General features: G+C 70.8%; 49 protein-coding genes (1 of these 49 only partly in view). 30 read left to right on the top strand and 19 right to left on the bottom strand.

Annotation, left to right across the window (positions count from 1 at the left end; all coding sequences use genetic code 11):
- Positions 1-421: the 3' portion of a hypothetical protein gene (locus ACFUN8_RS05255; protein WP_383631681.1), read on the top strand. The gene continues 131 nt to the left of window position 1, outside the view; only the last 421 of its 552 coding nucleotides appear in the window; its start codon lies off the left edge, out of view; the stop codon is at positions 419-421.
- A gap of 76 nt (positions 422-497) precedes the next feature.
- Positions 498-2,819, top strand: a complete 2,322-nt coding sequence (gene secD, locus ACFUN8_RS05250; protein WP_383631678.1) for a protein translocase subunit SecD — start codon at positions 498-500, stop codon at positions 2,817-2,819.
- Between the two features lie 117 nt (positions 2,820-2,936).
- Here secD and ACFUN8_RS05245 read toward each other — a convergent pair whose 3' ends face one another.
- Entirely contained in the window at positions 2,937-4,148 is a 1,212-nt protein-coding gene (locus ACFUN8_RS05245; protein WP_383631675.1) for a S8 family peptidase, read from the bottom strand.
- A 454-nt stretch (positions 4,149-4,602) separates the two neighbouring features.
- Between ACFUN8_RS05245 and ACFUN8_RS05240 the strand changes: the two genes are divergently transcribed.
- From ACFUN8_RS05240 to ACFUN8_RS05220, 5 genes are all read left to right on the top strand, one after another.
- Positions 4,603-5,205: a TetR/AcrR family transcriptional regulator gene (locus ACFUN8_RS05240; protein WP_383631875.1), complete on the top strand. Its 603-nt coding sequence runs from the start codon at positions 4,603-4,605 to the stop codon at positions 5,203-5,205.
- A gap of 50 nt (positions 5,206-5,255) precedes the next feature.
- Positions 5,256-7,154 carry a flavin-containing monooxygenase gene (locus tag ACFUN8_RS05235; RefSeq protein WP_383631672.1) on the top strand — a complete coding sequence of 633 codons (1,899 nt, stop codon included), beginning with the start codon at positions 5,256-5,258 and terminating at the stop codon, positions 7,152-7,154.
- Positions 7,151-7,483, top strand: coding sequence for a hypothetical protein (locus tag ACFUN8_RS05230; RefSeq protein WP_383631669.1), 333 nt, complete (start codon positions 7,151-7,153; stop codon positions 7,481-7,483). The genes ACFUN8_RS05235 and ACFUN8_RS05230 overlap by 4 nt, the downstream gene beginning before the upstream one ends.
- Complete coding sequence (locus ACFUN8_RS05225; protein ID WP_383631666.1) at positions 7,480-8,262, top strand: dienelactone hydrolase family protein; 783 nt, start codon at positions 7,480-7,482, stop codon at positions 8,260-8,262. Before ACFUN8_RS05230 ends, ACFUN8_RS05225 begins: the two co-directional genes overlap by 4 nt.
- Positions 8,263-8,380: 118 nt before the next feature.
- Complete coding sequence (locus ACFUN8_RS05220) at positions 8,381-8,878, top strand: hypothetical protein (protein ID WP_383631663.1); 498 nt, start codon at positions 8,381-8,383, stop codon at positions 8,876-8,878.
- A 70-nt stretch (positions 8,879-8,948) separates the two neighbouring features.
- Here ACFUN8_RS05220 and ACFUN8_RS05215 read toward each other — a convergent pair whose 3' ends face one another.
- Entirely contained in the window at positions 8,949-9,956 is a 1,008-nt protein-coding gene (locus ACFUN8_RS05215; protein ID WP_383631660.1) for an aldo/keto reductase, read from the bottom strand.
- A gap of 96 nt (positions 9,957-10,052) precedes the next feature.
- Between ACFUN8_RS05215 and ACFUN8_RS05210 the strand changes: the two genes are divergently transcribed.
- From ACFUN8_RS05210 to ACFUN8_RS05195, 4 genes are all read left to right on the top strand, one after another.
- Positions 10,053-10,997, top strand: a complete 945-nt coding sequence (locus ACFUN8_RS05210) for an AraC family transcriptional regulator N-terminal domain-containing protein (RefSeq protein ID WP_383631657.1) — start codon at positions 10,053-10,055, stop codon at positions 10,995-10,997.
- Between the two features lie 129 nt (positions 10,998-11,126).
- The gene (locus tag ACFUN8_RS05205; protein WP_383631654.1) at positions 11,127-12,596 is read left to right on the top strand and encodes a hypothetical protein; all 1,470 of its coding nucleotides are present in this window, start codon (positions 11,127-11,129) and stop codon (positions 12,594-12,596) included.
- Positions 12,597-12,727: 131 nt separating this feature from the next.
- Entirely contained in the window at positions 12,728-14,002 is a 1,275-nt protein-coding gene (locus ACFUN8_RS05200) for an AAA family ATPase (protein ID WP_383631650.1), read from the top strand.
- Positions 13,999-15,276: a VWA-like domain-containing protein gene (locus ACFUN8_RS05195; RefSeq protein ID WP_383631647.1), complete on the top strand. Its 1,278-nt coding sequence runs from the start codon at positions 13,999-14,001 to the stop codon at positions 15,274-15,276. The genes ACFUN8_RS05200 and ACFUN8_RS05195 overlap by 4 nt, the downstream gene beginning before the upstream one ends.
- On the opposite strand, the gene ACFUN8_RS05190 is transcribed toward ACFUN8_RS05195, so the two are convergent.
- Together ACFUN8_RS05190 and ACFUN8_RS05185 are read right to left on the bottom strand one after the other, a co-directional pair.
- A complete protein-coding gene (locus ACFUN8_RS05190; protein WP_383631644.1) occupies positions 15,225-15,854 on the bottom strand; it encodes a hypothetical protein in 630 nt (209 codons plus the stop codon). The two genes, ACFUN8_RS05195 and ACFUN8_RS05190, sit on opposite strands and share 52 nt — an antisense overlap.
- Before the next feature lie 55 nt (positions 15,855-15,909).
- On the bottom strand, positions 15,910-16,896 hold the full coding sequence (locus tag ACFUN8_RS05185; protein ID WP_383631641.1) for a LacI family DNA-binding transcriptional regulator: 987 nt from the start codon (positions 16,894-16,896) through the stop codon (positions 15,910-15,912).
- Between the two features lie 363 nt (positions 16,897-17,259).
- Between ACFUN8_RS05185 and ACFUN8_RS05180 the strand changes: the two genes are divergently transcribed.
- The 7 genes from ACFUN8_RS05180 (at position 17,260) to ACFUN8_RS05150 (ending at position 24,918) form a co-directional block, all read left to right on the top strand.
- Entirely contained in the window at positions 17,260-18,708 is a 1,449-nt protein-coding gene (locus tag ACFUN8_RS05180) for an ABC transporter substrate-binding protein (RefSeq protein WP_383631638.1), read from the top strand.
- Between the two features lie 75 nt (positions 18,709-18,783).
- A complete protein-coding gene (locus ACFUN8_RS05175; RefSeq protein ID WP_383631635.1) occupies positions 18,784-19,830 on the top strand; it encodes a carbohydrate ABC transporter permease in 1,047 nt (348 codons plus the stop codon).
- Positions 19,830-20,690 carry a carbohydrate ABC transporter permease gene (locus ACFUN8_RS05170; RefSeq protein WP_383631632.1) on the top strand — a complete coding sequence of 287 codons (861 nt, stop codon included), beginning with the start codon at positions 19,830-19,832 and terminating at the stop codon, positions 20,688-20,690. The genes ACFUN8_RS05175 and ACFUN8_RS05170 overlap by 1 nt, the downstream gene beginning before the upstream one ends.
- Positions 20,691-20,695: 5 nt before the next feature.
- The gene (locus ACFUN8_RS05165) at positions 20,696-21,916 is read left to right on the top strand and encodes a hypothetical protein (protein WP_383631629.1); all 1,221 of its coding nucleotides are present in this window, start codon (positions 20,696-20,698) and stop codon (positions 21,914-21,916) included.
- Positions 21,913-22,902, top strand: a complete 990-nt coding sequence (locus tag ACFUN8_RS05160) for a hydroxyacid dehydrogenase (protein ID WP_383631626.1) — start codon at positions 21,913-21,915, stop codon at positions 22,900-22,902. Before ACFUN8_RS05165 ends, ACFUN8_RS05160 begins: the two co-directional genes overlap by 4 nt.
- On the top strand, positions 22,899-23,936 hold the full coding sequence (locus ACFUN8_RS05155) for a D-2-hydroxyacid dehydrogenase (protein WP_383631623.1): 1,038 nt from the start codon (positions 22,899-22,901) through the stop codon (positions 23,934-23,936). The genes ACFUN8_RS05160 and ACFUN8_RS05155 overlap by 4 nt, the downstream gene beginning before the upstream one ends.
- A gap of 181 nt (positions 23,937-24,117) precedes the next feature.
- A complete protein-coding gene (locus ACFUN8_RS05150; RefSeq protein WP_383631620.1) occupies positions 24,118-24,918 on the top strand; it encodes a polysaccharide lyase family 7 protein in 801 nt (266 codons plus the stop codon).
- A 48-nt stretch (positions 24,919-24,966) separates the two neighbouring features.
- Here ACFUN8_RS05150 and ACFUN8_RS05145 read toward each other — a convergent pair whose 3' ends face one another.
- Entirely contained in the window at positions 24,967-25,461 is a 495-nt protein-coding gene (locus ACFUN8_RS05145; RefSeq protein ID WP_383631618.1) for a hypothetical protein, read from the bottom strand.
- A gap of 37 nt (positions 25,462-25,498) precedes the next feature.
- The gene (locus ACFUN8_RS05140) at positions 25,499-26,197 is read right to left on the bottom strand and encodes a TetR/AcrR family transcriptional regulator (protein ID WP_383631615.1); all 699 of its coding nucleotides are present in this window, start codon (positions 26,195-26,197) and stop codon (positions 25,499-25,501) included.
- Between the two features lie 146 nt (positions 26,198-26,343).
- Here ACFUN8_RS05140 and ACFUN8_RS05135 point away from each other — a divergent pair, with 146 nt between their 5' ends.
- A complete protein-coding gene (locus ACFUN8_RS05135) occupies positions 26,344-27,303 on the top strand; it encodes an NAD(P)-dependent alcohol dehydrogenase (RefSeq protein ID WP_383631612.1) in 960 nt (319 codons plus the stop codon).
- Positions 27,304-27,342: 39 nt separating this feature from the next.
- Here the strand turns inward: ACFUN8_RS05135 and ACFUN8_RS05130 are convergent, their stop codons facing one another.
- The 7 genes from ACFUN8_RS05130 to ACFUN8_RS05100 all read right to left on the bottom strand — a co-directional run bounded on the left by ACFUN8_RS05130 (position 27,343) and on the right by ACFUN8_RS05100 (position 38,231).
- Positions 27,343-28,179: an alpha/beta fold hydrolase gene (locus tag ACFUN8_RS05130; RefSeq protein ID WP_383631609.1), complete on the bottom strand. Its 837-nt coding sequence runs from the start codon at positions 28,177-28,179 to the stop codon at positions 27,343-27,345.
- A 4-nt stretch (positions 28,180-28,183) separates the two neighbouring features.
- Positions 28,184-30,940, bottom strand: coding sequence for an alpha-mannosidase (locus ACFUN8_RS05125; RefSeq protein WP_383631606.1), 2,757 nt, complete (start codon positions 30,938-30,940; stop codon positions 28,184-28,186).
- The gene (locus tag ACFUN8_RS05120) at positions 30,937-33,879 is read right to left on the bottom strand and encodes a glycoside hydrolase family 2 TIM barrel-domain containing protein (protein ID WP_383631603.1); all 2,943 of its coding nucleotides are present in this window, start codon (positions 33,877-33,879) and stop codon (positions 30,937-30,939) included. The genes ACFUN8_RS05125 and ACFUN8_RS05120 overlap by 4 nt, the downstream gene beginning before the upstream one ends.
- A 10-nt stretch (positions 33,880-33,889) precedes the next feature.
- A complete protein-coding gene (locus ACFUN8_RS05115) occupies positions 33,890-34,711 on the bottom strand; it encodes a carbohydrate ABC transporter permease (protein ID WP_383631601.1) in 822 nt (273 codons plus the stop codon).
- A complete protein-coding gene (locus tag ACFUN8_RS05110) occupies positions 34,708-35,781 on the bottom strand; it encodes a carbohydrate ABC transporter permease (protein WP_383631598.1) in 1,074 nt (357 codons plus the stop codon). The genes ACFUN8_RS05115 and ACFUN8_RS05110 overlap by 4 nt, the downstream gene beginning before the upstream one ends.
- On the bottom strand, positions 35,778-36,983 hold the full coding sequence (locus ACFUN8_RS05105) for an extracellular solute-binding protein (protein WP_383631595.1): 1,206 nt from the start codon (positions 36,981-36,983) through the stop codon (positions 35,778-35,780). Before ACFUN8_RS05105 ends, ACFUN8_RS05110 begins: the two co-directional genes overlap by 4 nt.
- Before the next feature lie 246 nt (positions 36,984-37,229).
- Entirely contained in the window at positions 37,230-38,231 is a 1,002-nt protein-coding gene (locus ACFUN8_RS05100) for a LacI family DNA-binding transcriptional regulator (RefSeq protein ID WP_383631592.1), read from the bottom strand.
- A 195-nt stretch (positions 38,232-38,426) separates the two neighbouring features.
- On the opposite strand from ACFUN8_RS05100, the gene ACFUN8_RS05095 reads away from it, so the two are divergent.
- The 8 genes from ACFUN8_RS05095 to ACFUN8_RS05060 all read left to right on the top strand — a co-directional run bounded on the left by ACFUN8_RS05095 (position 38,427) and on the right by ACFUN8_RS05060 (position 46,828).
- On the top strand, positions 38,427-40,685 hold the full coding sequence (locus ACFUN8_RS05095) for an Ig-like domain-containing protein (RefSeq protein ID WP_383631589.1): 2,259 nt from the start codon (positions 38,427-38,429) through the stop codon (positions 40,683-40,685).
- 74 nt (positions 40,686-40,759) lie between these two features.
- Positions 40,760-40,864, top strand: a complete 105-nt coding sequence (locus ACFUN8_RS05090; RefSeq protein WP_383631586.1) for a putative leader peptide — start codon at positions 40,760-40,762, stop codon at positions 40,862-40,864.
- 201 nt (positions 40,865-41,065) lie between these two features.
- A complete protein-coding gene (locus ACFUN8_RS05085) occupies positions 41,066-41,833 on the top strand; it encodes a DUF1684 domain-containing protein (RefSeq protein ID WP_383631583.1) in 768 nt (255 codons plus the stop codon).
- Positions 41,830-43,350 (top strand): ABC transporter substrate-binding protein, encoded by a 1,521-nt coding sequence (locus ACFUN8_RS05080; RefSeq protein WP_383631580.1) that lies wholly within the window; start codon positions 41,830-41,832, stop codon positions 43,348-43,350. Before ACFUN8_RS05085 ends, ACFUN8_RS05080 begins: the two co-directional genes overlap by 4 nt.
- A 58-nt stretch (positions 43,351-43,408) precedes the next feature.
- Complete coding sequence (locus ACFUN8_RS05075; protein ID WP_383631577.1) at positions 43,409-44,374, top strand: ABC transporter permease; 966 nt, start codon at positions 43,409-43,411, stop codon at positions 44,372-44,374.
- Entirely contained in the window at positions 44,371-45,228 is an 858-nt protein-coding gene (locus tag ACFUN8_RS05070; RefSeq protein WP_383631574.1) for an ABC transporter permease, read from the top strand. The genes ACFUN8_RS05075 and ACFUN8_RS05070 overlap by 4 nt, the downstream gene beginning before the upstream one ends.
- Positions 45,225-46,037: an ABC transporter ATP-binding protein gene (locus ACFUN8_RS05065; RefSeq protein ID WP_383631571.1), complete on the top strand. Its 813-nt coding sequence runs from the start codon at positions 45,225-45,227 to the stop codon at positions 46,035-46,037. The genes ACFUN8_RS05070 and ACFUN8_RS05065 overlap by 4 nt, the downstream gene beginning before the upstream one ends.
- Positions 46,034-46,828 carry an ABC transporter ATP-binding protein gene (locus ACFUN8_RS05060; protein ID WP_383631568.1) on the top strand — a complete coding sequence of 265 codons (795 nt, stop codon included), beginning with the start codon at positions 46,034-46,036 and terminating at the stop codon, positions 46,826-46,828. Before ACFUN8_RS05065 ends, ACFUN8_RS05060 begins: the two co-directional genes overlap by 4 nt.
- Before the next feature lie 37 nt (positions 46,829-46,865).
- On the opposite strand, the gene ACFUN8_RS05055 is transcribed toward ACFUN8_RS05060, so the two are convergent.
- The 4 genes from ACFUN8_RS05055 to ACFUN8_RS05040 all read right to left on the bottom strand — a co-directional run bounded on the left by ACFUN8_RS05055 (position 46,866) and on the right by ACFUN8_RS05040 (position 50,260).
- On the bottom strand, positions 46,866-47,606 hold the full coding sequence (locus ACFUN8_RS05055) for a formylglycine-generating enzyme family protein (RefSeq protein ID WP_383631565.1): 741 nt from the start codon (positions 47,604-47,606) through the stop codon (positions 46,866-46,868).
- Between the two features lie 144 nt (positions 47,607-47,750).
- Positions 47,751-48,749 carry a type I glyceraldehyde-3-phosphate dehydrogenase gene (gene gap / locus ACFUN8_RS05050; protein WP_383631562.1) on the bottom strand — a complete coding sequence of 333 codons (999 nt, stop codon included), beginning with the start codon at positions 48,747-48,749 and terminating at the stop codon, positions 47,751-47,753.
- Positions 48,750-48,858: 109 nt separating this feature from the next.
- A complete protein-coding gene (locus tag ACFUN8_RS05045; RefSeq protein ID WP_383631559.1) occupies positions 48,859-49,815 on the bottom strand; it encodes a GlxA family transcriptional regulator in 957 nt (318 codons plus the stop codon).
- A 22-nt stretch (positions 49,816-49,837) separates the two neighbouring features.
- Positions 49,838-50,260 (bottom strand): YjbQ family protein, encoded by a 423-nt coding sequence (locus ACFUN8_RS05040; protein WP_383631556.1) that lies wholly within the window; start codon positions 50,258-50,260, stop codon positions 49,838-49,840.
- Between the two features lie 109 nt (positions 50,261-50,369).
- Here ACFUN8_RS05040 and ACFUN8_RS05035 point away from each other — a divergent pair, with 109 nt between their 5' ends.
- Positions 50,370-51,428, top strand: a complete 1,059-nt coding sequence (locus tag ACFUN8_RS05035) for an NAD(P)-binding domain-containing protein (RefSeq protein ID WP_383631872.1) — start codon at positions 50,370-50,372, stop codon at positions 51,426-51,428.
- Positions 51,429-51,496: 68 nt separating this feature from the next.
- Here ACFUN8_RS05035 and mltG read toward each other — a convergent pair whose 3' ends face one another.
- A complete protein-coding gene (gene mltG / locus ACFUN8_RS05030; protein ID WP_383631553.1) occupies positions 51,497-52,351 on the bottom strand; it encodes an endolytic transglycosylase MltG in 855 nt (284 codons plus the stop codon).
- A 377-nt stretch (positions 52,352-52,728) separates the two neighbouring features.
- The gene (locus ACFUN8_RS05025) at positions 52,729-54,570 is read right to left on the bottom strand and encodes a NovA family novobiocin export ABC transporter (RefSeq protein ID WP_383631550.1); all 1,842 of its coding nucleotides are present in this window, start codon (positions 54,568-54,570) and stop codon (positions 52,729-52,731) included.
- 102 nt (positions 54,571-54,672) lie between these two features.
- On the opposite strand from ACFUN8_RS05025, the gene ACFUN8_RS05020 reads away from it, so the two are divergent.
- Together ACFUN8_RS05020 and ACFUN8_RS05015 are read left to right on the top strand one after the other, a co-directional pair.
- On the top strand, positions 54,673-55,143 hold the full coding sequence (locus tag ACFUN8_RS05020; protein ID WP_383631547.1) for a MarR family winged helix-turn-helix transcriptional regulator: 471 nt from the start codon (positions 54,673-54,675) through the stop codon (positions 55,141-55,143).
- Between the two features lie 181 nt (positions 55,144-55,324).
- On the top strand, positions 55,325-56,803 hold the full coding sequence (locus ACFUN8_RS05015) for a Gfo/Idh/MocA family protein (protein ID WP_383631544.1): 1,479 nt from the start codon (positions 55,325-55,327) through the stop codon (positions 56,801-56,803).
- Positions 56,804-56,844 lie beyond the last annotated feature (41 nt).

Genomic DNA, 56,844 nt, shown 5'->3' with positions numbered 1-56,844 from the left:
CGTCACGCTGGTGTCTCCCGCTCCGGCGTCCGCGCTCGGCACCATGGGCGCGAGCGCCGGCGCCGCGGCGGCCACCCCCGTACAGCGGACACTCCCCCAGCAGGCCGACCGGCCGACGCGCGCCGAGCGCTCCCGCGACGTACGGGGTCAGTCACCCCGCGCCGCGAGCACCCCGGCCGGTCTGATCCTGTGGGCACCCGGCGAGCAGCGTACGCAGCAGCACTCGCCGCAGCCCGACAGCGGCGCGCTGCCGGTCCCCACGGCACTTTCCGTCCCCCGCGCCGTCGTGGAGCGCGGTGCCCCCGCCGGTGTCGCCGCGCCGACCACCAATCTCTCGGGCCTGCCGGACGTCCGTGGGCCTCCCTCCGGGAGCAGTCATCCGCACTGTCCCGTTTCCGCGCCGGTGCACCGCCCTCGGTAGAGGTGGGCGGGCCTGAGAGCCAGGCCCGATTCCCGCCGTGGGGCGGCGCGTTCCGGCGCCCTCCCGGAGGATTCCCATGACTCGCGCCACCACGGTGCGGGCAGTTCTGGCTGCGGTCGTCCTGCTCGTATCGCTGTTCATCACTCTGACCATGAGCCCCAGGCTGGGGCTCGATCTGCAGGGCGGCACCCGGCTCGTTCTCCAGGCCAAGGACTCACCGACCGCGAAGGCGGACCGGGAGAGCACCGACCGTACGGCGGAGGTCCTGCGCCGGCGGATCGACGCGCTCGGGGTCTCGGAGCCGACCGTCACCCGGTCCGGCGAGGACCGTGTTCTCGTCGAACTTCCCGATGTGACCGATCCGCGCGAGGCCGCCGAGGTGCTGGGCCGGACCGCCCAGTTGACCTTCCATCCCGTCAACGGCGTCGCCGCCGACGGCGCTTCCGCCCCGGACCGGCCGGGGTCCCCGGAGGAGTTGGTGCTGCCCGACGAGAGCGGGCAGAAGCTCAGGCTCGGCCCCTCGGACCTCTCGGGCGCCGGTGTGAAGGACGCCCGCGCGGAGTTCGACGGGCAGCGGGGAGCGGGCTGGTTCGTCTCCCTCGACTTCCGTGGCGACGCGTCCCGCGCCTGGACGCGTCTCACCGGAGAGGCGGCCTGCCATCCGCCCCAGGACGAGCGGCGCCGGGTCGCCATCGTGCTGGACGACCAGGTGATCTCCGCACCGCGGGTGAGCCCTTCGGTGGACTGCGGTGCCGGACTGCCGTCCGGCACGACCCGGATCAGCGGGTCGTTCTCCGCCGACGAGGCCAAGAACCTGGCACTGCTGATCAAGGGCGGGGCCCTGCCCGTACCGGTCGAGGTCGCCGAACAGCGCACCGTGGGACCGACGCTGGGCGCCGAGGCGATCAGCGCGAGCGCCCGGGCGGCGGTGATCGGCGCCGGCCTGACCGCCCTGTTCATCACCTTCGTGTACCGCCTCTTCGGCGGCCTCGCGTCGCTGGCCCTGGCCGGGTACGCGCTGATCTCGTACGCCGCCCTGGTCGCGCTCGGCGTCACGCTGACGCTCCCCGGGCTGGCCGGTTTCGTCCTCGCCATCGGTATGGCCGTGGACGCCAACGTGCTGGCTTTCGAACGGGCGCGGGAGGAGTACGCGAGCCGGTCCGGCCGCACCCTGCGGTCCGCGCTGGCCGCCGGATTCCGTAACGCCCGCACCGCGGTCCTCGACTCCAACGTGACGACGCTGCTCGCCGCGGGCCTCCTCTTCGGCCTCGGATCGGGGCCGGTGAAGGGGTTCGGTGTCACGCTCGCCATCGGTGTCCTCGTGTCGATGTTCTCCGCCCTGGTCATCGCGCGGGCGCTGACGGAGCTGGCGGCGCGCTCCCGCTTCGTCACCGATTTCCCCCGCGTCAACGGAATCGGCCTGCCGGGCCGGGTCCGTACGTATCTGACCCGGCGCGCCCCGCAACTGTTCCGCAGGTCGCGGCGGTGGCTGGTGGTCTCGACGGTCGTGGTGGCCCTCGCCGTCCTGGGAGTCACGCTGCGCGGGCTGAATCTCGGGGTGGAGTTCACCGGCGGGCGGCTCATGGAGTACACGACGAGCCGGCCGGTCGACGTCGACACGGCTCGTACGGCCCTGGCCGGCGCGGGGTTCGCCGACGCGGACGTCACCACGTCGGGCGAGCGGGAGCTGTCGGTACGTACCGGGGATACGGGCGAGCGGGCCGAGGCGGCCATCAGAAGCGCCCTGACCGAGGAGGGCGGACCGACCACGAAGGTACGGGACGACCTGATCGGCCCCAGCCTCGGCGACGAGCTGAGGCGCCACGCGCTCATCGCGCTGGGGATCGCCGTCGGGGCCCAACTCCTTTATCTGTCGGTGCGGTTCCGGTGGTCGTTCGCGGTGGCGTCGGTGACCGCGCTGGTGCACGACGTGGTGATCCTGGTCGGCGTCTTCGCCTGGCTGGGCCGTCCCGTCGACGGGATCTTCCTGGCCGCGCTGCTCACCGTCATCGGCTACTCGGTCAACGACTCGGTCGTGGTCTTCGACCGGGTCCGTGAGCTGTGGGCGAGGAAGCCCAACAGTCCGCTGCTGCCGGCCGCGCGAACCGCCGTACTGCAGACCGTGCCCAGGACGGTGAACACGGGGATGGGCGCGCTGTTCATTCTCACGGCCCTGGCGGTGCTCGGCGGGGACTCGCTCCGGGACTTCGCGCTGGCGCTGGTCGTCGGTATCTGTGTGGGGACGTACTCCTCCGTGTTCACGGCTGTGCCGATCGCGCTCGCGATGGAGTCGCGTGGGAAGGGAGGTCCGCCGGCGCGGCGGTCCCGGCGTGGCGACGGCCGTACGCGACCGCTGCCGGGTCGCGGTCGGGTCGCCGACAACGGGGCCCGGGTGTGACGCGGGCCGGGGACCCGGGCGTGGGAGGCATTCCCACGCCCGGGTCCCCGGTCGTCGAGCGGTGGTGCGTCGGTCCGGTGTGCGGTGGTGCGGTGTGCGGTGGTAGGACCGTTCTCGTTACGGGACGAGCTTGAGCAGCTTGTTCGGGGAGCCGGTGCCGACGCCCGAGATGACGTTGGACGTCGCCCCGTTCACCAGCGCGGTGGCGACGGCCGCCGGGGAGGCGCCCGGGTGGTTCGTCAGGTAGACCGCGGCGGCGCCCGAGACGTGCGGCGCGGCGAAGGAGGTGCCGTTACCGGTGTAGGTGGCGCTGTCCGAGGTGTTCCAGCCGGCCGTGATGTCGGAGCCGGGCGCGAAGATGTCCACGGTGGGGCCGTAGTTGGAGTACGTGGCCCGCGCGTCCGTCCGGGTCGTGGCGCCGACGGTGATCGCGGTGGCCACCCGGGCGGGCGAGTAGTTGGACGCGAGCGCGCCCGAATTGCCGGCCGCGATGGAGTACGTCACCCCGGACGCGATGGATCTGCGCACCGCGTCGTCCAGCGTGGTGCTGGGCCCGCCGCCGAGCGAGACGTTCGCGACGGAGGAGGCGACGTGGTTGGCGGTGATCCAGTCGACGCCGGCGATGACTCCGGCGGTCGTACCGGAGCCGTTGTTGCCGAGGACACGCACGGCGACGATCTTCGCCTTCTTCGCCGCGCCGTAGGTGGTGCCGGCGACGGTCGTGGCGACGTGCGTGCCGTGGCCGGCGCCGTCCTGGGCGGTGGCGTCGTTGTCGACGAAGTCCCAGCCGTACGAGGCCCGGCCGCTGATCTGCTGGTGGGTGATGCGTACGCCGGTGTCCAGGACGTAGACGGTGGTGTTGCCGCCGGCCGAGTCCGGGTAGTTGTACGTACCGTTCAGCGGGAGGTTCGGCTGGTCGATGCGGTCGAGACCCCAGGGGGCGTTGGTCTGCGTGGCGGTCGAGTGGACCTTCTGGTCCTGCTCGACCCGCGCGACCGCCGGGTCGGCGGCGAGCCGCTTCGCCTCGGCGCTGCTGAGGGTCGCGGCGTAACCGTTGAGCGCGGAGGTGTAGGTGCGCTTGATCTGGCCGCCGTAGCCGGATATCAGCTGCTTGCCCTGGGCCGTCGACGCCTTGAGTCCGGCCGTCTGCTTCAAGGTGACGATGTAGCTTCCGGGCACCGCCTCGGCCGCGCCCGCGTGCAGGATCCTGCCTTCGGCCGGGGCCGCCTGGGCCGGTGCGGCCAGACCCGCGCCGAGTACCGCCGCCAGGGTCGCCGCGGTGGTGACCGCCACGGTGATGCGCCGCTTGGTGTCGCGTACTGCTGCCATCGCGAGATTCCTTCGAAAGGTGGCGCGTTGGATTTCCACGCGCCGGGTGGGGGTGGCGTACGGGGTCGTACGCCGCACACCGACGATGACCTGCGCGTTCGGGCGGAACAAGCGGTTCCGGGGTGATGTCATGACCGCGACACGGGAATGACACTCCGTCAACTCGCCGTTACGTAAAGGCAATACGACCGTCGCGAGAACGGCGGAGTCGGAGCCGAGGCGTAGATCAAGTCGGTGCGTGGCTTGTATTAAGTCAGTCGATTGACTCGCTATTCGATCTCGGATTGACTGCGAAGGGCCGAAGGTCGCGGGGCCGGGGAGTCACGGGGCCGGGGCCGCTGGAGCGGGCGCCGGAGACCCCACGCACCGGCACGATTCGAGGAGGCCAGAGGTGAGCGGCGGACACGGCAGGACCACGCGGGCCGACCGTGTCGCGGAGACCCGTGAGGCGATCATGTCGACGGCGGAGCGGCTGTTCTCGGAGCACGGCCTGTCCGCCGTGTCGAACCGTCAGATCTGCGAGGCGGCGGGCCAGGGCAACGTCGCCGCCGTCAGCTACCACTTCACCGGCAAGGCCGGCCTGATCCGCGCCATCCTCACCAAGCACGGCGATCAGATCGACCGGATCCGGGGGCGGCACCTGGCGGAGGTCGGCGACAGCGACGACATCCGGGACTGGGTGGGCTGTCTGGTACGGCCGGTGGCGGAACATCTCGCCTCGCTCGGCACCCCCTCCTGGCAGGCCCGCTTCGGCGTCCAGGTCATGATCGACCCGCTGCTGCGCGCGATCAGCATCGACGAGGCCCTGGTCAGAACCTCCCTGCGGCGGACCCTCGAAGGACTGGGCCGCTGCCTCGAAGACCTGCCGGCCCCCGTACGGGCCGAGCGCGGGGACATGGCCCGCCATCTGATCACCCACACCTGCGCGGAACGCGAACGCGCCCTGGCCGAGGGCGCCGCCCCACCGCGCTCCTCGTGGGCCCGCACGGCCGAGGCACTGACCGACGCGATCGTCGGCCTGCTCACCGCGCCGGTCACACCCCGTACCACCTCGTAGCCGCGCGTACAGCGGCCACATCGTTCAGAAGAGACGGGAAGACACCACGTATGCCCACCCCCCACTCCCCCACGTCCGGCGACCCGACCGCCGACGTCGGCCTCGACGCCGGTCTCGGTCTTGACGCCGACCTCGATGCCGTACGGGCGCGCTACCGGGCGGAGCGCGACCGCAGGATCCGGCCCGAGGGCAACAGCCAGTACCGGCGTACCGAAGGCGAGTTCGGCTACTACGCCGACGACCCTTACGCGGCAACGGAGTTCGACCGCGCGCCACTGGCCGACCGGATCGACGTCGCGGTCGTCGGCGGCGGGTTCGGCGGGCTGCTCGCCGGCGCGCGGCTGCGTCAGGCGGGCGTGGAGTCGATCCGGGTGATCGAGAAGGGCGGCGACTTCGGCGGGACCTGGTACTGGAACCGGTACCCCGGGATCCACTGCGACATCGAGTCGTACATCTACCTGCCGCTGCTGGAGGAGATCGGCTACGTACCCAAGTGGAAGTACGCGCCCGGGGAGGAGATCCGGCAGCACGCGCGGGCGATCGGGCGCCACTTCGATCTCTACCGTGACGCCTGCTTCCAGACCCGGGTGACCGAACTCCGCTGGGACGACGAGGCGTTGGAGTGGATCGTCGGCACGGACCGCGGGGACCGGATACGGGCGCGCCACGTGGTGATCGCCGGCGGAACACTGAGTCAGGCGAAGCTCCCCGGCATCCCCGGGATCGAGACCTTCAAGGGCCACACGTTCCATACGAGCCGCTGGGACTACGCCTACACGGGCGGCGACGCGGACGGGAATCTGGATCGGCTGGCCGACAAGCGCGTGGCCGTCGTCGGCACCGGCGCGACGGCCATCCAGTGCGTACCACACCTCGGGGCCGACGCCGGGCACCTGTACGTGTTCCAGCGCACGCCGTCCTCCGTCGACGTACGCGGCAACCGGCCCACGGACCGGAGGTGGGCCGAGTCACTGACTCCGGGCTGGCAGCGGCGCCGCCGGGACAACTTCCTCACGCTCGTCACCGGTGGCGAGGTGGAAGAAGACCTGGTCGCCGACGGCTGGACCAGCAGCACCAAACTCCAGCGGAAGCTCATTCCGGCCGCCGGCCCCACGGATCTGCCGCCCGGCGAGCGGGAGCGGCTGGAGGAGGTCGTCGATCTCCGGAAGATGAACGAGATCCGCGCCCGGGTGGACGCGGAGGTGGCGGACCCGGCGACGGCGGAGACGCTCAAGCCCTGGTACCGCTACATGTGCAAGCGGCCGACGTTCAGTGATCACTACCTTCAGACGTTCAACCGGCCCAACGTCACCCTCGTCGACACCGCCGACAGCCACGGCGTCGAGCGGATCACCGAGAACGCGGTGGTGGTCGGCGGGACCGAGTACGAGGTCGACTGCGTCATCTTCGCGACCGGGTTCGCGGTCGGCGTCTCGGGGATCCTGTCCGGTCAACTCCCTGTGTACGGCCGGGACGGCGTAGCCCTGTCCGAGGCGTGGCAGCGGGGGCCGAGGACACTCCACGGGTTCTACAGCCACGGCTTCCCCAATCTGTTCCAGCTCGGTCCGCTGCAGAACGCGAGCGCCGTCAACTACGTGCACATCCTGGACGAACAGGCGGTGCACGTCGCGGAGGTCGTCGCCGAGGCGCGCAGGCGCGAGGCCCCGTACATCGAGCCGTCGGCCGAGGCCGAGGCGGCGTGGGTGGTGACCATCCGTCAGAAGGCCGCCGATCTCTACGCGTTCCAGGCCGAGTGCACGCCCGGCTACTACAACAACGAGGGCAGGCCGAGGGAGCGGAGCGAGGCGTACGGCGAAGGCCCGGTCGCGTTCCACGCCCTGCTGCGACGCTGGCGCGAGGAGGGCGGCATGAGCGAGGTCGTCGGGGCGGGGGCCGTCGGGGCCGCGGCTGGCGAGGCGGAGGCCGTCGAGGCCGAGGGGACCGAGTGAGCGACGTGAACCTGTGCACGGTGGACACCGAGTACCGCACCCTGCGGGCCGTGTCGCTGATCACCGGGGAGAGTAGGGTCGACGTCGAGGATCTGGCGGTCGGACCGCCGCCCGGTGTGGACGCTCGTGCCGAAGTCGCCCTGTTCACACATGGGATGGCCGGCTCACCAGACCTCTTCGCGGGTCTGGCGGCGGCCTCGGACGGCTCTCTCCTTCCTCTCCGCCAACGGCGAGGGGTCACTGGTGCGGCTGTCCCCGGCGAGCCCGCCCGCCCCCGCCTCTTCGACCACCCGAACCACCGCTCCACCCAGGAATTGAGACATCGATGACCCTCGCTGTACACGGCTCGTCCGTCGACATCCCCACTCCCGACGGCACGGCCGACGCCTATCTGGTCCACCCCGAATCCGCCGGCCCGCACCCCGGCGTCCTGCTCTACATGGACGCGTTCGGGCTGCGTCCGAGCCTCAACGGCATGGCGGACCGCATCGCGGCGGCGGGCTACACCGTCCTGGTCCCCAACGTCTTCTACCGCGCCGGGCGGACCCCGCTGGTCGAACTGCCCGACTTCATCGGCGACGACCAGCGTCCGGCGATCTTCCAGACCGTGCTTCCCGTCATGCGGGCACTGACCCCGGAGCTGGCCGTACGGGACGCCGGCGCGTACCTGGACCGGCTGGCCGCCGAACCCCGTGCCGCCGACGGACCGATCGGCGTCACCGGCTACTGCATGGGCGCCGGTCTGGCGCTGCGTACCGCCGTCGCGTACCCGGACCGGGTCGCGGCCATGGCCGGCTTCCACGGCGCGCAGCTCGCCAGTGAGGCGCCCGACAGCCCGCACCTCGGGGCCGACCGGATCACCGCCGAGCTCTACTTCGGCCACGCCGACCAGGACGCCGCGCTTCCCCCGGAGCAGATCGAGCGCCTCGAAAAGGCCCTCACCGACGCCGGTGTCCGCCACCACGCCGAGGTCTACGCGGGCGCCCACCACGGGTATACGCAGGCGGACACCTCGTCGTACGACGCCGAGGCGGCGGAGCGGCACTGGACGGCCCTGCTGGATCTGCTGGGCCGCGCCCTCCCGACCCGCCGAGGGGCAGCTCTGTAACAGAAGCACGCGGTTGATCATCGCAGTGCAACAGAGGCGCCGATTGGTCAACTGGCGTGCCGTGCATGGCGTTTGATCATTCGAGATCGACAATGACCCGACGCCGAAAGGGCTCCCCATGTCTCTCCGCCGCACTCGCACCCGCACACTCGCCGCCGTCGGAGTCCTGGCCGCCGCCGGCCTGTTCCTCACCGGGTGCGGCCCTGAGGAGTCGTCCGCGGCTCCCGCCGCCAGTTCTACGACCGACGCCGGTGCGGACGCGAGCACGGAGCCCCCCGCCGGCGCCGGAGACGACGCCGGTGACGAGGCTACGGCCGATCCCGGTGCCGTCGACAGCCCCGACGACGAAGCCGGTGCCGACAACCGTGTGGACGGTACGGTCACCGGCCCCCTCACCTATCTGGCGCCCGGCAAGCTGGAGGTCGACGGCCGTCCCTTCTGGGTCGCCGAGGACACCGAGATCGTCGGCGGCGAGATCTGCGGCGACCCGGAGACCCCGGAGGCGGAGACCTGCACCCCCGAGCAGCTGGACGACTACGCGAAGGCCGGCGGCCCGGACGTCACCGTGACGATCAAGAAGGGGATAGCCGAGCGGGTCACTCAGGCGTCGTCGTAGCCGTACGACGGTGCCGGGCCGGTGTCGGTGCCGGCCCGGTGTCGTTCCGGTGTCGTTCCGCCGGCGGCCGTTACCAGGTGGGCATGATCGCCTCGGGGTAGCGGGATCCCGCCGCTCCGCGCGGAAGGATCTCCTGGACGCGCGCGAGGTCCGCCGGGGAGAGCGTGATGTGCGCCGACGCGGTGTTCTCGGCGACGCGCAGCGGACTGCGGGTCCCCGGGATCGGCACGATGTCGTCGCCCCCGGCCAGCAGCCAGGCCAGCGCGAGTTGGGTGACCGCGATGCCCAACTCGCCCGCGAGCGCGTTCAGTTCACCGATCGCGGCGAGGTTCTTCTCGTAGTTGCCGGGCTGCCACCGGTCGTCCCAGCTGCGCATGTCGTCGGCGGGGTACTCCGCGGCCGGTTTCACCGTGCCGGTGAGGAAGCCCCGGCCGAGTGGGGAGTACGGCACGAACCCGATGCCCAACTCCCGTAGCACCGGGAGCACATCGGCCTCCACGGCACGCTCGAACAGCGAGTACTCCGTCTGGAGCACGGACACCGGGTGGACGGCGTGGGCGCGCCGGATGATGTCGGGCCCCGCCTCGCTCAGTCCGAGGTAACGCACCTTGCCTTCGGCGATCAGCTCGCCGACCGTTCCCGCGACGTCCTCGATCGCGACTTCCGGATCCACGCGGTGCTGGTACAGCACATCGATGTGGTCGGTGCCGAGGTGGCGAAGGCTGTTCTCGGTGACCTCGCGGATACGTTCCGGACGGCTGTCCGGTACGGTTCCGAACCGCTCCGGATCACTCAGGTCGAAGCCGAACTTGGTGGCGATCACGATGTCGTCGCGAAAGCCCTTCACCGCGCGGCCCAGCAGCTGCTCGTTGCTGCCGGTGCCCATGCCGTACAGCTCAGCGGTGTCGAAGAGGGTCACGCCGAGTTCGTGCGCCCTGCGGATGGCGGCGGTGCCGCCGGACTCGTCGCCGGCGCCGTACGCCATGGTCATGCCCATCGTGCCGAGGCCGATCGCCCCGACCCGGAGGCCCTGCGTGCCGAGGGTGCGTCGCGGAAGGTTCTCATGGTGCTGTGTCATGCCTCCGACGCTAGTGACGGAGGCCCGGAAGATCATGGGGCGCGGGCCGCGTAGAATTGCCTGATCCTCTCACCAAGCCCGAGGAGGGTGTGCGCCATGTCGGACCCGCTTCACCGTCCGGACCAGCCGGACCGTCCGGACCCGCTTCACCAGCCGGATCGGCTGGACGAGCTCGCGGCGGCCGTGGCCCGGCACAGCGACGGGCTGTGGAGCGACAGCGCCGTGCCACGGCAGGTCCTGGTCGCGATCGACGAGCCCATAGCGCCCACGGACCTGCTGTACGAGCCGATGATCTGCTTCATCGCCAAGGGGGCCAAGGGCGCCACCGCGGGCGAGCGGAGCTGGGTGACCGGGCGCGGCGAGATGTTCTTCAACCCGCTCGTGCTGCCGGTCACCGCCGTGTTCCACGAGGTGCCCTACCGCTCCACGGTGCTGCGACTCGACGGGCGGGTGCTCACCGATCTCCTGCTGGAACTCGACGGCGCGGAGCCCCGCACCGAGCCCGGTCCGGGCGGACAGATCACCGCCCCCATGACGCCGGAGATCGTCGATGCCGTCACCCGGTGGGTGCGGCTGCTGGACAACCCGGACGACATCCGCCCGCTGGCGGCCCGGTTCGAGGCCGAGATCCTGTACCGCCTGCTGGGCAGCCCGCTCGGTCCGATGCTGCGTCGGTTCACATCGGCCGATTCCGGTACGGCCCGGGTGCGCGCCGCCGCCGCGTGGATCGCCGCGCACTACGCCGAGCCCCTGAGCGTCGACACGATCGCGGCGGTGGCGCACATGAGCACGGCCACCCTCCACCGCCACTTCAAGACCGCCACGGGAATGAGCCCGCTGCGCTTCCAGAAACAGCTCCGACTGCAGGAGGCACGAAGGCAGTTGGTCGCCGGTGACACCACGGCGGCGCTGGTCGCGGAGGCGGTCGGGTATGTGAGCGCGACGCAGTTCAACCGGGAGTACCGGCGCGTCTACGGCCTGCCGCCCGCCACGGACGCGGCCCGCGTGCGCGGTCGGCTGGCGGGAGCCCGGCGATCGTGAGGGTGCCCGGCGCGGTCCGGGAGTCCCGGAAAGAAGGATCTGGCAGATCGGGGCCAGGAGCGCTATGGTCACCGCGATGACTACCTACTCTGCTCGATTGGGGGACCCGTCCGCGCAAGGTGAGTGCTGATGCTCACTGAGACCGCCAACGGGGTTTCCCGCTCCGTCAGCTTTTCCTTCTGGCCGCGCGTGCGTGAGTTCGCCGTGCCGCCGTCCATGATCGAGACCGCGACCGCCCGCCGCCGTGTCGGCGACTGGGCGGGGGCGTGCGCCGCCGCGGGCATCGATGTCGATTTCAATCCACGTTCCGTGGCACGCGCCCACGGCCGTGAACTCGCGGCCCGACTCCGGGCCGATCTGCGCCAGTTGGCACCCGACCTGCTGCGCTGGCACATGCCCAGGATCGCTCCTGACGGCCTGCTGCGCCCGGGGCTGACCGTCGTCCTGGCCCGGTACGAAGGTGGCGCCGGGCCTCACGGGCCCGGGGGTGAAGGGCCCCGGGGTGACGGGTCGGGATCTGTGCGTCTCGTGGTCCGGACCCCGCCCGCGTGGGCGGATGCCGGTCAGCGGATCAGCCTCGCGCTGTGGGACGGATCCCTCGCCGAGGCCGGCGCACGCCGTCATCCGCATCCCCGTCCCGACCGGCGGTTCCGGCTCGACCTGCACCGGCATCTGTGGGACGCGCGCAGGACCGACGAGCTGCGCATCCGGTCCGGGGCTTCCTCCGGGACCAACTCGCCGTCCCACGCGGGCCGTTGGTCAGCGGACCCGGCCGTTCTGGAGAGGGTGCCGCCGGAGCGTCGCCGCGCCGTCGACCGGTGGGCGGCCGAGGCCGGGATCCTGCTCCGGGCCGAGGGGCGGTCCGCCGGTGCCTTCCGCGTACGGCTCGGGGCCCGGCGGTGGCTGGACCTGGAGCTGGTCGCGGACGGCAACGGCGGCGGACCGCCGCCCGTACTGCGGATCGCGGCGCCGGAAAGGACCGGTCAGGCGCCCGCGCCGCCGCTCCTGCCCGAAGCGTCGACCTGGGTACTGCCCGACCTGGAGTTGCTCCGCGCCGGTGCGATCGACGTCGACCGGCTGCACCCGTTGGTCGCTTCTGCACTCGTACCGGACCACACACCGTCGACCGGTCCGGCCCGGATCCCGGAACCGGCGGGAGCGCCACGCCTCGTGGAGTGCCGGGGAGCGCGGCACCGGATCGGCCTGGTCGACGGGGTGTTGGCGGCGCTGGACCACGACCCGGTCGAGATCCGGCGGGAGGAGTTGCTGGCCACACTGACCGGTACTCCGCTCGCCTGTCTGCGGGCGATCGACGAGGCGCACCGGAGTCCGGACTGCCTTCCCGGTGTCCGGGAACGCCTCGACCACGGCGACGCCGCGGGTGCGCTGGCCGTCGTCGAGGGCCTGCTGGGCCCGGACGCGCTGCTGCGCGACGGCGCTCTTCGGGACGAGCTGGAGGCCGCCGCGCGACGGCGCATCGTCTACGGCCTGTTCCGGGCGGGAATGGTCGGGCCCGGACCGAGGTCCGGCCGCACGATGCCGCACGGCCGCCGTCCTCGTGGTCACCGCTCGCACCCGCGCGACACGTCCACTCGCTGACAAACGTGTCCACCCGCTGACCCGGGACCGATCGACCGCAGGGTCGCTCCGTTCCCGCCTTCACTCTGCCCGCCAAGCTCCGCAAGCCCTCTTGGCTCCTCGCTCTCCAACGAACCCAAAGGTGATGCCACTTGTCCACATGCACCCCGCTCGCGCCCACCGAGGTCCCCACCGACGCCGTTCCCACCCCCGCCCACACCTCCCAACTCGACGTGGCCGGAGACCTGTTGGCACTGCTGCGCGACACCACCACCGAGCCGCGCCGCGACGATCAGCTGGAGGCCCTGACCCTGGCCGTGGCCGCCGACCTGCCCGTACTGCTGTGGGGTGAGCCGGGGATCGGCAAGACGGCCGCGCTGACCCAGCTCGCCGCGTCGCTGGACCTGCCGCTGACCACGGTGATCGCCAGCGTGCACGAGCCGTCCGACTTCGCCGGCCTGCCCGTCGTCGGGGACGATCCCGCCGAGCAGGGTGTCCCGATGGCCCCGCCGGACTGGGCGGTCCGGCTCGTAAAGGCGGGGCGCGGGCTGCTGTTCCTCGACGAGTTGTCCACCGCGCCGCCGGCTGTTCAGGCCGCCCTGCTCCGTCTCGTACTGGAACGGCGGATCGGCGCCCTCCAACTGCCGCCGGACGTAAGGATCGTGGCCGCCGCCAATCCGCGTTCCTCGGCGGCCGACGGATGGGAGCTGAGTCCGCCGCTGGCGAACCGGTTCGTTCATCTTCAGTGGACCCACGACCACGAGGTGGTGGTCCGCGGCCTCGGTGGGACGTGGCCCCGGGCGATCATGCCGCGACTCGATCCGCGGCGGTTGCCGGAGGCTGTGGACTTCGCCCGCCGCGCCGTGTGCGGGCTGCTGGCCGCGCGCGCCGGGCTGGTACACCGGCTGCCCGGCAACGAGACCCGGCAGGGCGGCCCTTGGCCGTCACCCCGGAGCTGGGAGATGACACTGCGCCTGATCGCCTTCGCCACCGCGTCCGGCTCCTCGCGGGACGTGCTCTCCCTGCTGGTGAGGGGCACTGTGGGCGATGGTCCGGGGCTGGAACTGCTGGCCGGTATGGACCGGATGGACCTTCCGGACCCCGAGACGCTGCTCGCCGATCCGGCGGGCGCCGTGCTGCCCGAGCGGGGCGATCTGCGCCAGGCCGTGCTCGACGGGGTGGTGGGGGCGGTGCGCGAGCGCCCGGAGAAGTCCCGTTGGGACGCTGCGTGGGCGCTCCTGGTGCGGGCGATGGAGACCGGTGCCCCGGACCTGGTGGTGGTCCCCGCGACCACGCTCGCCTCGCTGCGGCAGGAGGAGTGGGACGTGCCGGCGTCGATCGACCGGCTCGCCGGGGCGGTGTCCCTCTCCCGGCGGGCGGATCGCGCGGCGTCCCGCGCCGCGTCCGTCGCGAAGGCCCGCCGATGAACCGGGCCACCGACACCGGCGCGGGGAGGGACACGGACGCGGGCGCGGACCGGCCGGGGAAGCTGGACCTCGACAAACTCTTCGCCGCCCGGCTGCACGCAGTCCGCGTCCGCCCCTTCATGGCGACGGCGCTGTTCGCCCTGCGTGTGGTGGAGTCGCGGCGGGTACCGACGATGGCCGTCGACCGGCACTGGCGGTGCTACGTCTCGCCGGCGTTCGTGGCCCGGACCCCGGTGGAGGAGTTGGCCGGGGTCTGGGTGCACGAGGTGTCGCATCTGCTCCGTGACCACCACGGACGCGGTGACCGGGTCGCGCGGGCGCGCGGGCTGACCGGCCCGGGGGAACGGCTGCGGATGAACATCGCGGCGGACTGCGAGATCAACGACGACGCGTTCGGTGACGGGCTGGTCGGACCCCGGGACGCCGTCCGGCCGGGGTTGTTGGGGCTGCACGACGGGCAGCTGATGGAGGACTATCTGCGGCAGTTCCGGCTCGGACCGTACACGCAGAGCATGGTCTGGCTGGACTGCGGCAGTGGCGCCGACGGTCTGGAACGAGGCTGGGACCTCGGAGCGGACGGCTCGCACGGCCTGAGCGCGCAGGAACGCGACGCCGTCCGCTTCCGGGTGGCGCAGGGCATCAGGGCCCGGCCGGGCAATGCCCCGGAGGGGTGGCGGCGGTGGGCGGAGGAGGCGTTCCATCCGCCGCAGCCGTGGCGGGAGTTGCTGGGTGCGGCGGTCCGCTCGGCGACCAGCGGCTCGGGGGCGGGCGAGGACTACACGTACGGGCGGCCGTCGCGGCGCTCGGCCGGGGTGCCCGGCGCCGTACTGCCCAGCCTGCGGCGCCGGCCGCCCCGGGTCGCGGTCATCATCGACACGTCCGGGTCGGTCAGCGACTCCGAACTCGGCAGCGCGCTCCACGAGGTCGCCGCCATCTCCCGCGCCGTGGGCGGCCGTCGGGACCTGATCACGGTGCTGCCGTGCGACGCGGCGTCCGAGATCGTGCACCCGCTGTGCCGGGCCGCCGGGATTCCCCTGGTGGGTGGCGGGGGTACGGATCTGCGTACGGGCTTCGCCAGGGTGCTCCGGAAGGGGCCCCGGCCGGATGTCATCGTGGTCCTCACCGACGGGCAGACCCCGTGGCCCGCCGCCCGGCCACCGTGCCGGACGGTGGTGGGCCTGTTCGACCGGTCCTCCGGGTCGTGGGACGAGGACGACCCCGACTACGTACCGGACTCGCCGCCCCCGTGGGCGCGCGTGGTCTCCATCGGGTAGCCGCCCGCCGGGCCGTGGGCGCCGCCGGGACGCCACGACGGCACCGGGGAGCCGTCCTTGATCAGGGCGCTCATCCGCTGGGCTTCCGCGGTGGTGGGCAGGAAGCCCACCAGGAGGGCGGGCAACAGCAGCCGCCGGGCGAGGAGTTCGTTCGCGGAGGTGACCTGTGGTCGGCGTACGACGGAGACGTTGACCCGGACGGCGTGTTCGTTGCCCCTCGGGACACCCGGCCGGTCCGTCTCGATCGCGGCGTAACGGAAGCCGTGGGCCCGGTCGCAGGCGAAGCAGCCCACGGGGCCGCGGCCGAGTCCGTCACCGCAGTCCGGGCAGACGAGCCGGTCGAGCGCGGCGTCCACCACCCGCCAGTCGTGACGGTCGGGTTCGGCCGCCACCATCTCGGCGAGGACGGCCTCCTGGTCACGGCCGACGTCCCACTCGCGCAGGAGGACGGACCACTCCTCCTCCACGATGCCGTCGACGAGTTCGCGGCAGACCGTACAGGCGGGCGCGCCGCCGTACTCGTATCCGCCGCACTCCGCGCAGCGGCGCGGGGCAGCTCCGACGGCGGGTCTCACCATGCGCGTCTCCTCCCCGTCGCCTTCCCCGTACGCCGTCACCGAGGGAACGGCCCCCTCAGGACGGCGGCGGGGCGCTCGTGTCACGGAGGATCAGGTTCATCGGGATGAGCGTCGGTTCGCGGTCGAACTCCGAGGTCATGAGGAGTTCGAGTGTCTCCACGGCCATCTTGCCGAGTTGGTTCCTGGCCCCGGACACCGTCGTGAGGCGGCCCGGCGACGGCTGGCTGTCGAGGGCGAGGTCGTCGCAGCCGATGACGGACATCTGGGTGGGGACGGTGATGCCGCGCTCCTCCAGCGCGGCCATCGCTCCCAGCGCGACGAGGTCGTTGTACGCGACGATCGCGGTGGCGTCCGAGTCGTGCTCGGTGAGCGCGGCGACCGCCCGGTGGCCGTGGCGGCTGGTCGTACCGCACGGGACGACCGTCACCTGCAGTCCGAAGGCCGCCGCCGCGTCGAAGGCCCGGATGCGCTCGGCGTTGGCCCATGAGGTCTCGGGGCCGCTGAGGTAGAGCACCCGGCGGTGGCCGAGCTGGGTCAGATGTCCGCAGACCAGGGCCATCCCGCCGTAGAAGTCCACGGAGACGGAGGGGGTGCTCAGGCCGGGCGCCATCCTGTTCACCAGGACCATCGGCCGTGAGTGGAGGGCGAGTTCGGCGAGTGACGCGCGGTCCATACGGGTCGAGCAGAGCAGCACGCCGTCGCAGGAGCGCATGAGGTCGAGGGCGAGGTCGTACTCACTCGTGGCGTCCTCGTCGGACTCCATGATCATGACGCGGCGTCCGTAGCCCCGGGCGGCGCGGGAGACCGCCTTGAGGACGTCCGGGAAGTAGGGATTCGCCAGGTCGGGGACGAGTACGCCGATCGCGCCCGCCTCGCCTCTCGCGAGCCCTTGGGCGGCCGCGTTCGGCCGGTAGCCCAGGTCGGCCACCGCGTCCTGGACCCGTCTGACCAGCGACGCGTCGACCTTGGCGGTGCCGTTGAGCACGCGCGAGACCGTCGAGGTCGAGACGCCGGCGGCCGCGCCGACGTCTCGGATGGTCACCCGGGGCCGTTCGGACCCGTTCGTCCTGCCGACCCGTTCCTGCGACTTGCTCAACGACGCCTCCGATTCCGATGCCGGTACCCATCATGCCGAGGCGGAGCCCCTTGCCCGCACCCCTTCCGTCCGCCGAGGCCGTACGACCTGCGCACTCACCTGTGAAAACGTTTCCTGAAACCTACCAGCGAGATGTCATCCTGAGCCAGGTCTTCACATAACTCCAGTTCAGAGCTGTTCAGTTACAGGCATTCGACCATCTCGTTAAGTTGATCTTGTGAAAACGCTTGCTCAGCCGGATTGCCGCACCTAGCCTCATCCGCACCTCGGGCCTCCCGGTTCGGCGTGAACGACAGCAGGAGGTCATTGATGCTCGGAAGAAAATGGATCGGGGCGGCGGGAGCCCTCGCCCTGACGGGGACGGCCCTCGCCGGCTGTGGGACGAGCGGCGACAGTTCGGCGTCGTCCACACTCACCGTCTGGGACTTCTCGGCGGAGCAGACGGACTTCCACAAGAAGGTCGCCGCCCAGTACGCCAAGGAGACGGGCACCGAGATCGAGTGGCGGTCGATCTCCCAGGACGAGTACGTGAAGACCCTGCCGCTCGCCTTCCAGAGCAAGCAGGGCCCGGACATCTTCTACTGGCGGCCCGCCGGCCCGACGGACATGGCCCAACTGCTCGACCAGAAGTGGATCCAGCCGCTGAACGGCGACGGCAAGGTGCCGAAGTCCTTCACCGACCGCTGGCCCGAGGGCTCCTTCGTGGAGGGAATCAACACCCACGAGGGAAAGACGTACGGCTTCCCGTTCTCCGAGAACCTCTACTGGGGTCCGGGCTACATGTTCCTCAACAAGAAGGTGTTCGAGGACGCCGGGCTCGACCCCGACACCCCTCCCAGCACCTGGTCGGAACTCACCGACGCCTGCGAGCAGATCACGGACAGGACCGACGCCTCCTGTATCGCCTCGCCCAACAAGGGACTTGACCTCCAGCGCATCTGGTACGCGCTCGCGTCGGGCGCCTCGACGGACCTCTTCTTCGACTTCCGGAAGGGCAAGTTCGCCCTCGACGACCCGCAGGCGCTGAAGACGTTCAACTACATCCAGGATCTCCAGAAGAAGAAGTACATCGCGCCGGGGCTCAACGACAAGAACTTCAGCCGCCAGCAGTTCGCCGTCGGCCAGGCCGCCGTCTATCTGGACGGCACCTGGGTGCCCAGCGTCTGGAACAGCCAGGGATTCAAGGCAGATCAGTACACCGTCGTGCCACGCCCCGTTCCCGACGGCGGCGCGACCGGCGCGCTGGCCCGCCAGCACGACGGCAACAAGTACTGGGTGAGCGCCCAGACCAAGAAGTCGGCGGAGTCCTGGAAGTTCCTCCAGTGGATGACCGACCCCGACGGGTACTTCGCGAAGGAGTACCTCAAGGCCGGCTTCGGCACCCTCGCCTTCACGGACAACGCCAAGCTCATCGACGACCCCGCCATCCAGAAGATCATGAAAATCGCGGAGCGGCCCGGCTACCGCGTCGAAGTACCCGTGGCCGTACGGAAATGCCCCGACCTGGTCAGGTCGAGCGCCTATGTCAAGGCGATCTCGGAGCGGCCCAACTGGGAGTACGAGGCGATGGTCGAGGCTCTGACCAGTGGCAAGCCGCTCGCGCCGGAGGCGAAGAAGCTCGTCGCCGAACGCCAGCGGATCCTGGAATCGGAACTCAAGAAGGAAGCGGCGTCCGGACTCGAGGTGTCGATCGACTGCTACACCTTCCCGGACTGGAAGTACACCGAGGACTACCCGCGGGAGAAGTACCCGAAGTAGTCCGGCGAATCCCGCCGAACTCCCCCCGGCCGGTGATCCTCCGCACCCTCCAGCTCCAGAACCAAGGACGTCTCTATGGTTTCCGCACGGACCGCCGCGCCACCCCCGGTCGGGGCGCCGGCACCCCTGCCTCACGACGAAGGACCACAGAAGAAGGGAAAGCCGACGCGCGACAAGGGGCAGGACCGGCCGAACGACGGCGAGCGCCCCCGTGAGCGGGCCAAAGGATGGAACCGGATATGGGTCGCGCTCTTCCTGGCGCCCTTCCTCCTGCTCTATCTGGGCTTCACCCTCTGGCCGTTGGCGGCCACGGTCTACTACTCGTTCTTCGACTGGTCCGGCAGCGGCCCGGTGGAGGACTATGTCGGCGCGGGAAACTACAGCTCGATCCTCACCGACGAACTGTTCTGGCTCGCGGTCGCCAACACCCTGATATTCGCCGTCCTCACCACGGTGATCAAACTTCCGCTCTCCCTCATCGCGGCCGTGCTCTTCACTCGCAAATGGCTGCGGGGCAAGAAGTTCTTCCGTACGACGTTCTTCGCACCGCTCATCATTCCGGTGGCCATGGCCGGCCTCGTCTTCACCTATCTGCTGAACCCGTCCAACGGCGCACTGAACGCGCTGCTGCGGGACATCGGCCTCATCGACGAATCGGTGGACGTATTCGCCTCCCGCTGGAGCGCGTTGATCGCACTGGTACTCATCTCGGTCTGGCAGGTCTTCGGCCAGTACGTCATCTACTGGATGGCCGCCATCCAGAACGTGCCCGAGGAGCTGTACGAGGCCGCCGAACTCGACGGCGCCACGGAATGGCAGAAACTCACCCGCATCACGCTGCCCATCATCAAGCCGGTGGCCGTCGTCATCCTGCTGCTCGGCCTGGTCAACGCGATGCATGTGTTCGGACTCGTCGTCACCCTCACCGGCGGCGGTCCCGGTACCAGCACCTACGTCGTCTCGTACTTCATCTACGACCGGGCGTTCGGCACCGTCCCCTTCGCCTACGGCTATGCCTCCGCCGCCGCTCTCCTCTTCTCCGTCATCGCCTTCCTGATCGTCATGAGCCAGGGCTTCTTCGTCCGGCGCGCACAGAAACTCCGGAAGGAGTACGGAGTCTGATGGACGCCGAAACGAAACGGCGCCGCCGTCTCCTGGCGAGGGGAACGCGCCTCAACCTCATCACGCTGCCGCTGCTTCTGGTCGTCTCGCTCCTGTGGATCTATCCGTTCCTGTGGACGGTCTCGGGCGCGTTCAAGACCCAGACGGGCCTGTTCACCGGCGGGGCGAGTCTGATACCCGACCAGCTCGACTTCGACAATTTCCGGCGGGCCTGGGTGAACGCCGGATTCTCCCGCTACTTCTACAACACCGTCCTGTACACCGTGATCCCCACCTTCGTGGAGCTGGTGAAGTCGGCACTGTGCGGCTACATTCTCGCGCGGTACGAATTTCCCGGCCGCAAGCTGCTGCACCGCACCATTGTGGCAACCCTGTTCATTCCGGTCGCCTCCATCATCATTCCGCAGTTCGTACTGGTGGAGCAGCTCGGCCTGCTCAACACCCGGGCCGGTGTGATCCTGGCGATGTCCGGCGCGGCGGGTGCGCTGTATGTGCTGCTGTTCATCGGGTTCTTCGCCAGTGTGCCCCCGGATCTGTTCGACGCGGCCAAGCTGGACGGCGCCGGATTCCTGCGCACTTTCTGGCTCGTGCTGCCGCTCGCGAAACCGGTGATCGCGGTGGTGGTGATCTTCCAGTTCGTCACCAACTGGAACGAGTTCAACATCCCCCTGGTCTTCACCCTGGGCCAGCCGGAACTCCAGAATCTCGCGGTCGGAATGCTCTCGTTCAAGGGTGAACACTCCGTCGACTGGACCGGGTTCGCGGCCGGAATGACGATCTCGTTCCTGCCGATGCTCCTCGTCTTCATCTTCTTCCAGAGCTACTTCGTGCGTGGCCTGGCCGGCGCGACCAAGGAGTGACCCGAGTGACTGAAGGGACCGAAATGACCCGCTCAACTCCGGCCGGCCCGGACGGCGTCTTCGCCTACACCTGGGACATCGTGGGCGACCCGGCCGCCGCCGAGCGCCTGGCCGGACTGGGCGTCGGCTCGGTGACGCTCCAGGCGAGCTACCACGCCGTACGCGCGATCACTCCCCGCCATCCGCACCACCGCGTCGTGCACGCCACGCACGCCGCCGCGTACTTCCCGCTGTCGACCGACATATGGCAGGGCCAGCGGCTGAGACCTCCCGCCCCCTCCTGGGGTGTCGAGGTACCCGACCGGTTCGGCGCGGCGGCCACCGCGCTGGCCGGGGCGGAGCTGCGCACGGAGGCGTGGCTCGTGCTCACCCACTCCTCGGCCCTCGGCGGCCGGGCTCCCGAAGTGACCGTGCGCAACGCCTACGGCGAGCGGTACGCGTACGCGCTCTGCCCCGCGCACCCGGACGTCGCGGCGTACGCCGTCAATCTCGCCCGCGAGATCTGCACCCGGTACGACGACGTGCGCGCGCTGATGCTGGAGGCGTGCGGCTGGCTGGGCTTCGAGCACGGCAGCCACCACGAGAAGACCCATGGGGCCGACCTCTCCCCCGGCTGCCGCGCGCTGCTCTCCGTCTGCCTGTGCGCGGCCTGCCGTGTGGCGCTCGCGGACGGCGGCACCGGCGTGGACGGGGCGAGCGGCGGGCTGGACCCCGACGAGCTGGCGCGGGACATCCGTACCGCCGTGGACGGGGAGCTGCGGGAGGGCCGCACGGTCGCCCCCTCGCTGGCCGAGACGCTCGGCGAGGACCGTGCCCAGCGGCTGTTCGACCACCGGCGGTCCGTGATCACCGGCCTGGCGCGCCGGATCGCCGCCGTCGCGGGCGGGCGGGAGCTGCTGCTGATGGCCGAGGACAGCCCGCAGTCGACCGGGCCGGACAGCGCGCTGGACCTCGCCCGGTACGACGGGCCGGCCGACGCGTACGTACTCAAGTGCTGGGACGAGCCGGACGCGGCGCTGACACGGGTGAAGAACGCGGCGCAGAACACCGCCGTCCCGATCGTCGCCAACGTCTCCGTCATCGACGACCCGCCGGGCGAACTCGCCTCCCGAGTCGCCGGACTGCGCGCCGCCGGCGCGCGGGACATCCGCTTCTACCACGCGGGGCTGGCCTCGTCCGCCAGGCTCGACGCCCTGCGATCCGCCGTACGGGGGACTCAGCGATGACGCTCACCGCCATCTACGCCATGGACCCGGCGCGTTTCGACGACGTGTACGGCCCCGAGGAGCGCGCGGCCGTCGAACGGTACGTCACGGTCCCCGGCCCCAACCGTTCGGCGGACCGGCTCCGGCCGGACCAACTCGCCACCGCCCAGGTCCTGATCACCGGCTGGGGAGCGCCCCGGCTCGACGCCGGCCTGCTCGCGTCCGCGCCCCGGCTCGAACTCGTGCTGTACGGGGCGGCGTCGGTGCGCCACGTCGTCACCACCGAGTCCTGGGAGCGCGGGGTCCGGGTCAGCGCCGCCGGGTCGGTCATCGCCGACTGCGTCGCCGAATTCACCCTCGCCCAGGTCCTGTTCGCGCTGAAACACGGCTGGCGGTACGTCCTGCGGTCCCGCGCCACCCGCGCACCGGTCCGCAGACAGTCCGAACCGGGTACCGAGGGCACCGTGGTGGGACTGGTCTCGCTCGGGGCCACCGGCCGCGCCACGGCCCGCCTGCTCGCCCGGCACCCGATACGCGTCCAGGCCCACGACCCGTACGCCGACCCGGCCGAAGCGGCGGCGCTCGGCGTCCAACTCGTCGGGCTGGACGAGCTGTTCGCGACGAGCGACGTCGTGAGCCTGCACACTCCGCTGCTTCCCGCGACGCGGGGCCTGGTCGACGGGCGGCTGATGGAGTCCATGAAGCGGGACGCGACCCTGATCAACACGGCGCGCGGCGGGCTGATCGACGAGGAGGCACTGGTGGTCGCGGCGGCCCGCCGGCCCGATCTCTTCTTCGCGCTCGACGTCACCGATCCGGAGCCGCCACCCGCCGGATCGCCGCTGTTCTTCCTGGAGAACATCGTCGTGACGCCGCATCTCGCGGGAAACCTCGGGCCGGAACGCAGACGGCTCGGCCGGGCCATGGCGGAGGAACTGGCGCGGTACGCGAGCGGGCAACGGCTGCGGCACGAAGTGACCTCCGACAGAATGGAGTTCGCGGCATGAGCGGCGGCGAGACGAACGGTGCGGCCGTCGGTACGGCGAGCGGTAAGGACGATACGGCGGGCGGGGGGCCGTACACCCTGGTGATGCTGCCGCCGCAGGCGCCGGCGACCGAGGAGTGGGGCGACCGGCTGCAGCGGGAGCTGCCCGGTGTCCGCGTCCTTCGGCCGCGGGAGTCCCAGGCGGCCGCGGCGGCGCTGCGGGAGGCGGACGCCGCGTACGGCACCCTCCCCGCGGACCTGCTGCCGCACGCCGAACGGCTGCGCTGGCTCCAGGTTCCCCAGGCCGGGCCCCCGCCCGGCTTCTACTATCCGGCGCTGGTCGAGCACCCGGTCCGTGTCACCAACATGCGCGACACCTACACCGACCATGTGGCCGCGCACACCTTGGCGCTCGTGCTGGCCCTGTCACGTGGTCTGCCGCGCTACGTACGCGATCAGCAGGCCGTGCGCTGGGCACCGGACTGGGACCCCGGTTCCGTGGTGTCGCTGACGGAGAGCCGCGCCCTGGTCGTCGGGGTGGGAGCCGTGGGCGCGGAGGTGGGGCGGCTGCTCGCCGCCTTCGGCACCGAGGTCGAAGGCATCGACACCCGGCGTACGGGAGCGGCCGAGGGCTTCACCCGGATCCACCCGGCTGGACGCCTGGACGCCCAACTCCCCCTGGCGGACTTCGTCGTGCTGACCGTGCCGCACACCCCGCACACCGAGGGGCTGATCGACACCGCGCGGCTCGCCCTCATGAAGCCCACCGCCTGTCTGGTCAACATCGGGCGCGGGCCCACGGTCCGGCTCGACGCTCTCGTGGAGGCGCTCGACGCCGGCCGGCTGCGCGGGGCCGCGCTCGATGTGTTCGAGACCGAACCCCTCCCGGCGGAGCACCCGTTGTGGCGCCGCCCCGACGTTCTCATCACGCCGCATGTCGCGGGCGCCGGTCCGCACGCGGACGAGCGTCGGTTCGCCGTCCTTCTGGAGAACGCCCGGCGGTTCATGGCCGGTGAGCCGCTGATCAACGTGGTGGACAAGGCCGAATGGCACTGACCGGCGGACGCGGGAGCGGAGTGCGGCCCCGTCGCCTGCGCCCCGCGCCGCCGGCCCCCGAGTTTCCTGATGCCGGTGCCGACGGGTCCGACACCGGGATTGTCATGCGCATGAATACCGACAGGAGGCGACACCCCCCACCAGCACGGCAAACGACCGCTTTCCCGAACAGGAGTCGCACATGTACAAGATCACGTCCTCCCGCACCAACCGCCGCCGGGCGGCCTGCGCCTTCGCCTCACTCGGCCTCGGCGCCACGCTGCTCACCGCGGGCCCCACGGCCGTCGCCGCGGAGTCGGCCGCCTGCGAGTCGCCCTCCAAGGTGCTCGGACTGACCGGCAACTGGAAGATCCAGCTGCCGGTCGACGACCCCAACGCCTCCGGCACCCAGCCGCTGGAGATCAAGCAGCCGGCCCTCGCCTCGTACAACAACGCCCCCTGGTTCACGCCGACTTCCGCGTGCGACGGGGTGAAGTTCCGCGCCGCCGTGAACGGGGCGACCACGACGAACACGTCCTACCCGCGTTCGGAACTGCGGGAGATGACGAACAACGGCGCCACCAATGCCAGTTGGTCGTCCACCTCGGGCACCCACACCCTCATCGTCGACCAGGCCATCAACAAACTGCCCGCCACCAAGAGCCATGTGGTGGCCGGTCAGATCCACGACGGCAACGACCGGTCGGTCTTCCGCCTCGAAGGCAGCAGCCTGTACGTCACCAAGGACAACGACACCCACTACAAGCTCCTCACCAACTCCTACAAGCTGGGGACCAAGTTCGAGGCGAAGTTCGTCGTCGGCGGCGGCAACATCAAGGCGTACTACAACGGGGTCCTGCAGACCACCATCCCGGTGAAGTTCACCACCGGGTATTTCAAGGCGGGCGTCTACACCCAGGCGAACTGCGGCAATTCCTCGCCCTGTGACACGAGCAACTACGGCGAGGTGACCGTGTACAACGTCAGCGTCAAGCACAGCTGACCCGAACCCCGGCCCGGCGGGTGTGGCGCCCGCCGGGCCGGACCACGGTCACTCGGCGGCGAGGACGGCGAAGCCCACCTCGCCCTCGTCGAACCGGACGAACAGCTCCGCGAGCGAGGCCGAGCCGTCGTGGTCGACGAGAAGCACCGGCTGCTTCTCCCCGCCCTGTTCGGCGGGGACGAAATCCGTCACGCACTCGCGGCGCAGCAAGGGGACCCGGTCGCCGTCCAGGGCGTCGCCGGGGAGATCGGCGAGGTCCCCGTACGAGGGGTCGGCGCGGTCGGCCAGCTCCCGTTCGAGCACTTCTCTGGACGTGCTGACGACGACCGCGAGCCGGTCACCGGTCCGCTCGTAACGGGCGGACAGGTCGAACGGCAGCAGGTAGAACACCCCTTCCTCGCCTTCGTGCCCCCGGTCGAGCAGCAGGGAAATCATCCGCTCACCGGCGTCCCGAGACGTGCCGTCGTGGCCGAGGAGGACCGCCGGGCCGTCCAGGTCCAGTGCGGGTACCGAGGTGATCCACATGCGCGCCGAGTCATCCATGGGGTGATTCAAACGCACGGCACCGACAAGACACTCGCTAGTGGCGGCGCGGAGGTGCGTGGAGCTGCCGCAGTCCGAGGGGGGCGGGAGGGGGCAGGGGCGCGGTGTGGTCGGTTCTGAAGGACTGCAGGAGGTAGGCGACGAGTCGGCGGGACGCGGCGAGGGAGACCTGCCGGGACTCCCCGACGACGCCGCTGTTGGCCAGGAGCAGGAGGGTGATGTCGCTGGGGTCGAAGTCCTCGCGCAGCTGTCCGGCGTCCTTGGCCCGTCGCACCAGCCGGGCGAGGCCCTCCTCGGCGCGGGTGCGCTCGCGGTTGTAGTCGACGGCGTCGGGAAACTCGGAGAAGAAGGCCGCGGTGAAGCCCCGGTCCGTGGCCTGCATGGCGCAGACCTTCTCGATGACCGTGCGGAGGCCGCGCCAGGGGTCGGGGTCCTCCAGTCCCTCGTCGAGGGCCGCGACGCAGAGGGAGAGCTGTTCGGCGAAGGCTTCGGTGACGAGGGAGGCGCGGGTGGGGAAGCGCCGGTAGAGGGTGGCGGGGCCGACGCCGGCGCGGCGGGCGATCGTCGTCAGGGGTACGTCGGTGCCCTGGGTCGTGAACGCCTCGCGGGCGACTTCGAGGATGCGGTCGCGATTGTGCCGCGCGTCGGCGCGCAGCCCGGTGGCGGTGGCGGGACGGGGCTCGTCGGCGGTGGTGCCGGCCGGTGGGACCGGTTTCCGAGAGGGCTGAGCAGGCATGTCTCTCACTTTAGGGCAAGTGGAAGGTGTCGTCCGTTTATCTCGTTAGCTTGGTCGAGCGAGCCGGAAGATCCTTGCGATCCCCGCGATCTTCGCGATCCCTTCCGCCGCGACTCCCGAGCCAGAGACAGAGACAGGAACAGACCGTGAGCGACATGCGCGCAGCCCTCTTCGACCGGTACGGGCCTCCGGAGGTGCTGTACGAGGGAAAGGTGCCGGTGCCGGAGGTCCGGCCCGGCGAGGTACTGGTCCGCGTCCACGCGGCCACCGTCAACGGCGGCGAGCTGGCAGGCCGGGCCGGGAAGATGCGCCTGGTGACGGGGCGCCGCTTCCCCCAGCGCACGGGGCTGGACTTCGCGGGCGAGATCGCCGAGGTCGGGGCCTCGGTGACCGGGCCGCGGGCAGGGCAGAAGGTGTGGGGACTGCTGGGGCGGGCGACGTTCGGCAGCGCCGCGGAGTACGTGACCGTCCGGCCCCGGCAACTGGCCCTCGCGCCCGGCAATCTCACCCCGGTGGAGGCCGTCTCCCTGCTGGCGGGCGGAACGACCTCGATCACCGCCCTGCGTGACAAGGCCCGCCTCAGGCCCGGCGAACGCCTCCTGGTGCGCGGCGCCAGTGGCGGGGTCGGCAGCGTCGCCGTCCAGATCGGCAAGCTGTTCGGCGCTCATGTCACCGCTCTCGCGGGCGCGGGGAGCCGCGACTTCGTCCTGGGCCTGGGCGCGGACGACGTCTTCGACCACCGGACGACCGACCCGTCCGCACTGGGCACGTTCGACGTCATCATGGACGCCGCCGGTACACAACACCGCGCCTTCCGGCGCCTGTTGGCGCCGGGCGGGCGGATGGTGGCCATCACCTTCGATGTCGAGAACCGGGCCGCGAGCCTTTCGTACATCCTCCGCTCCACCGTCCATGGCTCCCGGCGGGTGCGTTTCTTCAGCGGCAATCCCCGGCACGCGCTGTTCGCCGAACTGACCCGGTACGCGGAGAGCGGCGACATCCGGCCCGTGGTCGACACCGTCCATCCCCTCGCCGACGTCGCCGCCGCGCACCGGGCGCTGGAGGCCGGCGGCGTCCGGGGAAAGCACGTCGTCCGAGTGGTGTGAGCCGGACCGGGTGACTCGGACGGTGTGAGCCGTGTCCGTTCAGGACTCCCGACGGGCGAGGAAGGACTCGGCCATCGGCAGGACGAGTTCCGTCCGGCGCATCACGTCCATGTGCGTGCAGTCGGGGAGGATCGCGAGCCGCGCGTCGGGAATGAGGTCGTGCATCCGCGCGGCGTGCTCGATACGGACGAAGTCGGTGTCGCCGCAGACCAGCAGGGCCGGCGCGGCGAGGCCCCGCAGATCGTCCTCCGACCACCCTTCGAAGTCCGCGGCGGCCGAGGTCTTCGCCAGGAAGTCGTGGAAGTGCTCCGGGTGGGGGGCGACGGCGGCGTAGGCGTCGGCCATCTCCTGGAAGTCGGCCGGTGTCGGCAGCCGCTTCGACCCCGCCTGAAGCGCCGGATCGCGGATCTCCGGCAGGTAGCCGTCCCGCCGGAAGTGGGTGGCCGCGAGGACGACACGGTCCACCCGCTCCGGGTGGTGAACCGCCATCTCCAGTGCCGTGAGGCCGCCCAGGCTGAACCCGAACAGGTCGGCCCGTTCGACACCGAGGACGTCGAGCAGCGCCACGACGTCCTCGGCGAACGCCGGGACGGACATCTCACGGTCGGTGTCGGCGGTGTGGCCGTGCCCCTGCAACTCGACGGCGATCACCCGACGCGTCGCGGCCAGCGTGGGGATCATCGCCCCGAACGTCAGGCCGATGGTGAGCACGCCGCCGTGCAGCAGCACCAGCGGGTGACCGGCGCCGTAGGTCTCGTAGTACATGTCCAGGCCGTTGACCTGCGCGTAGGCACCCTGTGGCGGTGTGCCGGCGGTGGGTGCGTCGCTCTGGGGCTGCTGGGTGGTCATCGCGTCCGTCCCGGTTCGGTACTCCATGTGTTCACGTATCGGTGGACTCCCGCGGTGTCCGGAACTCATCGGTACCGGTCAGACGCACCGTCGCGATCTCCCAGGACCGCAGCGGGATCCGGACCGCTCCGGCCCCGACGGCGGGCGCTTCGGCCCGGCTGTCGTCGGCGCCCAGCAGGCCGACGCGGTGAGCGCCGGTGAAGGGGCCGCGTACGACCGCCGTGGTCGGCCCGGGGGACGCGGCCACCAGCCGCAGCTCCAGGTCACCGTCGCGCCGGCGGAGGCTGGTCATGACCGCGCCCTCGACCGACAGACCGTGGTGGGAGGTGGGTGGGGCTTGGCGTGGTCCGGTGCCGGGTGTGGCGTGGAGCGGGTGGCGGTAGCGTTCGGCCGCCTCGATGAGCCCCGCCTCGTGCCAGTCGCCGGCATGGGGCAGCATCGCGAACGAGACGGTGCTCGTTCCGACCATCTGGGCTGCCGGGATGGGGAGTTGGGGGCCGGCCGGTTCCGCCCGGTACGGGTGGATGTTGCGGCTGAGCCAGCCGGTGGTGCGCAGGACGGTCAACGCGAGTTCCTGGTCGAGCAGTTCGTACTCAGCGGCCTGGGTCAGCAGCAGTCCCGCACCGCCCGCGTCGACGAAGCCGTGTGCGGGGAAGGTCGGGACGGGGCGCTCGCTGAAGCCGCCCTCCGCGGTGCGTCCCCGTTCGACCACGGCGAACTGCCCCTCGGCGTGGGAGGTTTCGGCCGGGCGGGCGAGCGGCACGTGGAGGCGTACGCGGTGGTCGAGTGAGGCGTTGTCCAGGGTGAGGTCCAGCCGGACGAAGGGTTCCCCCACCCGTAGTTCGACGTCCAGGCGTACGCCGCCGGGCCGGGTCGTCGGCGTCCGCCGGTCGGCCGTCCGGTCCACGGCCTCCGGCCAGTCGTACTCCCGCTCCACCGTGAGCGAGGCGCGCAGCGGACCGCCGGCCGCGGCGCCGACGCGCAGAGTGCGGGGGGTCGTGACGAGTGTGTCGGTGCCGGGCGGGGCGTAGTTGTAGCTGTCGCCCCGGTCGCCTCCGTCCACGATGCGGCCGACGCCGTCGAGTACGGTCCCGTCGGCGGCCGTGATCCGGAGCGTGCCGTCGTCCAGCGCGGTGACGGTGACCAGGCCGTTGGAGAGGGTGCGGCCCTCGGCCCGTACGGGCTGTGCGCCAGGCTCTTGAAGGGGCTGCCCGCCGCGCACCGGCCGCAGCGACGTCCAGCCGAGCGCCGGTACCTGGGCCAGGCACGTGACCGTACGGTGCGCGGCCCGGGTGATCCTGACCGTCCAGTCCCCGCTCGCGCCGGTGACCGCGGCGCGGACGGCCTCGACGTCGAACGGTGTGTCGCCGCCGTGCCGGGCCACACCGAATTCCAGTACGCGCCGCTCGTTGTCGCAGTGCCAGTGGGTGATCTCGCTGCCGAACAGCTCGCGCCCGTGGATACGCGGCAGGAACGTGGGCAGGTCCGCACCGGGCAGGGCCTCGGAGAGCAGGAGTTGTTCGGCGCGCGCCTCGGTCTGGGCGGGCAGCCTGCTGCCGTCGGGCAGTTCGACGGCGAGGTCCTGCCACTCGTCGGGGACTTCGAGGTCGACGGTGACGAGGTCCGCGCGGGCGGCCGGGGTGGGATTGAGTACGAGTACGGCGTCGTGGGACACCCTCGGCGCGAGGCCGCCGGCGGCCCTGTCGCGTACCGCCTGACCGAGGTGTTCGGCCTCGCTGATCCGGGCGAACACCTGGGTGGCCGTCTCGTCCACACCGCAGCCGGTGACCGAGTCGTGGCCGGAGGCGTCGATCAGCCGCCACCACGCCAGGTCGAGGAACTTCGCGGGCCACTCGGCCGACCAGAGCGCGGCGAGGGGCTCGGCGTAGCGTTCGACGAGCCGTTCCGCGCGGGCCAGTGCCTGCTTGAGATGGGGGCGTACCGAGAGCACTCCGGGCAGGATGTTGGCGTTGGCGTGGCTGCGCAGTTCGCCTTCGACGACGGGCAGCGACCGGTCGTGGGGGTCGCGTGCGGCGATGTAGTCGGCGAGGGTGGTGATCGTTACGTCGACGTCCGCCGGGTCCAGGTCGGCGACCAGCTCGACCAGGGAGCCGACCGGGGCCGAGTGGTCGGTGCCGTACATCGCGAGGACCGGGTCGGTGCCGAAGTCGGGCCTCAGCCGCCGGCCGAGGTCGGCCATGCGCTCGGCGAAGTGTCCGGGGTCGGAGAAGACGTAGGCGGCGTTGCCGTAGCCGCCGGCGAGGTACTCGGTCCGTATCGAGCTGCCGTCGGGGGCCTGCCAGCGGAAGGCGTGTCCGGGTACGCCCGCGGGGACGCCGCGCCAGACGCAGGCGTGGTCGAGACCGGCGGCGGTGAGGATCTGCGGCATCTGCGCGCAGTGGCCGAACATGTCGGGGAGGTAGCCGACAGGCATGGGGCTGCCCAGGTCGGTGGCGCGGCGGTGGCCGAGTTCCAGGTTGCGGATGATGTTCTCGCCGGAGCACAGGAACTCGTCGAGGAGGATCTGCCAGGGCCCGACGGCCAGTTGGCCGCGGCGGACCAGTCGGATCACCCGGTCGCGGTGTTCCGGGCGTACCTCCAGATAGTCGTCCACGGCCGCCATCTGACCGTCGAGGGTGAAGCGGAAGCGGTCGTCCGCCTCGGCCCGGTCGAGGACTTCGTCGAGCAGGTCGACCAGACGCAGCCGGAAGCGCTGGAAGGGCTCGTACCATTCGCGGTCCCAGTGGGTGTGCGGGACGAGCAGGACCTCGGGGGCGCGGTCGGTCATCGGGACGGTGTCTCCTCTGCGTCCGGGGAAGTGAAGGTGAGGGTGAGGGAGGCCCTGTCCGGGTGGAGGCGGTGCCGCGGCAGGACGCCGGGGCCGCAGGACGCCGATCCGAGGCCGTTCTGGGCGAGGTCGAGATTGAGCACGATCGTCCTCCCCGGTTCGAGGTCGGTGGTGTGGGTCGCGGCGTCGAGGTGCTCGGACGTCCAGCGGCGCGCGGTGAAGGCGAAGGCCGGTTCGCCGTCGACGCGCAGGCCCGCCCCGTCGGCGGAGGTCAGCCGCAGCCATCGCAGGTCGATGCGGTTGCCGTTCTCCTGGGGGAAGACGTACGGCGTCTGGAGGGCGTCGACGGTGCTGGTGAAGCGGCCGATCCGGGCGGCCTGCCGGCTGTCGGCGTACGCCTCGCCCGGTCCGCGTCCGAACCACTCGGCTTCGCCGAGGGCGGCCGGTACGGCCATGCGGACGCCGAGCCTGGGCAGGGTGCACGGCCAGGTGCCTTCCGGCTCGACCTCCAGGCGCAGTCGCAGACGCTGTTGGTCGGCGCTCCAGTGGTAGTCGGCCCGCATCCCGAAGCCGAGACCGGGCGGGGCGACCCGCGTACGTACGACGAGGGTGTCGCCGAGGAGTTCGGTGCCGATGAGGCGGTGCTGCAACCGGTGCAGCCCGGCGGCCCGCCAGCGCGTCTCGTCGGGGTCGTCGGAGCCGCGGTCGTTGTCGGTGGGGGCACGCCACAGGTCGAGCCGGGGTCCTTCGACGGGCAGCCCGCCGAGCGCGGTCAGTTGTCCGGTGCCGGGGTGGAACACGCCTGGTCCCAGGCGGAGTTGTGTCCCCGTCACGGCCGGGGCGGCCCCGGCGGCGGGGGCGGTGGTCGCGGGCTTCGGTGTGACGGGTAGCTGCCCCCAGGCGACGACGTGCCCCGCCCGCGCCCATGGGGTGTCGGCGGCGAGCGCGGCCCGTACGGTGAGCCAGCTCTCCGCGCCGGTGGCCGGGAACCCGGACAGTTCGGGCAGGGGCAGTTCGGTGCCGGCGCCCGCGGCGAGCGGCGGGACGGTGAGTACGCCGCCCGCTATCTCGATGCCCTCCTCTTCAAGTACCCAGGAGAAGGCGAGATGCGCCGACGACAGGACGTCGTAGTGGTTGGTGACGCGCAGTGCGCCGTCCGGGGCCGCCGTGATCCGCACCGGTTCGAAGACCTTCGCGAACTCCGCGAGGGCGGGGGACGGCGCCCGGTCGGGGTGCACCAGGCCGTCGATGACGAAGTTGCCGTCGTGCAGGGGCTCGCCGAAGTCGCCTCCGTACGCGAAGTAGGCATCCCCCGCCGCGTCCCGCCGGGCGATGCCGTGGTCGATCCACTCCCACACGAAGCCGCCCTGGCAGCGCGGGTGGCGTTCGAACAGGTCGCGGTACTCCAGCAGGCCGCCCGGCCCGTTGCCCATCGCGTGGCCGAACTCGCAGAGGATGAAGGGCCGTTGACGGACCCGCTCGGGTCCTTCGATGCCCTGTCCGATGCGGTCCACCTCGTCGTGGTCCGCGTACATCCGGCTGTGGACGTCGGTGTACGAGCAGTCGGTGTCGCCCTCGTAGTGCAGGGGCCGGGTGGGGTCGCGCCGGTGGGTCCACTCGGCGGCGGCGGCCAGGTTGCGGCCGGTGCCGGCCTCGTTGCCGAGCGACCACAGGACGACCGAGGGGTGGTTCTTGTCCCGCTCGACCATGCGGCGCATCCGGTCCAGATACGCGTCCGCCCAACGGGGGTCGTCGCTGGGGTTGCCCTGCCAGCCGAGTTCGGAGAAGCCGTGCGTCTCCAGGTCGCTCTCGTCGATGACCCAGAGGCCGTAGGTGTCACAGAGGTCCAAGAACGCGGAGTCGGGCGGATAGTGGCTGGTGCGGACGGCGTTGACGTTGTGCCGCTTCATGAGTTCGATGTCGGCGACGGCGAACTCGCGGGGCACGGCGCGGCCCGACTCCGGGTGGAATTCATGGCGGTTGACGCCGTGGAAGACGATACGGCGGCCGTTGACCTTGAGTTGGCCGTCCTCGACGGTGACGGTGCGGAAGCCGATCCGTACGGGCACGCGCTCGGTGGCGGTGTGCACCTCGCCCTCGTACAGCCGGGGTTCCTCCGCGCTCCACGGCTGTACATCCGCCACCTCGACCGGCCGGCCGGCGGGCAGGCCGACGATCCCCAGCTCGGGGACGGTGATACGTACGACGCTGTCGGCGTGAGAACCGTCCGCGTCGGGACCACCGGCATCGGGACCACCGGCGTCGGGACTCTCCGCGTCGAGACGCAGCGTGCCCCGTCCGGTGAGATGCTCGTAGCCGGCGTCGACCGTGAAGTCCTGTACCCCGCCCGCCGGTCGGACGAGCAGGGTGACGTCGCGGAAGATGCCGGACAGCCACCACATGTCCTGGTCCTCCAGATAGCTGCCGGCCGACCACTGGTGGACGCGGACGGCGAGCAGATTGCCGCGCGGTCGCAGCAGCGGCCCCACGTCGAACTCCGCCGGCAGCCTGCTGCCCTTGGTCACGCCCAGCTCGACGCCGTTGAGCCAGACGCGTCCGCAGGAGTCGATGCCGTCGAAGCGCAGCACGGCAGGCTCGTCGGGCCAGTCGTCGGGCAGGTCGAAGGCCAGCCGGTGGTCGCCCGTCGGGTTGTCGGACGGCACATGGGGCGGGTCGACCGGGAAGGGGTAGCGGACGTTGGTGTAGGCGGGACTGCCGTGGCCGCCCAACTGCCAGTGGCCGGGGACGGCGAGGTCGGCCCAGTCCCCGTCGTCGAAGTCGTCCCGTTCGATCCCGTCCGGCGCCGCATCGACCGCCGGTGAGAGCAGGAACCGCCAACTGCCGCCCAGACTGAGCGCGGGCGCGTCGGAGCGGAAGGCGGACCGGGGTGCCGACGAGCCGTGACCGGGGGCCGGATCTTCGACGTACGAGGAGGGCAATGGATTCCCTTCAGCCCTTGAGGGCGCCGGCGGCGATGTTGCGGATGAAGTGCCGGGCGCCGAACAGGAAGATGATGATCAGCGGGACGATGGCCACCAGCGTGCCCGCCATGACCACGCTGTAGTCGGTGACGTAGAGGCCGTTGAGCTGAGCCAGCGCGAGCTGGAGTGTGATGTGGCGGGAGTCGATGAGAACGACCAGCGGCCACAGGAAGTCGTTCCACACATTGACGAACGTGAAGATGCCGAGGAACGCGAGTGCCGGGCGCAGCACCGGCAGTCCGACGTGCAGGTACGTGCGGAAGAAGCCGCAGCCGTCGATCCGGGCGGCGTCCAGCAGTTCGTCCGGCAGGGCGCCCGCGGCGTACTGGCGCATCCAGAAGATGCCGAAGGCGTTGGCCGCGGCGGGCACGATCAGGGCCTTCAGACTTCCCACCCAGCCGAGGTCGGCCATCAGTGAGAACTGCGGGATGGCGGCGAGCTGGGTGGGCACGACGAAGGTGGCCAGCAGGATCCCGAAGAGGATCTTGCTGCCGGGGAAGGTGTACTTGGCGAAGGTGAAGGCCGCGAGTGAGTCGAAGAACAGCACGGCGACGGTCGTCACGATGGCGACGATCAGGGTGTTGAGCAGGGAGCCGAAGAAATCGATCCGGGAGAAGACCTCGCCGATGTTGTGGAACAGCTGGTCGCCGAAGACGAGTCTGGGCGGGGTGGAGTAGATGTCGGGGGTGGTGTTGGACGCCATCACGGCGAGCCAGTAGTAGGGGAAGAGGGTGATCGCGGCGCCGACGACGAGCGCGGCGTACGTCAGGACACGTCCGCGGGTGCTCATCGGGCGTCCTCCTTGATCGTGACCTGGCCGCGCTCGGGGCGTTGCACGAGGCGCCAGTTGAGGATGGAGAAGAGCACGACGACGACGAAGATGCCCCAGGCGATGGCGGCTCCGTAGCCGAAGTCGTTGTCCGCGAAGGCCGTTCCGTAGAAGTAGAGGACCATCGTGAGGCCCGCTCCGCCGGGGCCGCCGCGGTCGCCGAGCAGCACCTGCGACTCGGTGAAGATCTGCAGGCCGCCGATGGCGGACATCACCAGGGAGAACAGCAGCACCGGCCGCAGCAGGGGCAGTGTGATCCTGAAGAACGTCTGTACGGGGCTCGCGCCGTCGACGCGCGCCGCCTCGTAGACGTCGGTGGGCAGGGCTTGGAGTCCGGCGAGGAAGATGATGGCGTTGTAGCCCGTCCACCGCCAGATGATCATGATGGCGATGGCGCACCGGATCCCCCAGGGGTCGGTCAGCCAGGGGACATGGCCGAAGCCGAACAGGTCGAGGATCCAGTTGAGGATGCCGAACTCGCCGCTGAAGATGGAGCCGAAGACCAGCGACATGGCCACGATCGACGTGACGTTGGGCATGAAGTACGCGATGCGCAGGACGCCCTTGAAGCGGATCGAGGAGTTCAGGCCGAGGGCGATGAGCAGGGCGAGGACAGTCATCGGGATCGTCGACATGACCCAGATGATCAGGGTGTTGGCTATCGAGTCCCAGAACTGGCTGTCGGTGAGCAGATAGCGGAAGTTCTCCAGGCCGACGAACTTCATCGGGCCGACGCCGTCCCAGCGCTGGAGCGACAGGTAGAGCGAGTAGAACACCGGGTAGAGGCCGAAGACGGCGAAGAGGAGGAAGAACGGGGACACCGCGACGTACTGCGGCAGATGGCGCCAACGCCTGCGGCGCCGGGCGGCGTCCTCGGCCGGTGAACGCCGGTTGGTCGCGGGGGTGTCGAGGTCCGCCGTCGGACCGGAGGAGGTCGGGCCGGCCGTCGGGCCGGAGGACGTCGGGCCGGAGGACGTCGGGCCGGAGGACGTCGGGCCGGAGGACGTCGGGCCGGAGGACGTCGCGGTCATGAGAGCACCCCCTGTCGGCGCAGCAGTCGTTCGATCCGGTTCCGGGCGTCCTTCCAGGCGCGCTCCGGGTCCTTGCCGCCGAGTTCGACGTTCGTGAGTTCGTCGGTGTAGGTGTCGCTGATGGTGATGTCCCAGGGGCTGAAGTAGGCGTAGCGCACCTGGTCGGCGATGTCGGCGAAGACCTTGACGGCGGACTGGCCGCCGAAGAACTTGTCCGGGGCGGTGATCCGCCCGTCCGCGGTCGCGGCGGGGCTGGACGGGAAGAGGCCGATGTCCAGGTAGTTGGATGCCTGGTTCGCCGGGCTCTGCAGCCAGCTGATGATGTCGAACGCCGCCTGCGGGTCGGGGCAGGCCGCGGTGATGGCGAGGAAGGAACCGCCCTGGTTGCCGGGTCCGCCGGGCGGTGCGCACACCCGCCATTTACCGGCGGTGCCGGGGGCCGACTGCTTGATCTCGCCGGTGATCCAGGAGGCGTTGACGAGGCTGACCTCCTGCCCGGTGTTCCAGGCGGCGTGCCGGTCGACGGACTGGCCGCTGGCGGTCTGCGAACCGCCGAATCCGGCGGTGAGCCGGCGCCGGAACGCCTCGACCGAACGGTCCCACGCCAGCCGGACGTGGGACTGGTCGTCGAGGTAGGTGTTGTCCGGGGTGAAGTACTTCTGCCTCTCCTGGGCCATGGAGTAGGTGAAGACCGTCTTGGTGTCGGTGATCAGATAGCGGCCGGGGAGTTTCTTCCGGATCCGGTCGCCGAAGGTGAAGTACTTCTCCCAGGTGGGTACGGCCGCCGCGACGTCGTCCGGTTCGCTGGGCAGGTCCGCCTTCTCGAAGACGTCGTGCCGGTAGTAGAGGGCGGCGGGGCCGATGTCGATGGGAAAGCCCAGTTGGAAGCCCTCGGGGGTGGCGCCCGCCTGCCACTTCCACGGCAGGTAGCCGTCTCCCAGCTCGCGCGCCCCGAGGTCGTTCATGTCCACGAAGTGGTCGCTGTCGCCGAAGTACCGCGAGATGTTGTCGCCGATCATGGTGATGTCGGGCAGATAGGCACCACCGGCGAGTGCGGCGAGCAGCCGCTGTGTGAGGTCGCCGCTCACCTGCGAGGGGACGAACTTGTCGGCCGCGAAGCGCTTACGGGCGGCCTTGAGCACGTTCTCGGAGAAGCCGTTGTACGTGTACCAGAAGGTGAGGTGACCGGGGTTCGCGGTCATCGGGCTTGAACATCCGCCGGCTCCGAACGCGGCGGCGCCGAGAGCGGTCGCGCCTGCCAGGAGCCTTCGTCGAGTCAGCGTCATTGAGGACCCTTCCAAGGCCCGTGAACGTTCCCGTGAACGTTCACGAATTGCCGGGAAGTCTCTGGCGGACCACGCCGATGTGTCAAGAGGTGTCGCGTACGGCGCACCTCCGGCGCGTTCACAGCACCCCTCACAGCACCTCGCGGCACCGCTCCGGCACCGTCAGCCGGACTCGCGCAGGCTCAGTTCCGCGCGAACGACCAGTTCGTCGGGGGCGAGCGGATCGCTGCCCGTCAGCAGCCGGGCGGCCTGTTCGACAGCGAGCGCGCCGAGCCCGCGGGTGTCCAGTGCCACGGTCGAGAGCGGTGGTTCGACGAGTGCGCCGAGCCGCAGGCCGTCGAAGCCGATCACGGCGAGATCCCGGGGGACCTGCCGGCCGAGACGGCGCGCGGCGCGCAGCGCGCCGATGGCGATGATGTCGTTGAAGGTGAACACGGCGGTCACATCGGGGTGTTCGGCGAGGAGCGCCTCCAGCGCGCTCTCGCCGCCCTCGACGCTCTGGTCCGCGCGGCGTACCGGCCCCGTGTCGAGGCCGCAGGCCAGTGTCGCGGCCGCGAACCAGGCGTGCCGGACGCTCGGTTCGGCCCGGCCCGCGTGGTCGAGCATGCCGATGCGGCGGTGGCCGGTCCCGACGAGATGCGTGATCGCCGCCTTGACGCCGTCCGCGCCGTCGATCCGGATCGAGCTGAACCGGTCGGTGCGCCGCTCACGGTCGATGAGGACGACCGGGACACCTCGGGTCAGCTTCTCGATCTCGTCCTCGGGCCGGCTGAAGTAGCCGACGACGGCGTCCACCTGGGAGGCGATGACCTGGAGGGTGCCGCGTTCCTCCTCGGCGCTGTCGGCGGTGTCGTACACGAGGACGTGCCAGCCACGGGCCCGCGCGGCTTCCAGCGCGGCGGCGGCGACCTCGGTGAAGAACGGGTTGAGCAGGTCGGGGATGACCAGCCCGACGCTGATGGTGTCCTGTCTGACCAGGCCCCTGGCGAACCGGCTCGGCCGGTATCCCAGCGCCAGGGCGGCGTCGAGCACCCGCTGTTTGGTGGAGCCGTGGATCTCGCCCTTGTCGTTCAGGGCCCGTGACACGGTCTGCCGGGACACCCCGGCGGACCGGGCGACATCGTGGATCGTCACCCTGCGGGATTCGGTCCCCGACGGCGCCATCGCTCACCTCCGCGCATCCGACGACACCGGCGTGTCGACAGGGACCCGAGTATGCCTCGGCGGTGCCGAGTCGCACGACCGACGTATTGACAGGGACATAGGTCCGACGTTTCCATGAGGCGGCGCCACTGTTGGAATTCGTTCGCTTCCGTTCGACTGTGTTGGTCCATGATCTCTCCCCCCACGGAGTCTCTCGTGCAGCTGCCCAGCGCCCGCCCGCCGTTGCGGAAACTCCTGCCGACCCTGGCCGTGACCCTGACCGTGGTCCTGTCACTGACGGCACCGGCACCGGCGGTGTTCGCGGCCGAGACCGCCGAGACATCCGCCGCCGAGACATCCGCCGCCAAGACGTCCCGCGCCGAGACGGTCGTCGATGTCACGGCTTTCGGCGCCGACCGGACGGGCAAACGGGACAGCGCCAACGCGGTGGCGAAGGCGATGAGGCAGGCCAAGAAGGCCAAGGGCCCGGTCCGTGTCCTGTTCCCGCGCGGCACCTATCAGCTCTACCCCGAGCGGGCCGAGAGCCGCGAGCTGTACGTCTCCAACACCGTTGGCGCCGACCAGACTTACCGGGACAAGCGGATCGGCATCCTGGTCGAGGACATGCGCGACGTCACCATCGACGGCGGTGGCTCGCATCTGCAGTTCCACGGGCTGATGACCACCTTCGCGGTGATCCGCTCGCGCGACGTCGTCGTCAAGAACTTCAGTTACGACGTGAGCGCCCCGAAGGTCGTGGACGCCACCGTCAGCGAGTCCGGGGTGTCCGACGGCCGGGCGTACCGCGTGCTCACCGTCCCCCGGGGCAACGGCTTCTCGGTCGCGCACAACGAGGTGACCTGGCTCGGCGAGACGAGCCCGGCCACCGGGGAGCCGTACTGGTCCGGCGTCAACGGCATGAAGTACACCCAGCTCCACGACCCGGCGGCGCGACGCAGTTGGCGCGGCGACAACCCCCTGTTCTCCGACGTGGCGTCGATGAAGGACCTCGGCGGCAACAGGCTGCGCGTCGAGTACACCACCGCGACCGCCCCCACCGACCGCGGCCTCGTCTACCAGATGCGCGAGACCACCCGGGACACCCCCTCCGTACTGTTCTGGGAATCGCGGGACGTCACGGTCCGCGGACTCGAAGCCCGCTATCTGCACGGCTTCGGCCTCGTCGGCCAGTTCAGCGAGAACATCACCGTCGAGGGCAACACGTTCCGCACCGATCCCGCCTCCGGGCGCAGTACGGCGGCGTTCGCCGACTTCATCCAGATGTCCGGCGTCAAGGGCGAGGTGAAGGTCACCGACAACGTCTTCGACGGCGCGCACGACGACGCGATCAACATCCACGGCACCTATCTGGAGGTCACCGGCAGGCCCGCCGACCGGAAGGTGCTCACCCTCGCGTACAAGCACCCCGAGACGGCCGGCTTCCCGCAGTTCTACCCCGGTGACGAGGTGGAGATCGTGGACAAGGAGACCATGGCGCCGGTGCCCGGCCCGGCCGCCAGGGTCGTGTCCGTCGACGGCCCCTCCGGCCGGGACCACGACAAGCCGCTGACCACCATGACGGTCGCCTTCGACCGGGCGATCCCCGACTCCGTCACCGCGGGGAACTTCGTGGTGGAGAACACCACCTACACGCCGGCCGTGACCGTCACCGGCAACACCTTCCGCCACATCCCCACCCGCGGCATCCTCGTCACCACACGCAAGCCCGTGGTCATCGAGGACAACGTCTTCGACGGCATGACGATGGCCAGTGTCTTCATCTCCTCCGACGCCTACCAGTGGTACGAGTCGGGGCCGGTCAAGGATGTCCTGATCAGCCGCAACACCTTCCTGCGGCCGGCCTCCCCGGTGATTCTCGTGGAGCCCACGAACCAGGTCGTCGACCCGGCGCGGCCCGTGCACCACGGCATCCGGGTCCAGGACAACGACTTCCGGACCGCAGACGTACGGCTGCTCGACGCGAAGAGCGTCAGCGGCATCTCGTTCGAACGCAACCAGGTCTCCCGTCTGGACCGCCACACCGCGTTCGCCGCCGAGACGGCGAACCCCTGCCCCGCCCCGGGCGCCACCACCGAGGTGCGGGCCGTCGCGAAAGCCTCGCCGTACACCACCGCGCTGTTCGCCTACCGGGGTTCGTCCGACGCCCTGATCCAGGACAACCGCTTCGACAACGGTCTGAATCTGCGCGCCGACCTGACCGCCACCGACGAGGCCCAGGTCACCGGCGACGAGGTGGCCAAGGGCGCCGACAACATCCTGCCGCTGCTGGGCGCGACACGCTGGACCAGCAGCGATCCGGCGGTCGCCGCCGTCGACCGGAACGGCCGGGTCACGGCGAGGACACCGGGCAGCACCACCGTCACACCGACGACGAGCAGCCGGCTCGGGCCCGTGTCGGGTGTGCCGGTCACGATCAGGGTCGGCGCGGCGCCCTCCTCGCCCGGCTGCGCGTAGGACCTGGCCGGCCGACGGGCGCATCCGAGATCTGATGAACCGTCCGATTTAGTTTGTTTGACCCCTGGGAAAGCGTGTGCGAATCTTGCGCCGTGTTCCGCTCTCTGCACCTCGTCGTCCGCGCGCACGTGGATCTGCTCCGCGTCGCGAGCGCGCTCTGTAGCCCCTCCGCCGTCTGAGCGGTTTCTGCGGGCCCCTCCGCCGTATCCGGCCCCGAGGGCCGTCTTGTGCAGCCGGAACCATTTCCTCCACCGTGGACGTGCCGGCCACCCTTGTCCGCCCGTAGCCGGGCCACGGGCAAGGGGCTTTTCTCTCCCCCGTACCACCATGCGAGACGCGTGTGTCGAAGCACACATCTCACCTTGCCGAATCGAGTCAGCATGTCCCTCCCGTCGCCCGGCGCCGCCTCGGCGCGGAGCACCGACACCGCAGTGGCCGCCTGGGAAGCCTGGCGCGCGCGGCGGACCGCCTCCGTGACGGCGCCCACCGGAAACCTGGCACTGGTCGAGACCAGATGGCTGCCTTCCGGTACGGCCTCGGCCCCGGACGTCGAGGCCGAGCAGCGGACCGCTCCCCCGGGCGTGCGCGTCACGTCGCTGGAGCGGGCCGACATCCTCACCGGTGAGCCGGAGTTCGGCCTCCGGTTCTGGGACGCCGAGTCCCCGGCCGTCCGGCGCTTCTCGGGCATCGAGACGTTCGACCACGACCCGGAGTGGGTGCTCCGGGCGACCTTCACCCCCGTCGCCGGCGACCGCCGGATCCCGTTCGAGTACATCCGTGACAACGGCGGCAGCCGGGGGCTGATCGTGCCCGGCGACATCACCCTCACGCTCGACGGTGTCGACTACACCCTCGCGGCGTTCGACGACGACGGGACGCTGCTCCTCGTCTTCGGCGACCCGACGAACGGTGTCGATACGTACGGCTCCGGCCGCTTCCTCTTCGTGGAGCGCGACCCGGGCAGTACGGCCGTCACTCTCGACTTCAACCGCGCCTTCGTCCCGCCGTGCGGCTTCTCAGCCCAGTACAACTGCCCGCTGCCCCCGCCGCAGAACCGGCTCCACCTGCCCGTCCTCGCGGGCGAGAAGCTGCCCGTCTTCGTCGACGGCCACTCGGTCGACGGCCACCCCTCAGGAGTATCGAAGTGAAAAGAACAGCCACTCCCCTCGCCGGCGGCGTCCTGGTGGTCGCGCTTTCCGTCGCCCTCACGGCCTGCGGCGGCGGCACGTCGAACCAGAAGAGCGGGTCGTCGGGCTCCTTCGACGCGGACGCCACGGTCGGCATCGGCTCGCTGTACGAACCGCAGAACCTGGACAACACGGGTGGCGGCGGCCAGGGCGTGACCGAGGCCCTCAACGGCAATGTCTACGAGGGTCTCTTCAAGCTCACCGACCAGGGGAAGGTCGAGAAGCTGCTCGCCGAGAGCTACACCGTCTCGCCGGACGGCCTCACCTACACGATCAAGCTCCGGGACGGAGTGAAGTTCCACTCGGGCCGGGCGCTCGACTCCGCCGATGTGAAGTACAGCATCGAGAAGGTGACGGGGGAGGCGTCGCAGTCGGCGCGCAAGAGCAGCCTCGAAGCCGTCAAGAGCATCGCCACCCCGGACCCGCGCACCGTCGAGGTGACGCTGAAGACGAAGTCCATCTCGTTCGTCTACAACCTCAGCTACGTGTGGATCATCGACGCCGAGGCCAAGAACCTCAAGACGTCCGAGGACGGCACCGGACCGTACAAGCTGGACCGCTGGAACCGCGGTTCCGCCCTGAGCCTCGACCGGTACGCCGGCTACTGGGGCGAGGCCGCGAAGAACAAGAAGGTCGTCTTCCACTACTACAAGGACGCGACCGCCCTCAACAACGCGCTGCTCACCAACGCCGTGGACGTGGTGACGAGCGAGCAGAGCCCGGACGCGCTGGACCAGTTCAAGAACAACCCCGCGTACAAGGTCAACAGCGGCAACTCGACCACCAAGCTGCTGCTCGCCTTCAACGACCGGGTCAAGCCGTTCAACGACGTGAAGGTCCGCAAGGCCGTCAGCTCGGCGATCGACAACAAGAAGCTGCTGGAGTCGGTCTGGGGCGGCTACGGCAAGCTCATCGGCTCGATGGTCCCGCCGACCGACCCCTGGTACGAGGACCTGACGGGCGTCAATCCGTACGACCCCGCGCTCGCCAAGAAGCAACTGGCCGAGGCCGGTTACCCCAAGGGCTTCGACCTCACGATCGACACCCCGAACTACGACCCGCACCCGACCGCCGCGACGTTCATCAAGTCGCAGCTCGCGAAGGTCGGGATCAACGTCAAGATCAACGTCATCACGCCGGACGAGTGGTACACGAAGGTCTACCAGAACCACGATTTCAGCGCGACGCTCCAGGAGCACGTGAACGACCGGGACATCGTCTGGTACGGCAACCCCGACTTCTACTGGGGCTACGACAACAAGCAGGTCACCCGGTGGGTCGAGCAGGCCGAGCAGTCGGACACGACGGCGCGGCAGACGGCGCTGCTGAAGAAGGTCAACCAGCGGATCGCGCAGGACGCGGCCAGCGACTGGCTGTACCTCTACCCGCAGATCGTCGTCGCCTCCTCGAAGCTCTCCGGCTATCCGCTCAACGGCCTGAACTCCCAGTTCTACGCCTACGACATCAAGAAGAGCTGACGACCCGACGTGAGCGGCCGGGCGGGACGGAACGACGCGGAACGGAACTGACGTACCCATGACCCTGTACGTAATTCGGCGGCTGGCCTTCCTGGCAGCCTCCCTCCTGCTGGCCAGCGTGGTGCTGTTCCTGCTGCTGCGGCTGCTTCCGGGCGACCCCGCCAACGCGCTGACGTCGGTCGGCGCGAGCCCGGAGCAACTGGCGGCGGCCCGCCGGGAGATCGGTTCCGACCGGCCGCTGCCCGAGCAGTTCGTGACCTGGCTGCACAGCCTGGCCACCTTCGACCTCGGCGACTCCTTCGTCAGCACCCTGCCGGTCGGACCGGAGATCGCCACCCGGATCGAGGTGACGGGCCCGCTCACGCTGCTCGCGTTCGGGCTGGCGCTCGTCATCGCGCTCCCGGTCGGATTCCTGGCCGCCCACCGGGCGAACACCTGGTACGGGCTGATCCTGAACGGGGTCTCCCAACTCGGCATCGCCGTCCCGGTGTTCTGGGTGGGCATGATCCTGATCACCGTGTTCTCGCTCCATCTGGGGGTGCTGCCGGCGGGCGGTTTCCCGCAGGACGGCTGGGCCGATCCCGTGGAGGCGCTGCGGTCGCTGGCCCTGCCGGTCATCACCGTCGCCGTGGTGATGTCGGCGTCCCTCATCCGGTACGTACGGTCCGCGAGTCTGGACGTCCTGGGGAGCGACTACCTCCGTACGGCACGGGCTCTCGGTGCCTCGTTCGGCGAGGCGGTACGGCGGCACGGGCTGCGCAACGGGGCGGTCCCCGTCGTCGCCGTACTCGGCATCGAACTCGCCTCCACCCTGCTGGGCGCGGTGGTCGTCGAGACCGTCTTCGCCCTGCCGGGGCTGGGCAGCATGCTGTCGCAGGCCGTGGCCCAGCACGACTACCCGACGATCCAGGGGGTGTTGTTCGTGACCACGCTCGCGGTGCTGATCATCGGGTTCCTGGCCGATCTCGCGCAGCGCCTCATCGATCCGCGGCTACGTTCCACACTGAGCGGGGGCAAGCCATGACCGGCGCCGTCCTCACGGCCAAGACCGGCCGCACGTCCACCCGCCGCCGCTCCACCATCCTGATCGCCGGCTGTGTGCCGGCCGGGCTGATCGCGGCGCTCGCCCTGGTCTCGTTCTTCTGGCTGCCGTACCCCTTGGACGACACCTCGGGAGACCGGCTGGCTTCGCCCGGTCCGTCGCATCTGCTCGGCACGGACAAGCTGGGGCGCGATCTGCTCTCCCAGGTGATGATCGGCGCGCGCATCGCCCTGGAGTCGGGCGCCGGGGCGGTGGCGATCGGCGGGGTGCTCGGGGTGGCCACCGGGCTGGCGGCCGGCTTCGCCACCCGCTGGGTGGACGACACCTTCTCGGCGTTCCTCGATGTGCTGATCGCCTTTCCCACCCTGCTGCTGGCCATGCTGGTGGTGGCCGCCCAGTCGGCGTCGCTCGGCTCGGCGATCGTCGCGATCGGTCTGGCCATGACGGCCGTCGTGGCGCGGCTGACCCGCGTCCTGGTCAAACGGGTGCTCGCGGAGGACTACATCACCGCCGCGCGGACGTCCGGCACGTCCTGGCCACGGGTGATCACCGGCCATGTGCTGCCGAACATCTGGCCCACCCTGGTCGTCAATCTGGCGCTCCAGTTCGGTCTCGCGGTGCTCGCGGAGGCGAGCCTGTCGTTCCTCGGGCTGGGCGCCCCGCCGCCGAACGCCTCGTGGGGCCGCATGCTTCAGGAGGCCCAGGCGACGGTGTCGACCGCCCCGTGGGGAGCCATCGCGCCGGGGGTGCTGCTGGTCGCCCTCGTCGTCGGGGTCAATCTGATCGCGGACGGACTGCGCGACACTCTGGACCCGACCCGCCGGAGGAGCTCATGAGCCTGCTGGACGTCACCGGCCTCACCATCGTCACCGACAGTGGCCGCGCCCTTGTCTCGGATCTCTCCTTCCGTGTCGAACAGGGCGGCCGACTCGGGCTGATCGGTGAGTCGGGCTCCGGGAAGTCGCTGACCGCCCTCGCCGTCATGGGCCTGCTGCCGCCGGGGCTGACGGCTTCGGGGAGTGTGGTGCTGGACGCGCCGGGGCTCGACCGGACCGAGGTGGTGGGCGCGGCCGAGTCCCGGATGCGTCCGCTGCGCGGCCGGGGCGTGGGTGTGGTGTTCCAGGAACCCCTGACCGCGCTCGATCCGCTGATGCGCGTCGGCCGGCAGATCGCCGAACCGCTGCGGCGCCGGCGGGGCTTGCGCGGCGCGGAGCTGCGGCGCGCCGTCGCCGCCGCCCTCGACCGGGTCCAACTGCCGGACCCGGACCGGATCGCCCGTGCCTTCCCGCACGAGATCTCCGGCGGCCAGCGCCAGCGGGTGGCCCTCGCCATGGCGCTGGCCCCCGAACCGGCCCTGCTGATCGCGGACGAGCCGACGACCGCGCTCGATGTGACCGTCCAGGCCGAAGTGCTGGGACTGCTAGGCGAGTTGATCGCGGAACAGGACATGGCGCTGCTGTTCGTGAGCCATGACCTGGCCGTCGTCTCCGGGATCACCGACGAGCTGGTCGTCCTCAAGGACGGCGGGGCGGTGGAGTCGGGGCGCACCGCCGACATCCTGCACACGCCCCGGCAGCCGTACACCCGGAGCCTGGTCGAGAGCGCCCGTACCTTCGAGAACGCACTGGAACGGATCACGCGATGAGTTCACCGGTCCTCGCCGTACGGGACGCGGGTTTCGCGTACCGGGGCGCCGCCCCCGTATTGCACGGCGTCACGCTGGAGATCGCCGCCGGCCGCAGTGTCGCCCTCGTGGGCGAGTCCGGGGCGGGCAAGACGACCCTCCTGCGGCTGCTTCTCGGCCTCACCCGGCCGACCAGCGGCGAGGTGCTCTTCGACGGACAGCCGCTCGACGTACGGAACCGGGCGCAGCTGCGCGGGTTCCGGCGCAGCGTGCAGAGCGTCTTCCAGGATCCGTACTCCTCGCTGGACCCCCGGCAGCGGGTGCGCCGGATCGTCTCCGAGCCGCTGCGCTCGCTGGGGCTCGCGGGGCCCGACACGGAGGACCGGGTCGCGGCGGCGCTGGAGGGCGTGGGGCTGCCGGCGGACGCCGGGGGCCGCTATCCGCACGAGTTCTCCGGCGGTCAGCGGCAGCGCATCGCCCTCGCGCGGGCGACGGTCTGCGACCCGCGCGTGCTGCTGGCGGACGAACCGGTCAGCGCCCTCGACGTCACCACGCGCGTACGGATCGTCGATCTGCTCGGCGAGCTGAAGGAGTCGAGGGGCCTGACCATCGCCATGGTCTCCCACGACCTGTCGGTGGTGGCGGCGCTCTGCGAGCACACGGCGGTGCTGGAGAACGGCCGGGTCGTGGAACAGGGCGACACCCGGGCGGTCCTGGGCGCGCCGTCCCACCCGTACACCGCACGCCTGATCGCGAGTGTGCCGCGGCTGCCGACGGCGCCGCTGCTCGACAAGCACGGCGCCGAAGGCTGAGCGCCCCGAACGGGCCTGCCCGCTAAGGGAGTTGGGGTCACCCGGCCGGTGCCGCCAGCCGGAATCCCACGCCGATCGCCGCCAAGTCCCGCTCGTAGGCGCCGTGTCGACGGGCGCACCGGGCCAGATCCCGGTCGTGGCGGAACGCGCCGCCCCGGGTGATGTGCGGGTCGAAGGCCCAGTCCTCGATGCTCGGCACCTCCGCCGGGGCGCCCGGGTAGGGGGCGTAGCGGGTGGAGGTCCACTCGTCGGCGTTGCCCGCCATGTCGAGCGTCCCGAAGGGGCCGGCCCCTTCGGGGAACGAGCCGACCGGCATCGTCGTACCGACGCCGAGGTCCACCATGTTGGCCAGACCGGTGCGGTACTCGTCCCCCCACGGGAACTCCCTGCCGTCGTCGCCACGGGCGGCGCGCTCCCACTCGTCCTCCGTGGGAAGCCGTACGTCGAGGCCGCCGAGCCGGTGCCCCAGCCACCGGCAGTAGGCCGTGGCCGCCTCCCAGGTGACGCCGGTGACCGGGTGGTCGGCCGGTGCGTCGGGGACCGGCCCGCCGGTGGCCGCGGCGAAGGGCGCCCACCGGCCGACGGTGACCTGGGTGCGGGCGATCCGGAACGCCGGGACGTGGATCTCTGCGCGTGGCGCCTCCTTCAGATACCACTCGACCGGCACCCCGGTGTCGGCGTAGCGGCGCGCCACCCCGTCCACCTCTTCGGGAGGTGTCCCGCGCCGCAGTGTCCCGGCCGGTATCTCGACCCAGTCCACCTGTTCCGCCTGCTCCATGTGCTCCACCTGCAACGCCCCCGCCTCGGTCCGGTCGAATGACGCTCATACTCGCCCCGATGGACGGGGCGGGCATCGGGCGATCGGCCTACCGCGACGGCGACCTTGGAACCAGGCCCTCGGACTGCTTCCCCCGTCGGCCGGTCAGTGGGCGGCGAGGAGTTCGAGCGTGTCGATCAGCCGGTTCGAGAAGCCCCACTCGTTGTCGTACCAGGCGACCACCTTGATGTGGCGGCCGTCGACGCGGGTGAGGGCCGAGTCGAAGATCGCCGAGGCGGGGTTGCCGGTGATGTCGGACGACACGAGGGCGTCCTCCGAGTATTCGAGGATCCCGGCGAGCGGCCCTTCGGCCGCGGCGCGGTACGCCGCGAGTACGTCGTCGCGTGACACGTCGCGGGCGACGGTCGTGTTGAGTTCGACGATGGAGCCCACCGGCACCGGTACGCGGATCGAGTCGCCCGACAGCTTGCCGTCGAGGTTCGGCAGGACGAGGCCGATCGCCTTGGCGGCGCCGGTGGTGGTCGGCACGATGTTGACGGCGGCGGCGCGGGCGCGGCGGGCGTCGCGGTGGGGTGCGTCCTGGAGGTTCTGCTCCTGGGTGTAGGCGTGCACCGTGGTCATGAAACCGTGCTCGATGCCGGCGAGGTCGTCGAGCACCTTGGCCAGTGGCGCGAGGGCGTTGGTCGTGCACGAGGCGTTCGAGACGATCGTGTGCGTGGCCGGGTCGTACGCCTCGGTGTTGACCCCGTACGCGACCGTGGCGTCGGCGCCGGCCGACGGCGCGCTGACGAGCACCTTCTTGGCGCCCGCGGTGAGGTGGGCGTGGGCGGCCTCGGCGGAGGTGAAGCGGCCGGTCGCCTCCAGCACGATGTCGACGCCGAGTTCGGCCCAGGGCAGCCGCGCCGGTTCGCGCTCGGCGAGCACGGCGATACGGCGCCCGTCCACGACGAGGGCGTCCTTGTCGGCGGTGACCGGGCGGCCGAGCCGACCGGCGGTCGTGTCGAAGGCGAGCAGTCGCGCGAGGGCGGCGGGCTCGGTGAGGTCGTTGACGGCGACGACCTCCAGGTCGCTGTCGCGTTCGAGCAGGACGCGCAGCGCGTTGCGTCCGATGCGGCCGAATCCGTTGATGGCGATGCGAGTCATGAGTGATGTCCTTTCGGGTCCCCACCAGGCTCGCGCGTGGTGTCCGCCGGCGACGGCGGCGTGAACGCCATGGTTCGAAAGGATCACGCCAACCGGTGGCTGCCGCAGGTTACTCGCCCTGGGCGAAGGTTCGCCGGTAGGCGCTCGGTGTGGTGCCGAGAGTCGCCTGGAAGTGCAGCCGCAGGTTCGTCCCCGTGCCGAGTCCGACGTCGGTGGCGATCTGCTCGATGCTCAGCTCCGAGCGCTCCAGCAACTCCCGGGCCACGTCGACGCGGGCGCGCATGACCCACTGCATCGGCGTGTACCCGGTGTCCTCGACGAAGCGCCGGGAGAACGTGCGCGGCGACACGGCCGCGTGCCGGGCGAGCGCCGTGAGCGTGAGGGGCTCGCCGAGCCGGCGCAACGCCCATTCGCGGGTCGCGGCGAACCGCTCGCCGAGCGGCTCGGGCACCCGGCGCGGCACGTACTGCGCCTGGCCGCCGCTGCGGTACGGGGCCGCGACCAGGCGCCGGGCCGCGTGGTTGGAGGCGGCCACCCCGAGGTCGGCGCGCAGTACATGCAGGCACAGGTCGATGCCGGAGGCGGCCCCGGCCGATGTCAGCACGCTGCCCTCGTCCACGAACAGCACGTTCTCGTCGACGCGGACGAGCGGATGCTTCGCCGCGAGCGCCCGCGTGTAGTGCCAGTGCGTCGTGGCGCGCCTGCCGTCGAGCAGGCCGGTGGCGGCGAGCGCGAAGGCTCCCGTGGAGATGGCGGCGAGCCGCGCGCCCCGCTCATGGGCGGTGATCAGCGCGTCGATGATCACCTGCCGCGGGTCCTCGCGGTCCGGGAACCGGTAGCCGGGGATGAAGACGAGGTCGGCCCACGCGAGCGCGTCGAGCCCGTGGGCGACGTGGTACGACAGCCCGTCCCCACCGGCCACCAGACCGGGCGCGGCGCCGCACACCCGCACCTCGTACGGCATGCTCTCGCGGGTCGAGAACACCTGCGCGGGAATGCCGACATCGAGCGGCTTCGCGCCTTCCAGGACAAGGACGGCGACGCGATGGGGGCGGGGGGCCGGCATGGGGCACAGCGTACGGGCCGGGTCAGCCGAGGAAGCTGAGCCGTACCTTCCGGTCGGGGTTGTCGGTGTTCGTGTCGACCAGGCAGACCGACTGCCAGGTGCCCAGCTCCAGACGGCCGGCGATCACCGGGAGGGTCGCGTGGGGTGGGACCAGGGCCGGGAGGACATGGTCGCGGCCGTGGCCGGGCGAGCCGTGGCGGTGCTGCCAGCGGTTGTCCGCCGGGAGGAGGGTGTGCAGCGCGGCGAGCAGGTCGTCGTCACTGCCCGCGCCCGTCTCGATGACGGCCACGCCGGCCGTGGCGTGCGGGACGAAGACGTTGAGGAGGCCGTCCCGGCCGGCCGCGCTCTCGCGGAGGAACTGTTCGCACACGTGCGTCAGGTCCGTCACGGTCTCGTCGGTGCCGGTGGCAATGTTCACGATCCTGGTGGTGAAGGCGTCGGGCATGGGTCCATCCTGCCGTCCCCCGGGCGCGTGCGCGTCGTGCGCGTGCGGGATGATCCGGGCGCCCCCGACTGTTGGTAGAAACGTGAACGACTTCGGGGCGGTAAGGGACATGGACGTCGTGGTCATCGGCGCGGGGCAGGCCGGGCTGTCGAGCGCCTACCATCTGCGGCGCTCCGGGCTGGTGCCCGACCGGGACTTCGTCACGCTCGACCATTCCCCGCGGCCGGGTGGCGCCTGGCAGTTCCGGTGGCCCTCACTCACGTACGAGAAGATCCACGGGATGTACGCGCTGCCCGGCATGCACCTGACCGGCGCCGACGGATCGCGGCCGTCGTCGGAGGTGATCGGGGAGTACTTCACCGCGTACGAGGAGCGGTTCGACCTGCGCGTGCACCGGCCCGTGGATGTGGCGGCCGTGCGGGAGGGCGACGGTGGGCTGCTGCGGGTCGAGACCTCGGAGGGTGTCTGGTCGGCGCGGGCGCTGATCAATGCCACGGGCACCTGGGACCGGCCGTTCTGGCCGCGCTATCCGGGTCAGGAGACTTTTCGGGGCCGCCAGTTGCATACGGCCGGCTATCCCGGGCCGGGCGCGTTCGCCGGGCTGCGGGTGGTCGTCGTCGGTGGCGGGGCCTCGGGTACGCAGCATCTGATGGAGATCGCGGATGTGGCCGCCGGGACGACATGGGTCACGCGCAGGCCGCCCGTCTTCCGGGAGGGGCCGTTCGGCGAGGAGCAGGGGCGGGCCGCCGTCGCGCTGGTGGACGAGCGGGTACGGGCCGGGCTGCCGCCCCGGAGCGTGGTGTCGGTGACCGGCCTGCCGGTGAACGAGGCGATCACCCGGGCGCGTGAGCGGGGTGTGCTCGACCGGCTGCCGATGTTCGACCGGATCACCCCGTCCGGTCTGGTCTGGGACGACGGGCGGCGCGTCGACGCCGATGTGATCCTCTGGGCCACCGGCTTCCGCCCGGCGATCGACCATCTGGCGCCGCTGCGGCTGCGCGAGCCGGGTGGCGGGATCCGGGTCGAGGACACGCGTGCCGTACGGGACGAGCGCGTCCATCTTGTCGGGTACGGGCCTTCGGCCTCCACGATCGGCGCCAACCGGGCGGGGCGCGCCGCCGTACGCGAGATCCGAGCGCTGCTGGAGCGGGAGCCGGTCCTCGTCTGAGGCCGCGCGCCTCGGGCTCTGTGCCGCGCGCTTTGTGCCGCGTCCGAGGCTTCGTCCGTGCCGCGTGCTCAGTCCGTCGCGGCGCTTCTGTGCGCGTTGAACTCCTCGACGTTTCCCCGGTGTTCGTCGTAGTCGGCGGTGAAGCGGGTGTCCCCCGGCGCCACCGTCACGAAGTACAGCCAGTCGCCCCGCGTCGGATTGATCGCGGCGTTCATCGCCTCCTCCCCCGGATTGCCGATCGGTGTGGGCGGCAGGCCCTTGAGCTCGTAGGTGTTGTAGGGGCTCGCGGTCTTCGTGTCGGAGTGCGTGGTGTCCAGCGTGCTGCGGTTCAGGGCGTAGTTGAGGGTCGAGTCCATCTGGAGCGGCATGTCGCGGGCCAGTCGGTTGTGCACGACGCGTGCCACGCGGCCCATGTCGGCGGCCGTGTCGGCCTCGGCCTGCACGATGCTGGCGATCGTCACGGTCTGATAGACACTCACGCCGTTGCGCCGGGCGCCCTCGGTGATGCGGTCGGCTCCGAAGCGCTGCCGGGCGGTGTCGACCATGTAGCCGAGCAGACCGGACGGAGTCGCGTCGGCCTCGACCGGATAGGTGGCCGGGAAGAGATATCCCTCCGGGTTGCGCCGGGCGGCGGAGGGGAGTTCGAGGCGGGTTCCGGTCGCCGCCTTGGCGGTGGTGCCGGGCGGGACGCCGAGGACCTGGTCGACGGAGGCGTACACCTGGGTGGCCCGTCGCCCCTCGGGGACGAGCAGCGACACCGTCTTCTTCTTCTCGGCGTCGGGTGATTCCCCGGTACGCAGCAGCGGCACGAGCACCGCCGCCGCGACGACGACCGCCACCGCCGTCACGATCAGGACCAGTCGGCCACGGCGGGTCAGTCGGGGCCTGCGTCCGGAGGTGAGGCGCGGGGGCTCGTTCGTCATGCGGGCACGCTAACCCGGACAAAGCACGGATTCCGGCACCCCGCACAGGGCGAAGGCGAGCGGCACCGGCGACACGAACACACGAACGTGGGAGCGGGTGTTCGCTGGAACGTGTGATCGCTACCGGATTCCGGGCCCAACTCCCCTGCGACAGCAGATGCTTACGGTGCGCAGGCGACGGGCTGCAGACCGCGACCGCGCTGTCCCAGTCAGGCATCTTCACAAGGAGAACGCACCACCATGAACGTGATCACGAACCTGCTCGCCGGCCTTGTCCACTTCGTCGGCTGGCTCGTCTGACGCACCCCCACAACCGGCGCCGTCGCTTCCCGTCCCAGGGAGCGGCGGCGCTGCCGCGTGTCAGGCACCGCCGTGCGTCAGGCGGCGCCCACGCGCTCGTCCCGCACGGGCAGCGGCGCCGGTGCGCCGTCCCTGCGGATGAGTGCCGCGTACCTGCCGTCGCGGTCGATCAGCTCGTCGTGCGTGCCGCGCTCGGCTATTCGGCCCGCGTCGAGGACGACGATCTGGTCGGCGTCCCGCACGGTGGAGAGCCGGTGCGCGATGGTGATGGTCGTACGCCCCTCGGAGAGGGCGTCGATGGCCTGCTGGACCGCGTGTTCGGTCCGGGTGTCGAGTGCGCTGGTCGCCTCGTCGAGCACGAGGACCGGCGGGTCGCGCAGGATGGTCCGGGCGATCGCGAGGCGCTGTTTCTCGCCGCCGGAGAACCGGTATCCGCGTTCGCCGACCAGCGTGTCGTACCCGTCCGGCAGGGCGGCGATGTGGTCGTGGATCTGCGCCGCCCTGGCCGCCGTCTCGATCTCCTCGTCCGTGGCGTCGGGCTTCGCGAACCGGAGGTTGTCGGCGACGGAGGCGTGGAAGAGATACGTCTCCTGGGACACGACGCCCACCGCGCGGGCGAGGGTGTCGAAGGACAGGTCGCGTACGTCGACCCCGTCGAGCAGGACCCGGCCACCGGTCACGTCGTACAGACGCGGCACCAGATAGCTGAGGGTCGACTTGCCCGATCCGGTGGGACCGACGACGGCGAGACTGCCACCGGCCGGGACGGTCACGTCCACGCCGTGAAGGGTGTTGCCGTCCTTCGTGTCGTAGCTGAAGTCGACGCCGTCGAAGCGCACTTCGCCCCGGACCTTGTCGAGCGCGACCGGACTCTCGGGTTCGGTGATGTCGACGGGCAGGTCGAGATATTCGAAGATGCGCTGGAAGAGCGCGAGGGACGTCTGCATCTGCACGCCGGTGGCGAGCAGGCTCACGGCCGGGCGGAAGAGGCCCTGCTGGAGGGAGACGAAGGCGACGAGCGTACCGATGGAGACGACCGTGCCACCGCCCTGGAGGACGAAGCCGGCCGCCCAGTAGATGACGGCGGGCATCGCGGCCATGACGATGCCGATGACGGACATCCGCCACCGCCCCGCCATGTTCGACCGGACCTCCAGGTCGACGAGTCGCTCGGACTCCTCGGAGAACGACTTGGTGAGCGAGTCGGCGCGCCCCATCGTGCGGCCGAGGAGGATGCCGCTCACCGACAGGGACTCCGTGACCGTGGCGGCCATCGTGGCCATCTGCTTCTGCCGTTGCAGAGTGATCCGTTTGCGCTCACGGCCGACGCGGCGGCTGATCCACACGAACACCGGCAGCAGGAGAAGCGAGACGACGGTCAGCCGCCAGTCCAGCGCGATCATCGCGACGACGGTGGCGATGACGGCGGTGAGGTTGGAGACGAGCGACGTGGCGGTGGAGGTGACCGTCGCCTGCATGCCGCCTATGTCGTTGGCGATCCGGGACTGGACCTCGCCGGTGCGGGTGCGGGTGAAGAACGCGAGCGGCATGCGCTGCAGCTGCGCGTAGACGGCCGTGCGCAGGTCGTGCATGACGCGCTGGCCGACCGTCGTGGAGATGAGGGTCTGGACGACGCCGAAGACGCCGCTGAGGACGGCGGTGAGGATCATGCCGAGGGCGAGCAGGCTGAGCAGCCCGGTGCGGCCCTGCGGGATCGCGGTGTCGAGGATCTCGCGCAGCATGAAGGGCGAGGCCACGGCCACCAGGGACGAGGCACCGACGAGCAGGCCGACGATCGCGAGCCTGCCCCGGTAGGGGCGGAAGAGCCGGAAGATACGGCGCAGCTGGGCCGGCGGCTCGGGCAGCGACGGATCCGGGGGCTGGGCGGAGGGCTTCCAGGTCGACAGTTCGGACTTCATGGGCTCCTTCGAGGGGATTCAGGGAGTACGGAAAAAGCTTGAAGGATCATAGCTCACTGTTACCTAGCTTCACAATGTACTTAGTCCTGTTATTATTCCGCCATGAGCACCCCCGACGCCGGCACGCCGGACTCCGACGGCCTGCTGGCCGAGCAGCTCCTGAGGTTGACCCGCCGGCTCCACCGCGTCCAGAAGCGCTATCTGGAGCCGATCGGGATCACTCCCGCGCAGTCGCGTCTGCTGCGCACGGTCGCCTTCTACGACAGTCCGCCGCGGATGGCGGATCTCGCCGAGCGCCTCGAAGTGGTGCCCCGCGCCGTGACGAGCCTGGTCGACGGCCTGGAGTCGAGCGGCTGCGTCCGCCGCGCCCCCGACCCGACCAATCGCCGGGTGATCCGGATCGAGCTGACCGAGACCGGGCGGGGCGTGCTGCGGGCGCTGCGCGACGCGCGCAGGTCCGCCGCCGAGGACATTCTCGCCCCGCTGACGGCGGACCAGCGCGATGTGCTCGGTGTGCTGCTGTCGGCGCTGGTGGGCGGGCCGGTCGACGGCGTGCCGGACCGCCGCTGCTGAAGGGGGCGGCCGAGGGTCGCCGCCGAGCGGTTTCCGGCCACCGCCCCGAGGCGCGTTCCGAAGAGTCCAAGGGTCCGATCGAAGAGTCCAAACGAGGTCCCTTGCGCATCACCGGTCCCAACTACCAAGGTCCTTCCCGAGGTTCACATCCGCCGCGCACGTCAGCTCCTACGGAGGCTTCATGAACGACGCAGCACCGCAGAACCCCGGCAGGGATCAGGACGAGGACAACGGCGGCTCGGTGAGCCGCCGTTCCGCTCTCCGGACGACGGCGGGCGTCGCCGGCGCCGGGCTCGGGCTCGGCGCCCTGGGCACCGGCACAGCCGCCGCCACCACCGCGCAGACCCACACCACGCGGACCACCGCGCAGGCCGCCTCCGACAGCACCGAGTCCGCCGTCCCCGAGCGCCAGGGCCGCACCATGGCCGGCGTGCCCTTCGAAAGACGCTCCACGGTCCGCGTCGGCATCATCGGCCTCGGCAACCGCGGCGGCAGCATGATCGATCTGTTCCTCGCGGTGCCCGGCGTCCAGGTCGTCGCCCTGTGCGACACGGTGCGGGACAAGGCGCGGAGTGCCGCGGCCAAGGTCGTCAAGGCCGGGCAGCCGGCCCCCGCCGTCTACACGAAGGACGAGCACGACTACGAACAGCTCTGCGCGCGCGGCGACGTCGACTTCGTCTACGTGGCCACTCCGTGGGACTTCCACTTCGAGATGGCCAGGACCGCGATGCTGGCCGGCAAACACGTCGGCGTGGAGTGTCCGATCGCGATGCGGCTCGACGAGCTGTGGAAGCTGGTCGACCTCTCCGAGCGCACCCGGCGCCACTGCATGCAGCTGGAGAACTGCGCGTACGGCAAGAACGAGATGCGCGTCCTACGGATGGCGCACGCGGGCCTGTTCGGCGATCTGCTGCACGGCGCCGGCGCGTACAACCACGATCTGCGCGGTCTGATGTTCGACCCGGACTACTACGAAGGCCCCTGGCGCCGGCTGTGGCACACCCGGCTCCGGGGCGACCTGTATCCGAACCACGGCTTCGGCCCCGTCGCCAACTACCTGGACATCAACCGCGGCGACCGCGCCGTCAGCATCACCAGCATCGGTACGCCCGCGCTCGGCCTCGCCCAGTACCGCGAGGAGAACATGCCGCCGGGCGACGCCAGTTGGAAGGAGAGTTACGTCAACAGCGACCGGACGATCAGTCTGGTCCAGACGGCCAAGGGCCGGGTCGTCCGGTTGGAGCACGACGTCTCGACGCCGCACCCGTACAGCCGGATCAACAGTCTCGGCGGCACGAGGGGCGTTTTCGAGGACTATCCGGAGCGCATCTACATCGAGCCGGACCACACCAACGACGAGTGGGGCGACTTCGCCGCGTACGCCGACTGGGACCACTGGCTGTGGAAGGAGCACGCGAATCCGCCGGGCGGCCACGGCGGGATGGACTACATCATGGTCTTCCGCCTCATGCAGTGCGTCCGGCTGGGCCTCGTCCCCGACTTCGACGTGTACGACGCCGCGACCTGGACCGCCCCCGTACCGCTGAGCGACGCGTCCATCAAGGCCAACGGCAAGCCGCAGCAGATTCCGGACTTCACCCGCGGCGAGTGGAAGAAGTCCCGGCCCGGTACGGATTCCGCGAAGCCGACCGAGGCATAGCCCGGGAAGTCGTGGGCCCGGCCGGCGCGGCTGGGCCGGCC

Source organism: Streptomyces sp. NPDC057307 (genome assembly GCF_042667665.1).
GTDB lineage: Bacteria > Actinomycetota > Actinomycetes > Streptomycetales > Streptomycetaceae > Streptomyces.
This window is presented reverse-complemented; position numbering and strand designations above follow the sequence as displayed.

Bases quoted from the DNA above. Each gene is read 5' to 3' on its own strand.
- ACFUN8_RS05040 (WP_383631556.1), bottom strand. From the start codon at position 50,260: ATGCCCGACGCCTTCACCACCAGGATCGTGAACATTGCCACCGGCACC.
- ACFUN8_RS05205 (WP_383631654.1), top strand. From the start codon at position 11,127: ATGCTCACTGAGACCGCCAACGGGGTTTCCCGCTCCGTCAGCTTTTCC.
- ACFUN8_RS05020 (WP_383631547.1), top strand. From the start codon at position 54,673: ATGAGCACCCCCGACGCCGGCACGCCGGACTCCGACGGCCTGCTGGCC.
- ACFUN8_RS05115 (WP_383631601.1), bottom strand. From the start codon at position 34,711: ATGAGCACCCGCGGACGTGTCCTGACGTACGCCGCGCTCGTCGTCGGC.
- ACFUN8_RS05140 (WP_383631615.1), bottom strand. From the start codon at position 26,197: ATGCCTGCTCAGCCCTCTCGGAAACCGGTCCCACCGGCCGGCACCACC.
- ACFUN8_RS05060 (WP_383631568.1), top strand. From the start codon at position 46,034: ATGAGTTCACCGGTCCTCGCCGTACGGGACGCGGGTTTCGCGTACCGG.
- ACFUN8_RS05155 (WP_383631623.1), top strand. From the start codon at position 22,899: ATGAGCGGCGGCGAGACGAACGGTGCGGCCGTCGGTACGGCGAGCGGT.
- ACFUN8_RS05055 (WP_383631565.1), bottom strand. From the start codon at position 47,606: ATGGAGCAGGCGGAACAGGTGGACTGGGTCGAGATACCGGCCGGGACA.
- ACFUN8_RS05170 (WP_383631632.1), top strand. From the start codon at position 19,830: ATGGACGCCGAAACGAAACGGCGCCGCCGTCTCCTGGCGAGGGGAACG.
- ACFUN8_RS05085 (WP_383631583.1), top strand. From the start codon at position 41,066: ATGTCCCTCCCGTCGCCCGGCGCCGCCTCGGCGCGGAGCACCGACACC.
- ACFUN8_RS05225 (WP_383631666.1), top strand. From the start codon at position 7,480: ATGACCCTCGCTGTACACGGCTCGTCCGTCGACATCCCCACTCCCGAC.
- ACFUN8_RS05150 (WP_383631620.1), top strand. From the start codon at position 24,118: ATGTACAAGATCACGTCCTCCCGCACCAACCGCCGCCGGGCGGCCTGC.
- ACFUN8_RS05190 (WP_383631644.1), bottom strand. From the start codon at position 15,854: ATGGTGAGACCCGCCGTCGGAGCTGCCCCGCGCCGCTGCGCGGAGTGC.
- ACFUN8_RS05175 (WP_383631635.1), top strand. From the start codon at position 18,784: ATGGTTTCCGCACGGACCGCCGCGCCACCCCCGGTCGGGGCGCCGGCA.
- ACFUN8_RS05235 (WP_383631672.1), top strand. From the start codon at position 5,256: ATGCCCACCCCCCACTCCCCCACGTCCGGCGACCCGACCGCCGACGTC.
- ACFUN8_RS05180 (WP_383631638.1), top strand. From the start codon at position 17,260: ATGCTCGGAAGAAAATGGATCGGGGCGGCGGGAGCCCTCGCCCTGACG.
- ACFUN8_RS05100 (WP_383631592.1), bottom strand. From the start codon at position 38,231: ATGGCGCCGTCGGGGACCGAATCCCGCAGGGTGACGATCCACGATGTC.
- ACFUN8_RS05045 (WP_383631559.1), bottom strand. From the start codon at position 49,815: ATGCCGGCCCCCCGCCCCCATCGCGTCGCCGTCCTTGTCCTGGAAGGC.
- ACFUN8_RS05195 (WP_383631647.1), top strand. From the start codon at position 13,999: ATGAACCGGGCCACCGACACCGGCGCGGGGAGGGACACGGACGCGGGC.
- ACFUN8_RS05110 (WP_383631598.1), bottom strand. From the start codon at position 35,781: ATGACCGCGACGTCCTCCGGCCCGACGTCCTCCGGCCCGACGTCCTCC.
- ACFUN8_RS05025 (WP_383631550.1), bottom strand. From the start codon at position 54,570: ATGAAGTCCGAACTGTCGACCTGGAAGCCCTCCGCCCAGCCCCCGGAT.
- ACFUN8_RS05220 (WP_383631663.1), top strand. From the start codon at position 8,381: ATGTCTCTCCGCCGCACTCGCACCCGCACACTCGCCGCCGTCGGAGTC.
- ACFUN8_RS05245 (WP_383631675.1), bottom strand. From the start codon at position 4,148: ATGGCAGCAGTACGCGACACCAAGCGGCGCATCACCGTGGCGGTCACC.
- ACFUN8_RS05160 (WP_383631626.1), top strand. From the start codon at position 21,913: ATGACGCTCACCGCCATCTACGCCATGGACCCGGCGCGTTTCGACGAC.
- ACFUN8_RS05035 (WP_383631872.1), top strand. From the start codon at position 50,370: ATGGACGTCGTGGTCATCGGCGCGGGGCAGGCCGGGCTGTCGAGCGCC.
- secD (WP_383631678.1), top strand. From the start codon at position 498: ATGACTCGCGCCACCACGGTGCGGGCAGTTCTGGCTGCGGTCGTCCTG.
- ACFUN8_RS05125 (WP_383631606.1), bottom strand. From the start codon at position 30,940: ATGACCGACCGCGCCCCCGAGGTCCTGCTCGTCCCGCACACCCACTGG.
- ACFUN8_RS05105 (WP_383631595.1), bottom strand. From the start codon at position 36,983: ATGACCGCGAACCCCGGTCACCTCACCTTCTGGTACACGTACAACGGC.
- ACFUN8_RS05215 (WP_383631660.1), bottom strand. From the start codon at position 9,956: ATGACACAGCACCATGAGAACCTTCCGCGACGCACCCTCGGCACGCAG.
- gap (WP_383631562.1), bottom strand. From the start codon at position 48,749: ATGACTCGCATCGCCATCAACGGATTCGGCCGCATCGGACGCAACGCG.
- ACFUN8_RS05070 (WP_383631574.1), top strand. From the start codon at position 44,371: ATGACCGGCGCCGTCCTCACGGCCAAGACCGGCCGCACGTCCACCCGC.
- ACFUN8_RS05130 (WP_383631609.1), bottom strand. From the start codon at position 28,179: ATGGAGTACCGAACCGGGACGGACGCGATGACCACCCAGCAGCCCCAG.
- ACFUN8_RS05015 (WP_383631544.1), top strand. From the start codon at position 55,325: ATGAACGACGCAGCACCGCAGAACCCCGGCAGGGATCAGGACGAGGAC.
- ACFUN8_RS05075 (WP_383631577.1), top strand. From the start codon at position 43,409: ATGACCCTGTACGTAATTCGGCGGCTGGCCTTCCTGGCAGCCTCCCTC.
- ACFUN8_RS05240 (WP_383631875.1), top strand. From the start codon at position 4,603: ATGTCGACGGCGGAGCGGCTGTTCTCGGAGCACGGCCTGTCCGCCGTG.
- ACFUN8_RS05210 (WP_383631657.1), top strand. From the start codon at position 10,053: ATGTCGGACCCGCTTCACCGTCCGGACCAGCCGGACCGTCCGGACCCG.
- ACFUN8_RS05145 (WP_383631618.1), bottom strand. From the start codon at position 25,461: ATGGATGACTCGGCGCGCATGTGGATCACCTCGGTACCCGCACTGGAC.
- mltG (WP_383631553.1), bottom strand. From the start codon at position 52,351: ATGACGAACGAGCCCCCGCGCCTCACCTCCGGACGCAGGCCCCGACTG.
- ACFUN8_RS05065 (WP_383631571.1), top strand. From the start codon at position 45,225: ATGAGCCTGCTGGACGTCACCGGCCTCACCATCGTCACCGACAGTGGC.